The organism is Bacillus cereus group sp. N24 (assembly GCF_016483345.1).
Taxonomy (GTDB): domain Bacteria; phylum Bacillota; class Bacilli; order Bacillales; family Bacillaceae_G; genus Bacillus_A; species Bacillus_A toyonensis.
The window spans coordinates 288,358-340,462 of sequence record NZ_JAEHCA010000004.1 but is presented as its reverse complement, the minus strand read 5'-3'; the positions used below and the strand labels follow the sequence as shown (position 1 = coordinate 340,462).

The window sequence follows — 52,105 nt, the reverse complement described above, 5'->3', positions numbered from 1 at the left end:
ACACGTAAACTATAAATATAGTCATCATGTGTTCTAGGAATTAATTTAGAAAGTCCTGTTGTCCCTCCTGATAATTGAAGAAACGCAACATCACTTGGCTGAACTTCTGGTAATGGAACGGGATCCATGTAAAGTTCATTTATACCCACAAATTCTTCTTCTTCCCCTACTACGATTACATGTTGTAAAGTAGGCACTTTTTCTTTGACTTCTCTTGCTAGTTTCCGGTAATCAAAGCCAAGAGCCTTATCTGAAATAACGTAAGCACTCGCCTCACCAAACTCGCAAAAATAACTAATTTCACTGCTTCGATGTGAAGGTAGCGCAAAAACAGGAAGCGCTCCAATTCGAAATAGTGCAAAACATATTTCGAAAAACTCTATAATATTAGGTAACTGGATTACAACTCGGTCTTCTTTCTTTATTCCTAAATTCAGTAAACCTGAAGCTAAGCAATCTACCTTTTTATCAAACTCACTATACGTTATATGCGTATTACCGCTTACAACTGCAATCTGATTTCCATGTTTTTCAGCACGCTCTCTTAACACTCCGCCAAATGTTTCACCAAGCCAACATCCTTCTTCTCGGTAACGATCGGCAAATTCTTTTGGCCATTCCGTATATCCTTTTAACATTCTTTCTTCCCCCTATTTTTCATTCAACGAATTATCTCTTAACCCTAAAGCCTTCAACATTGTTTGGAACTTAGCTGATGTTTCTGCTAGCTCATCTTCTGGTTTTGACTCAGCAACAACTCCAGCTCCTGCATATAAACGAAGTGTATTCTCTTGCACTTCAGCACAACGAATTGTAACAATCCATTCGCCATCTCCATTTAGATCGCTCCACCCTAACATTCCTGTAAAGAATTCACGGTCAAATGGCTCAATTTTTTGAATAGCCTCTCTTGCTACTTCCATTGGAGTTCCACAAACTGCTGGCGTAGGATGGAGAGCAATTGCTAATTGTAAAGAAGAAGTATTTGGATCCTTAAGTTCACCTTTCACTTCTGTAGACAAATGCCACATCGCTTCACTATGAATAACTGATGGTTTTTCTGGCACATGCAATGTATGACAGTACGGACGAAGCGCAGCAGCAACCGCTTCAACTACTACTGCATGTTCATGTAAATCTTTTGGTGAAGAGAGTAATTCCTCTGCTCTTCTTTTATCTTCAGCTGGATCGTCACTTCTTGGCCTTGAACCAGCTAATGGATTAGAAACGACTTGCATACCACTACGTGAAACAAGCAATTCAGGGCTTGCTCCAATTAATGTCTTATTGTTCTCGTTTTCATCTTTAGGTAAATTCACAGCAAATGTATAACCGTGCTTATTATGCTCTGCTAATTCGCGAAGTAGTTTTTGTTTATCAATCTTCTCTGAAGATTTAACATCTAACGATCTAGATAGAACGATTTTCTTTAAATCTCCATCCTGAATTTTTTCAATCCCTTGCTTCACACCATTCATATAAGCTTCAGAAGCTGGAACCGGTGTCATTTCAAATGTCAGTTTCTCATTTCGTTTTATCTCATTTGTTGTCTCCAACTGTAAACGCTCAGTAATTCTGCAATATTCCGGTACAATAAGTTGAACTTCTTTTCTACGATCAAAAGGCAAAGCACCAACAACGATAGGATTCGGATTTCCGGATTGTTTTGCATTACTTAATACCGCTTGTACAAGTTCTGGAAAACTTTCAATTTCATGATGTTTTACTGTAGTAAACTCTCCTTCTGTCAATATCGTTCGAGTTGGTGAAGCAAAAAAGAACGAAGATTCAGTCTTATAATCTTCTAATAATTTTTCTGACAGTTCCTTTACGGCTGTAAGTTCATTCATAGTATGAAAACCTCCTGAATTTTTTATTAAACTCCTAATGTAGCTCCGCCATCGACGCATAAATTGTGCATTGTAATATGACTCGCTTTATCAGAAGCTAAAAACAATACTGCTTCAGCAATTTCTGAAGGTTGTGCAATTTTTTGTAATGGTATACCGAGTCTATATGTATTTTGAGAACCAGCAATTATATTTTTAGCTCCATTCTCATCAGCCCATAGTAACCTTTGCATTTCTGTTTCAGTAGAACCGGGAGAAACTAAGTTGCAGCGAATATTGTATGATGCAAGCTCTAATCCTAAACATTTCATGAACATGGTCGTTGCAGCTTTTGATGCAGCATACGCAGCCATTTCCATTCTCGGAGTATTTGCTGCATTTGAGCCAACTGTAACAATTGCCCCTGATTTTCTTACCATCATACGTTTACTTACCGCTCGAGATATATAGAAAACTCCTGTAGTATTTACAGAGAATGTTTTATGCCAATCTTCATCACTTAAAGAGTGAATCGCTCCCATTCGTAAAACTCCTGCGACATTTACTAATATATCTATAGGTGCTATGTCATTTTCAATTCGGTTTACTACCTCTTCAACAGCAGCGCTATCACTCACATCTAAATGAAATGTTTTCATACGTGTTTCATATGATGCATCATGATTTAATAACACATTTAGCCCTTCTTCATTTTGATCAACCGCAATAACTGTAGCTCCTCTTTCTAAAAACATTTTTGCTACAACACTACCTATACCTTGCGCTGCACCTGTTACGAAAACGGTTTTTCCATCAAATTCCCCTGCGTTCATTTCCTCTATCCTTTCATATAAAAATTAATCTAATGAAACAAATGAAATGATAACGATTTTCATTATCACTAACGATGTAAAAAATAATACACTTACTAAATTAATTGGTCAAGTGTACTTTTCATCGAAATGAAATTAATTGATAATGTTTTTCATTTACTGTTCTTACATCGAAATGATAATGTTTCTCAATAATCTTGTCAATCTTTTTTTATTTTTCAGACAAAATATTATTTATGTTTCTATGTAAGTCTACATCTATAAGCATTAAAAAGTACTTTAAATAAAGTGCAACTTTATTCATTGGGGGTTTTACGGGCTGTAATAAAGGATACAAAATAAATCCATAATTCCTTATCATCTTTTTGAAATTCAAAAAGATAACTTGTAGATTTCTTCGCCTACAATGCTTTACCAAAAATTCATTTTTTCTTTTCTCAACATTTTTCTGAAAATATTTTATTTTACATCTTTCATTTCTCAATAAATATCCTATGTATAATCTAAGATTTATTTAGATTTTCCTATATTATGCATCCCTTAATAAAATCCCAATATAATCCAAATCGATGTTTTACTCGCACTTTTATTCGTATCATTACGTCGATTACAAGGACTTGGTAGAGAAAAATAATTAAAAAAAGTTCATATAGAAAAAAGCACCCTATTTCATAGAGTGCTTTTTCTTATCATAGTGCCATAGAAGGTTTAAATCCTTACGCTACACTGCGATATTCTTCTTCTTTTTCTTTTTTCTTATTAGGTGCTTGAATTAAAATTGCGATAATAAATGACACGACACATAATACGCCGATCACCATGAAAGTTGGTTTAAATCCACCTAGAATTGCACCGATAAAGGAACCTGCAAGCGCTCCAAACCCGAATCCTTGATACACAATTCCGTAGTTTTTACTATGATTTTTCATGCCGAAGAAATCACCAACAATAGCTGGGAAAATAGTGATATTTCCGCCAAAGCAAAACGCTACACTTGCTACACAGACGAAGTAGATACCATAATTTAAATCTACGAAACTTAGCACCAAGACTGAAGTCGCCATAGCAACAAAAGTACCAGTAACGATTTTTAAACGGCCGATTTTATCTGATAACGGTCCTAGAATAATACGACCTAATGTATTGAAGATTGCAACCATAGCCACTGCATTAGCTGCTGTTGTTGCGCTAAGCCCTACAAGTTGAACACCGATGTCTTTTACCATGCCAATTAAGTATAAGCCACTCATACATGATGTAAATAACATAATAAATAATAAGTATACTTGTTTTGTACCTAGCATTTCTTTCGTTGTATATTCCTGCGTTTTTGTTTCATGAACTGCCCCTTGATCAGCAGCTTGATGGATTAAACAAGCGCCAATCACAATCATAGCTGTAACAATTAAACCCCAGTATATAAACGCTTGTGATACACCAACTGATTCAATCAACTGTGCGTTTATGTATTTAAAGATTAGGCTACCTGAACCATATGCAGAGACAGATATACCAGCAATTAAACCTTTACGCTCTGGAAACCACTTGATTAAATTCGATAGTGAAGTGATATATGCTGTACCATCTGCATACCCTACGACAACTCCTGCTAATACATAAAGCAATATTAATGAGGAAGCTTGTGAACTAAGTATTAATCCTAGTCCTAATGCTAGTCCAGCTATCATAATGAGTTTACGAAGTCCCCATTTTTCTTGCAATTTACTCGCAAACAATGTTGAAAACGCTAAAGAAAGGCTTGTAATCGAGAAAGTTATAGCAACAGCATTCAGACTCCAACCAAATTTACTAACTAAAGGCTGATTGAACAAGCTCCAAGTATATATCGTTCCAAGCCCCATTTGTACTATGACTGTACCAAGGACAACAAGCCATGGATTAACAGTTGATTTTTTCATATTATCCCGCCTCCTCCTTCTATTTCAATGCTATTCGCTACATTTGATTTTTTTATGTTCATTTTGTCCACCTCTTTGATTTGACAACTTCATTGTATAAGATGTTTCCGCTTATGTAAGCACTTACAATACAAAGCGTCAAAAATATGAAATCAGTTACAGAAAACGAAGGGTGAAATACAAAGAACTGCTTATTAAATACGTAGCGGCTGTTCGTATTGTGTTATATAAGTACGGCTTACAAGTGTTTTTGAAATCTTTTTCATTTAGTGAAACTTTAATCTGTAGGATTTTATTCACCTCTCATTGATTATTAGGCCACACCAATTAGATGTTTACGGGCAGCCCGACTCCCACCTAATTTCTTTGCTCCAGTCAAATTTTGATTACCTTATGCAAACAAAAGGTTCCCTACTTAATTGGATACGAATATATATAACTTCTTTTCGAAGTTTCTGGTTGTTTGCATGAAAAAAACCATTACATTAAAAGTGTAATGGTTACAATCCTATAGTGTCCTCTTTAATCTCAGAATGACTTCTCATCTATACCTATCTTATTAAAAACTTTACTTTCAAAAATTCGGCCTATATGAATATCTGTTTGACAACCATCTTTGAATTGAACTTTAAATAGTAGAACACAAATGAAATCATTGTCAGCCTTTGTTAATACACGTACTATTTGAATTGAGTTGTTGTATTTTCGTAAATTAAACTGGGCTGTAATAAAACCTTCTCTTTACTATTTAGTAAAGAGAAGGTTTTATTAGGTCAATTCATAAGGCTGATTTTCTTTATACGTTTATAATTATTTTTTCAAATGTAACGATTGGCTCTACAAATTCCATCATAACGAAAGCGTTTTTAATACGTCTTGTTAAAACTTCTTTTAATTCTGCACACTTTTCTTCTGTAAGTGATTTTACAAATACAAAATTGTGATAATAGACCACACTCTTCTCTTTACTTAAAGGATTTAAAAACATCCCCTCTTTTGTAACGAAAGCGTTAGAATGCCCCGATAGAGTTGAAAGAAACGTCTCTAAAATTTTTATTTCTCTATTTGAAAACTGTTCCTCACAAACTACTTTAATATTCATTTCTGTTATCATTTATATATTCCCCCAACCAATTTTTTCACAAGGGGATAACTATAATACTATTAAAATTTCACGAGACTCCCCTTGCCGTTCAAAAAATTCACCAGAAAACTAGTTTGCTTAACTTTCTTTTTCCCTTTACTCATATGAATCTCTCCTTTCATATATATTACTTCTCCATTTTTAATTGAATACCTTTTTATATTTGAGTTTTTCTATATTTTTAGTCAGATTTATACAGATCATAACTCCATTTCTTTTCATTTCTTTTCATTTCTTTTCATTTCTTTTCATTTCTTTTCATTTCTTTTCATTTCTTTTCATTTCTTTTCATTCCTTATACTATATTCACCTGAATACTATTACTTTTGAGAAACGCTTATTTATACTTATTGAAGAAATCACTTACTGTACTCCTAAAAACAATGCTGCCTTCCCTATAAAACTTTGCTTATCTACTTTACGTTTAGAGCTACATATTATCTCTCTTTTGATTAATTTGTTTAGCTACATAATTTACATAGAAATATTGGTTCGCCAATTCTGAAAAATTTTACTTTGCATATAATAACCTTAAACAAAATATAACTTTTACCATAGGAGCACTCTATACTTTTCTATTAAATAAAAAATTTTTCATTGATAAACAAAACTAAATATTCACTAATATAACTATCCGTGGTTTAATATATGTAATAAACAAATATTTCTGTCTTTTATAAGGAGGTACTATGAAAGCAAACGTAGGGGATACTATACTTTTTCAACGAAATAATTTAAAGATTACAGGGTCTGTACTAAAACTATATACTGAATCGGTCTTAGTTGAAATTACAGATGTAAGCGGTGGTACTTTTGAATTTGATCGAACGATAGTAAATCATAAAAACTATAAAATTTTAAATGCAAATACATAAAGTAAAACTTTAATCAACCCTCACCAATCGGGCATTAACGGGCAGTTTATCTCCCATCCTAATTTCTTTGCTCAAGCTAAATTTTGAGGTGGAAGTTTCATTGCCCGTTAATGCGGGATAAAACAACACAAAATAGCCTCTGCTCACCAGCAGAGGCTATTTTATATCATAATACTTCATTAGTTTATATATCCTAAAACATTAACAATCTTACTCGCTTTTAAATTATTAATGTGATAATAAATTTCTAAACCCTTTCGCTCAGCTCGTAACACTTTACCTTTCATTTTTGATAAATGTTGCGAAACAGTCGATTGTGGAATATTCAGCAATTCTGTTAATTGTGTTACATTACAAGTTTTTCTTGTACTTAATTCATTTACAATTTGTAATCGGATTGGATGCGCCATAATTTTTAAAATATCTACATCCTCTTCTGAAACTACACTTTTTTTCATTTCACTCGTATATGTTGTCATAAGACATTCCCCTTTTATATGAATTCCTTTTTATTAAGATCCATTTCTACAAAATTCAATACTCCCGCTCAAGACCTTCATATAGAAATAATAGGATCTCAAATTTTCAAAAATAGAACTTACAATTATTCACTTTTTTTATTTATTCATTTATTTATTTGGTACATACACATAATACAATGTTAATATGTGCTCTATGTGAAGTTAGCATAAATTTATGATGAAGATTTATTTAATGACTTGCATCCTACTACGTGCTGGATAGTTTTATGCATTTTATATCTTCCGCATAAAACTATCCAGTAATCTTAACACATTTTAGGCGTTTGTATATACTATTTACAAAACAATTTGGCAAAGGAGGATTTCATATGCCTACAATGTTACAAGAAGAAATTGAAGAAGCACGTGAGACATATGTCAGTCGTATCATTTTAGTTGGTGGATCAACTCTATTTTTAGTAGGTGGTGTTATATCGGCAATCGTAGCTTTTAAAGCTTATAATCGTTTGGAAAATACACCGCCTTCTTCTGATAATTCATAGGTGAGTTATCAAATTTTGAATAACAAACATACAAAGGCCGCCTCTAAAAAAGAGACGGCCTTTGATTTTTCATAAGTTCTACATTTAATAACGATTAGAACCAGCTTACATACTTTTATTTAAATTCAAATGTAAATAAAACATTTTAAAATATAAACCATTACTTACATAATAAAATTATGTAATAATTCGAGAAAAGCGTGATTAAATCTTTTAGTATGAACTAAAATTGAACTTACTTCACCACAAACCGAGTCTGACTACAACCATCCTTCTGCTTCGTTACTTCTAATACAGCCGGCATTGCGTTTTTCAGCTCTTGAACGTGTGAAATGACACCGATAAATCGGCCTGATTTTTGTAAGTCAATTAAAGCGTCTACTGCTTTCGTTAATGATTCCTCATCTAATGAACCGAAACCTTCATCGATAAACATCGTTTCAATGGAAATACCACCTTCATACGCTTGAATGACGTCTGCCATTCCAAGCGCCAAGCAAAGCGATGCGTTAAACTTCTCACCGCCAGATAATGTTTTCACATCACGTGTTTGGCCGGTGTATGCATCGTACACATCTAAACCTAATCCACTTTGACGGTTTCTTTTTTCAACTCGCTCACTTCTTTTTAAATAAAATTGCCCATTTGATAATTTTCGTAATCGTTCGTTTGCAATTTGAACAATTTGTTCTAAATACTCAATTAAGATGTAACGTTCAAATGATATGCGACTTTCGTTATCACCTTTCATTACTTCATATAAATCAACTAGTTCTTGGAACGCTTTTTCTTCCTCATGAATTTGTTCATCAATACGTCTAATATTTTCATGTAAATCAGAAATATATGTTACGGCGTTTTGTGCACGTTGACGTTTTTCTTTACTTATATCGAGATTGATTTCTAATTCTTTTATGTGTTCACCTAACGATGTAATATCCATAAACTCTTTATCTTTTAATTCCAAGTTTAACTCTTCAATTTGTTTTGCAAGTACTTCAAGAGATGAATAGTAACTTTGAATTTCTTTTTGTAACATCTCCATCTCAGCATCATTTAACTTAGCTTCTTTATACGTTAGCTGATCTATAAATCCCCTCTGCTCTAGTTCTTTCATAAAGCGCGCGAGAGTCTCTTCTTTCTTCAATTTTGCACTTTCAAATTGATTAGATGCACCTTCATGTTCTGCTTGAATACGTATATTTTCATTTTGCCAATTTTGATATGCTTCTTGCACTTTCTTCCATTCATCTTCCATTAACCTAAGTTGTTGCATTGCTTGGTCAAACTGTGATTTCCAAGCTTGTACTGTTTGTAAGTTATCTGGAATATTTTGCTTATCATGTTCATATGACGTACGAAGTTGCATGCACTCCATTTCTGTACGGTGCTGCAATGTTTCTGCTTCACGCTTTTGTTTCTGAAGTTCATCTACTTTTTCTTCTACACTTTTTATTTTCACAGCAATTTGCTTACGCGTTTCTTCGCTTTCTTTTAACGTTTTAACTTCTGACGCTAATTGTTTTCCTTTTTGAACGAGCGCACTGTACGTTTCAACTAATTCATCTGAGTGGTACCCTCGTTTCATGACTTCTTCGATCACCTGTTCATATTGTAGTCGATAGAAATTCCATTTCTCCTCTACTTGAACATGTAATTTTTCAGCGACATTTTTCTTGTCTCTTAAATCATTTAACTCTTTTTCATCAATCGCATCACTTTGCTCTGTCGCTTTTTTCGGGTGATTCGCACTACCACAAACTGGACAAGATTCACCATCATGTAAATGAAGAGCTAATATGCCTGCTTGTTCGCTTAGCCAGCGGCGTTCCATATTTTCATATGAATGAACTGCCTCTTGCATCTTAGTATATGCTGCTTCTTTTTCTTGCTCGAATTTTTGTTTCTCTTGCCAAACGTCATATGCTTGCTTTAAAACTTTTGCATCTTCTCGCATGTTCGTTAGTTCTTCTACTTTCGCTACATATTGCTCAAGTGCTTGTTCTAATTGCTGTAATTCACCAGACATTCTCTGTTTTTGATTTGTATGCTCTTCTAGTAGTTGATCTAGCCTCTGCATACTTTCTTTTAATTTTCCTAGTTGAATTTCAGCATTTTGTAAATCCAACTTTTTTTCAGCTAATGATGCAATAATTGATTGTAATTCTTCTAATCTTTGAACAAGTTTTTTAGCATCTTCTCGTTCAAGTTCTTTATTTTTTTCTACTTCATATTTCTGCTGTGCAATTGTAAAACTGGTTATTATATTCTCTTTTTTTGCGATAATCTGCTTTAATAAACTTTCAGCCTTCTGTTCATTTTGCATTGCTTCCTCGTGCCATTGCTCAAATGGTAATAAATGCTTTGCTTGTTCCGCACGTTTAAAAGATGTTTCTTTCCTTTCAATGACTGCACGGTTTTCTTGTAAAGTGTTGTATCTCTCATTCTTTTGTTGTAAATCTGTAAATTTCTCATTTACAGATTTTGCTGCATGAAAACGTGTTTCAGCTTCTTTTAATTGCTTTGTTCGAACATCTTGTTCTAGCTGTAATTGCGCAACCTCTGTCTTATATGCCGTTGTTTCTTGCTCTAACGCCTCTACTACTTGATGCGTATTTACATGTTCTTGTTCCACTAATATCTCTAATAATGCTCCATCTCGAATTGGTAGTTTAAATACATTGCGGAAATGTAACTCTCGCTCTTTTTGTTTTTCTTGCAGAACGTCTTTCCATTGTTTTCGTTTTTGATCAAGTAATTCACGCATTAATTTATAACGATCTGTTTTAAAAATACGACGTAAAATCTCTTCTTTGTTTTCTGTCTCAGATGTTAATAGTTTTCGGAATTCTCCTTGTGGTAACATAACAATTTGACTAAATTGATGTTTACTTAACCCAATTAAATCTTCCACTTTTTTGTTTACATCTGTTACATGAAAACGATCAACAGCTGGAATTTTTTCTCCATCCATAACTTCATATAATTCTACTGCATGTCCTGTAATCGTCTTATTCCCTTGTTTTTTATGGCCAAGTTGCCGTTTTATTTCATAGCGCTTCCCTTTTAACTGAAAAGTTAGTTCTACACTTGTATAAACATCATCATCAGCAAACTGACTTCGAAGCATGCTCGTATCACTACGTTCTTCCCCACTAGCTTCACCATATAATACGTAACAAATCGCATCAAAAATCGTTGTTTTTCCAGCTCCCGTATTTCCAGAAATGGCGAAGATGCGATGCTCTCCAAGATCATCAAAATCGATTACTTCTTTCTGTTTATATGGCCCAAATGCTGTCATAATTAGCTGAATCGGTCTCATCCTCGTTCACCTTCCCGTTCTTGCACTGTTTGTAATACTTCTACAAATAGACGTTCTTTCTCTTCTGATAAATCTAAGCCTTTCATTTCTTTATAAAAAGCTTTTAAAAGAGATACATCATCCGTTTTATGTCTTGAAACAGTTACTTCATTTGACTCTGTGAACTCTCGCCTTTGAATAGACCTTTCAACATGCATTGCATTTGGATATACAGAGCGTATTTTTTCCATTGGCTGCAAAACAGGATTTTCATCTAATAGTTTTACAAACACGTAATCTTCACTTACCGGATGTTGTAATAATTCATCTATTTTCGCTTCTACTGTTCGCATTTTACGACGTGGTGTAAGTAATCTTTTTTCAATTGTTGTTTCACCCTTGTCATCCAGTTCCACGATATAATATCCTTTTTTATGTTTTTCTTCAGAAATAGAATATGCAAGTGGCGAACCTGAATATCGAATTGTCTCATTACGTACGAAATGCGCTTGATGTAAATGTCCAAGCGCTGTGTAATGAAATTTATCAAAATAATGACTATTTACGTATTCAGCACCACCAATTGAAAGCGGACGTTCTGCATCACTTGTATTCTCCTCCGCTTCTCCCGCAGAAGTTACAAATGCATGACCTACAAATACATGTCTTGCTTCTTTATCCATCGTTTCAGAAAGTTCATTCATAAAAATACGCATCGCATCATCATGAGATCGGACGTCTTCGTTTTTCAATACATGTCTAACTATGCTTGGATCTGCATAGGGAACTAGATGGAAGTGAACCTCGCCATATTCATCATTTAATACGATGGGTTCATATGGAAATTGAAATTGTCCCACAATAAATAATCCTTGTTTCTTCATTAAACTACTACCGAAATGTATACGATCTGGACTATCATGGTTTCCTGCAACTGCGATAACTGGTGTTTGTAAATCAATCACTATTTTTTGTAATACATCATTTAATAAGTCTACTGCTTCCGTAGGTGGAATTGCTCGGTCATATAAGTCCCCTGCAATAATTACGGCATCTGGTTTTTCTTCTTCAATAGCTTGTACAAACTGATCTAATACAATCTTTTGATCTTCAGTCATATACACGCCATGAACAAGCTTGCCTAAATGCCAATCCGCTGTATGAAATAACTTCATAATTTCCTTCTCCTTTTAATTTACTGAGTTTAGTGATACGAGTTGATAGTTTACTGTAGTTTTTCCGTTCTCCCACTCTAACTTTTGTATAATCGCACTACCAATTCTTTCTTCATTTGATTTATATAAAGGTAATATTTCTTGCACTGCAAATAAATGATAACCATTCAAGTTTAATTGAAATATGTTTTCTTCCATATGTAATCTTACTTCTTTTTCATTTGAAACTATTTTTGTGTGCATCTCAAATTTCATAATAGATACAACCCCTTCTTATAATCTCTACATTTTAATAGTATAGTGGCTATGCAAGATTGACAAGTACATACACGGTAAAGTACACACTTTTCTGTTGCTATATGTTTTATGTTTTCATTAAAATTACGGTATGTGAAATTTAATGTTATGCAAAAATAAAAATGTCTAAATAGACATTTTTATTTTTGCATATAATCTTTCATTACATAATATAAAATCGTTATTAAAACGCTCGCTACGAAAAATGAAAAAACCACCACAATATACCCATCTTTATTTAATAGAAAACATAAGGAAATAGATACGATAAAAATCGGAAATACGAGACGAACTTTATCCTTTACTTCTTCTGTCGTATCTGTATGATGAAAAAACTGAGTAATCCCTATCATTAATGATGACAAGATAATAACCGACAATAATAAAGGTCCTGGCATTCCGATTTCTCCTTTCTCTATTTCTAATTCCATGTAAACACTCATTATCATTTAAACCATTCTGTTTTCAAGAAATTTTTTACATTTTACACATTTATAATAGCGCTTTTGCTATAATAATTTCAAATAATATCACTTACATTAATAATGTATTATTCATCTTCAACATTCAAAATCCTGCAAAGATAACTCGGCAAAATATGCGTTGAATAAAGTGAAGCATGAATTAATAGGTATGAACAAAACTCCCACTGCCTCTCGCTCGTACCTATCAAACTTTTAACAGCCATTCTCTTCTACCTAACTTTCTCGTATGCGTCGAATTTCAAGGTGTGGGCCTTCTTATCCACAAATAGCGGAATAAAATAACACTTACCGTCAACTTTAGACAGAATTTATACAGGACATTTCAATACGTATCAAGAATTAAGAATAAGAAGATATATAAGGGAGGATGAATCATGACTGAAAACGTTTTATTTTCTGTTAGTGAAAACGGCGTTGCATCAATTACTTTAAACCGCCCAAAAGCACTTAACTCTTTATCTTATGATATGTTACAACCAATTGGGCAAAAACTTAAAGAATGGGAGAACGATGAGCGCATTGCAATTATCGTATTAAAGGGAGCCGGAACGAAAGGTTTTTGCGCAGGCGGTGACATTAAAACTCTTTACGAAGCACGTTCAAACGAAGTTGCTTTACAGAATGCAGAACGTTTTTTTGAAGAAGAGTATGAAATTGATACATATATTTATCAATATAAAAAACCGATTATCGCTTGTTTAGATGGAATTGTAATGGGTGGTGGTGTCGGACTTACAAATGGTGCGAAGTATCGTATTGTGACGGAGCGCACAAAATGGGCGATGCCTGAGATGAACATCGGCTTCTTTCCAGACGTCGGCGCCGCATATTTCTTAAATAAAGCACCTGGATATACAGGATATTACGTTGCTTTAACAGCATCTATTTTAAAAGCTTCTGACGTATTATTTATTCATGCTGCTGATTACTTTATGACGTCTGATTCATTACCAGCTTTTCTAGCCGAACTTGACAACGTAAATTGGCATACTGAAGATGTACATACTCATTTAAAAGCGGTTCTTCAAACCTTTACATCTACTCCTGACTTAGAAAGCAAACTTGCTGCTTCATTAGAGGAAATTAATACACACTTTGCCTTAGAAACGATTGAAGAAATTATCGACTCATTAGAAAAAGGAGATAGCGAATTCGCTTTACAAACGAAACAAATATTATTATCAAAATCTCCAATTTCATTAAAAGTAACTTTAAAACAACTATTAGATGGCAAAGGAAAATCTGTTGAAGAATGTTTCGCTACAGATCTTATACTTGCTAAAAATTTCATGAGACATGAAGATTTCTTCGAGGGCGTACGCTCCGTTGTCGTTGATAAAGACCAAAATCCGAATTATAAATATACACAGGTAAACGATGTTTCAGAAGACGACGTAAATCGTTTCTTTAACTTACTTAATGCCTAACAGTGAGGCTATATTTGTAGTGTATTCACCACTACGAATATAGCCTCTTCTTATTTAATATTTTTTAACAAAATTTAATTTTATTAAATTAAATTTTGTGCTACACTAATTTTAATCAAATATTCTAAAAATAAAGAAGGAGGACGAATATGATAGAAAATTATCTTCTTTTCATCATTATGTCTATTTGTCTAATCATTTTACCTGGACCTGATACAGCGATGGCTACGAAGAACACATTAGTTGCTGGTAAAATGGGCGGTGTTAAAACAGTATTCGGTACATGTGTTGCACTTTTGATTCATACTTTAGCTGCTGTAATTGGTCTTTCCGCACTTATTGTAAAGTCAGCTCTTTTATTTTCTATTTTCAAATATGTTGGGGCCCTTTATTTAATCTATATTGGTATTAAAGCCCTATTAGCAGTGAAAAACAAAGAAGGTGTAAATACAAATGATGTATCTATAAATAATGATAAAGAACATACTTCTTGTTTTCGCCAAGGGTTTCTTACGAATTTATTAAACCCTAAAATTGCAGTCTTCTTTTTAACTTTTTTACCACAATTTTTAAATCCAAGTCATAATACATTTATTCAGCTTCTCGTAATGGGTCTTACTTATCTCGTTTTAACAATCATTTGGTTTGCCTTTTATATATTTTTAATTGATAAAATTAGTGCTTTTATGAAGAAACCGAAGACGCAACGTTATATTCAAGGGCTAACAGGAATCGTTTTAATTGGATTTGGTATTAAACTAGCATTAGAAAAAAATAATTAATAGAGTGAAACTTTAATCAGTGAGGGGGTTGTTCATCTCCCCCTGGTTATTAGCCTTCACCAATCGGGCGTTTACGGACAGCAGGGCTTCCACTTAACTTCTTTGCTCCAGCCAAATTTGGAGGTGGGAGTTTTACTGCTCGCAAATAGCGAGATAAAAGCGAAAAACACCACTATTAATAGTGGTGTTTTTCATTTAACAACTAATCTGGCAGTCTACTCTTTATTAAAACCAGCGCTCCGTTACAACCTTTTTACGTGTATAGAATTGAACACCATCTGTACCATTTGTACCTAAATCACCAAAGAAGGAAGCTTTATTTCCTGCAAATGCGAAGAATGCCATTGGTGCTGGAACGTTTACGTTTACACCGATCATACCAGCATCGATATTATCACGGAACGTTTGTGCATGTTTACCATTTGAAGTGTAAATAACCGCGCCATTTGCAAATTTAGATTGATTTGTTAATTTAATACCTTCTTCTAAATCTTTCACTCTCACAATACTTAATACTGGAGCGAAAATTTCATCTTGCCAAATTTTCATTTCTTGGTTTACGCCATCAAAGATTGTTGCTCCAACGAAGTAACCCTCTCCAACTTCTTCATTAATTTTACGACCATCTACTAATAAAGTTGCTCCATCTGCTACACCGCTATTAATATAGCCTAAAACACGCTCTTTATGCGATTCACGGATTAATGGTCCAACGTAATTATCTTCGTTGAAACCGTCACCTACTTTTAGTTTTTTCGTCTCTGCTACTAGTACGTCGATAAAGTCATCAGCAATTTCATCTACTACTGCTACTACTGAACATGCCATGCAGCGCTCTCCACTACTTGCAAACGCAGATCCAATTACACCTTGTACCGTTTTTTCAAGATTGCAATCTGACATTACAATCGCATGATTTTTCGCACCTGCTAACGCTTGTACACGTTTTCCATGTTTCGTACCTGTTTCATATACGTAACGAGCTACCGGCTCAGAACCAACGAACGAAACAGCTTGAATATCTTTATTTTCTAAAATGCTATTTACAACATCTTTTCCGCCTTGTACTAAATTTAATACCCCTTTTGGAAAACCAGCTTCATAGAATAACTCTACAAGTCGCTCTGCTAAAAGTGGCGTTCTCTCAGATGTTTTTAATACGAACGTATTACCGCAAGCAATTGCAAGTGGGAACATCCATAATGGAATCATCATTGGGAAGTTAAACGGTGTAATACCCGCAACAACTCCAATTGGATAGCGCCAGATCGATCCATCAATTCCGCTTGCGATATTAGGAAGAGCTTGTCCCATCATTAAATTTGGAGCTGATGTTGCAAGTTCTACCGCTTCAATACCACGTTGTACTTCACCTGTTGCATCTGTTAGCGTTTTACCATTTTCTAGCGTAATGATTTTTGCAAGCTCATCTTTATTTTCTTGTAATAGCTGTAAATATTTGTATAGATTTCTTGAACGATTCGGAACTGGTACTTTAGACCATGTTTCAAATGCCGCTTTTGCCGCTTCAACAGCCTTTTCAACGTCTTCTTTTGGAGAAAGTGGAACATAAGCAATGATTTTTCCAGTCGCTGGATTCGGAACCGCTTCTACTTCTGTACCAGTAGATTCTACCCACTCGCCATTAATGTGATTTTTTACTCGTTTAATTTCAGTTGTAATCATTGTATTCTCTCCTTTTTATGATTTATTTTTGATTAGAAATTAATTGTTCGCTAACTTTCTTATATAAAGCAGCCATATCGTTTTCACCATATCCTGCCTCACTCGCTTCTTCATATACATTTAATAACATTTCACTTACCGGTAAGTGAAGTTCACTTTCCTTAGCTAAATCAACTGCAAAGCCTAAATCTTTTTTTAATAGATTTACAGTAAATCCTGGCTCATAGTTTTCTGCTGCAATGAAACTTTTATAATTGCGCTCATAAATTCTACTTTGACCGTAACTTACATTTAAAATATCAAACATTTTATCTAAATCCATATTACTCTTTTTCGCTAATGTTAAAGCTTCACTCACACCAGCTGTATAGAAACCAATTAATAGATTGTTAATTAATTTAACAGTCGTACCACTATCAATTTGCTCGCTTACGTGGAAAATATTTGCTCCTAACACTTCCATGATAGATTCAGTTTTATCATATACGTCTTTTGATCCACCTACCATAAACGTTAATGTACGATTTTCTGCACCAATTACCCCACCGCTAACTGGTGCGGCTAAAAAGTCTACTTTCTTTTCTTTCGCCGACTCCTCTAACTGTTTGTTTAATTGTGGAGATACAGTACTTGTATCAATTAATACGACATTCGAGTGGCTATTTTCAAATAATCCTTCTTCCCCAAAATATACTGCTTCAACAGCACGAGGTGAAGGTAAACTTGTAAAAATCACATCGCATGTCTCTGCTAATTTTGAGATTGATAAGCCGATAATTCCTCCTTCTTTTTCAAAGGAAGCTTCAGCCTCTTTATTTAAGTCCACACCATATACTGTGTAACTTGATTTAACTAAATTTTTAGACATCGGAAGGCCCATGTTACCTAAACCGATAAAACCAATCTTTTTCATATCGCTTTCCTCCTATTTACACAATATATTTCCCACGATTTATAATAGCTTTCGCAATTTCTCTCTTTTTCGTAAATACGTTCGTGTATAAAGGCACTAATAATTGACGGATTTCAGCTAACATTACGTGTCTATCTTGTTCTTCTGTGACAGCCGCTGAAAGTATAGAAATCGCCGCTTCTTCTACTTTACGATAGCCTTCCTCACAAATAACATCCGTTATCATTTGTTTTGTACGCTCTTTTTCTTCACCATTTTTATTAATTGCTTTACTCGTACGTAAAAATGCTGATTCCATGACGTACACGTCCGTCAACATATTTGATAATACACGTGAATATTCTTGCTCTTGATCAATTTTTAATCCTGGAGTTTTAGAGAGCGTTTTCAAAGATTGTTTCAACAATTTTTTCGCTAATAAAATGTAACGATGGTTTCTTTCTACAGTTGCTATATCAATTTCTACTTCAGTATCTTCTATTTGTTCGATTTGCTTCATTAACATTTTAGCAACTGTTAATCTATTAATTTCATTTGTTCCTTCAAAAATACGACTAATTCTAGCATCACGATATAATCGTTCTACTTCGTATTCTTGCATATAACCGTAACCGCCATGAATTTGTACAGCTTCATCTACGATATAAGCAAGTGTTTCAGAAGCGTTCACTTTATTCAGTGCACATTCAATTGCAAATTGGGACATTTTTTTCATAAGGTCCTCATCACTCTCATGAATTGCGTCATCAATTACACCTGCTGTACGATAAGCTGCACTTTCTGCTCCATATGTTGTAATGATCATATTTGCAATTTTCTCTTGTATCATCGTAAAGTCTACTAATTCCGTTTGGAACTGTTTTCGCTCTTTTCCATATTGAACTGACAAACCAATTGCTTGTTTTGCTGTTCCAATATTTCCAAAAGCAAGTTTTAGTCTAGCGAAGTTAAGAATATTAAGGGCTACGTGATGCCCTTTCCCAACTTCCCCTAACACATTTTCAGCAGGGATAACTACATCTTCTAAAATAAGCGTCGCTGTTGAAGAACCTTTAATCCCCATTTTCTTTTCTTCTAATCCAATAGATACACCTTCACATGTTCTTTCGACAATAAACGCTGTCATTCCTTTATTTGTCTTCGCAAAAACAACGTATACATCTGCCATATGAGCATTTGTAATCCACTGCTTCTCACCATTCAACTTCCAAGCTGTACCCTCTTCATTCAAAACTGCGCTTGTTTTTGCACTTAATGCATCAGAACCAGCATTTGGCTCAGTTAGAGCATAAGCCCCAATCCATTCTCCCGATGCGATTTTTGGTAAATATTTTTCTTTCTGTTCTTTCGTTCCGTAATATATGTAAGGCAATGTACCGACACCAGCGTGTATATTAAAAGAAACGCTAAATGCACCAGCGTAACCCATCTTCTCTGCTACAAGACCTGAGACAGCCTTTCCTAACTCGAACCCGCCATAATCTTCTGGTACCTCAATGCCTAATAATCCAAGTTCCCCAGCTTTCTCAAATAATTGACGAGAAACTTTATAGTTATGTTTTTCAATGTTTTCAATTTGTGGGACAATTTCCTGTTTAACGAATTGTTCTGTCGTTTTTGCGATTAAGTCTTCATCCCCTGAAAAATCTTCTGGTGTAAAAAAAGTATTGTTCACATCTTTATTGATTGAAAAAAATTCATCCCAAGGTAACTTCGTTTTCTCCATCTGAATCCCCCTATCATTTCGACCTTCATTGCTTTTTGCGTATGCTCGTCTACGATGAGTGGAATATCTTATTATTGAAAACAGAAGGCGATGAATTTTCACATCAAGCAGTTCATTTTGCCAAAGATGTATTCTCATCGCCCTAGTTGTTTTATCTATTGATCTTCTGATAATACTGTTTTTGCAATTCCAGTATCTAATTCTTCAAAGTCATGATATGAAATTGTCTCATATAGCTCGCTTCTCGTTTGCATATTTGAAAGTGCATCTTTTTGAGAACCAGTCTCTTTAATTAGCGTGAATACATTCTCATATGCTTTTGCAGCAACTCGAAGCGACGTTACTGGATAAATCACCATTTGGAAGCCCATATTCGCAAATTCCTCAGCACTATAATATGGTGTTTTCCCAAACTCAGTCATATTTGCTAGTAAAGGTGCATTCACTTTGCTAGTAAATAAACGGAATTCTTCTTCCGATTGAAGCGCTTCTGGGAAAATTGCGTCTGCACCTGCTTTAACATATGCATTCGCTCTTTCAATCGCAGCATCTAGTCCTTCTACACCGCGAGCATCTGTGCGTGCAACAATATATAAGCTTGGCGCAACTTCTTTAATCGCTTTAATTTTTTGAACTAATTCTTCTGTCGTAACAAGTTTCTTACCATTTAAATGTCCACATTTCTTTGGTAATTGTTGATCTTCAATTTGAACAGCCGCTACTTTTGCCTCTACCATTTCTACAGCTGTTCTCGCTACGTTTAGTACTCCACCAAATCCTGTATCAATATCAACAAGAACTGGTAAATCTGTAGCTCTAACTAGATCTCTTGCTCTTTCAGCTACTTCAGTAGATGTCACGATACCTAAATCTGGCAGACCTTTACTTGCAGTGTAAGCAGCTCCCGATAAATAAAGAGCTGAAAAACCTGTATTTTTTGCAACAAGAGCGGCCATTGCATCATGAGCACCTGGAATTTGCAAAATTTCATTTGCTTCTACTAAAGCTCGGAAGCCATTCGCAAGCTCCTCTTGTGTTGACTGTTTATTCACAACCCAAGCCATTCTAAATTCCCCCTATTATTTAATTAAGAATAGATCTACAAATTCGTTTACATTCATATTTTCTAGTTTTTCTTCATTTAAACAAACTTCATGAATTTGTTCTTGTTGCTTACTAGAATAATGACCTGCCATATTTGCAGTGAATTTTTGAACAACTTTTGGAATCGCTTCGTCTCTACGGAAACGGTGACCAAGTGGGTATTCACATTCCACGTTTTCTGTTACAGTACCATCTTTAAAATGAACTTGAACAGCGTTGGCGATTGAGCGCTTGTTCGGGTCAAGATAATCTAAACTGTACTGTTTGTTTTCAACAACAACCATCTTATTACGTAATTCATCTACACGTGGATCATTTGCTACTACATCCTCATAATCGTCCGCTACGATATCTCCTTTTAATAAACCAATTGCCGTAATGTATTGTAAACAATGATCACGATCAGCTGGGTTATTTAATGGACCTTCTTTATCGATAATACGAATTGCTGATTCATGAGTTGTAATTGTAATACGATCAATTTCATCTAATCTTTCTTTAATTTCCGGATGTAATTTCACTGCACATTCTGCAGCTGTTTGTGCATGGAATTCTGCTGGATATGATACTTTAAATAATACATTTTCCATTACATAAGACTCTAGTGGTCTAGCTAATTTTAATTCTTGTTTGTTAAATAATACATCTTGGAATCCCCATCCTGGCGCAGATAATGCTGTTGGATAACCCATTTCACCTTTTAGAGCAGTCATTGCAAGATGAACACCGCGACTCGTCGCATCACCTGCTGCCCATGATTTACGTGATCCAGTATTTGGAGCATGTCGATATGTACGAAGACTAGAGTTATCAATCCACGCATGTGATAATGCATTAAAGATTTCTTCACGTGTTCCACCAAGCATTTTCGCAACTACTGCAGTTGTTGCTACTTTTACATATAATACGTGGTCAAGACCAACGCGGTTTAAGCTGTTTTCTAAAGCAAGTACACCTTGAATTTCATGTGCTTTAATCATCATTTCTAGTACTTCATGTACTTTTAATGGTTCTTTTCCTTCTGAAATACGAACACGGCTAATATAATCTGCAACTGCTAAAATTCCGCCTAAGTTATCAGATGGATGTCCCCATTCTGCTGCAAGCCAAGTATCGTTATAGTCTAACCAACGGATCATACATCCAATATTGAATGCACCTTTTACTGGATCTAGTACATAAGACGTTCCTGGTACACGTGTACCGTTTGGCACAACCGTTCCTGGTACAACTGGACCTAATAATTTCGTACACTCTGGATATTGCAGTGCTAAAATTCCGCATCCAAGTGTATCTAATAATACGTAGCGAGCAGTACTAAATGCTTCTGCACTAGTAACCTCTTTATTTAATACATAATCCGTAATTTCTTCTAATAATGCATCTTTTTGTTTAATTTCATTTGTTTTAATCATGCTATTCTTCCCTTTCTGTCGAAAATTCGTTATTATTAATGATGGGTGTCTGTCAAACACCCATCTGGCGGGCGGCGCTAACAACTCCCCAGTTGTTCTTATTTACTAAGTACATGTCGCTCGCCAACATAATTTACACGTGGACGGAACAAGCGATTATTTGCATGTTGCTCAATAACGTGCGCACATAGTCCTACTGTTCTAGAGCTAAAGAAGATTGGTGTGTACAGTTGAATTGGGATACCAAGCATCCAATATACAGGTGCTGCATAATAATCAAGATTCGGATAAATGCCTTTTTCCTTCTCCATGATTTTCTCTCCAGCTTCACACATTTCATATAGTGTATAATCACCTTTTACATCACATAGCTGTTTTAAAGCTTCCTTCATCATAAGTGCTCTTGGATCCATTTTCTTCATATAAACACGGTGTCCAAAGCCCATAATTTTTTCTTTGTTATATAGTTTTTTCTGTAATAACTCTTCAAACTTCTCAACATTGCCAGCCTCTAAAAGCATGTACATAACAGCTTCATTCGCACCGCCGTGTAAGCTTCCCTTTAAAGATGCAACCGCACCAGTTAGAGCACCGTATAAATCTGATTGTGTTGACGCAATTACACGCGCTGTAAATGTAGAGTTTGGCATTTCATGTTCACTATATAAAACAAGGGAACGATCAAAGATCTTCTCCTCAAGTTCAGTCGGTTTCTTACCAGTTAACATATAGAAGAAATTCGCACTATATGACAATTCCTGAAGAGGCTCAATTGGCTCCTCATTATTTAAAATATGATAGCTATTTGCTACAATATTTGGTACTTTACTTAAAAGCTTATAACCTCGATCTTTGTTTACTTCTAACGAGCGATTTTCAATATCATTATCATAACCAGCTAATGCAGACACACCTGTACGCAAGCCATCCATAGGATGCGTTTCTTTAGGCAACGCCTTTAGAACGTTGAATACCCCTTCTGGCACTGCATATTCTTCTTTTAATTTCTTTTCAAGTGTTTCTTTTTCATCCTCATTCGGTAGATGTTCTTCTAATAAAAGGTGCACAATGTCTAAATACTCTTTTGTTTTTGAGAGTTCGATTAAATCATACCCTTGAATTACAATTTCACCTTTTACTGTGTCAAGAAACGAGATTTTCGTCTCCGCTGCTACTACACCATCTAATCCCGGGGAAAATTTTTCTTCAGCTTTCATTATTATTTCCTCCAATCCTAATAGATCTTCGTGCACATAACTGTAAGCCTTTACAATACTTTAGAACTACATTTCTATTTCAATGTATCAGAGTTTTTAGAAGATTTCAATTTATTTTATAATGATAAGTTTCCTATACTTTTATTGATGTAACAATACAATTTTTTGAAAATAATTTTCATATTTTTCAAAGAAAGGACAGACTTCTTTACACTTCTTTTTAAAACAAAATATAAAGATAACTCATATAATCCCATCAAACATATCTTTTTTCCGAATTTTATTACAAAATAGAAAAAACGAGTTGCACACATGTACAGCTCGTTTCTATATGATATTTATTTCACTATCCTCTAAATATAATTCTTATATAAAACTTATTCATTTTTAATAAAGTTATTATTTTACATAATTAAATTAAATTTCTTCTGTTTCTTTATGATAACTTACAACTAAATCATAGTTTTGAAAGTACCAAAGATCATCAAAATCTACAAAAATAGAATACCATCTTTCTTCACTGACACTATTTCCCCATCTGGTTTCTCAGAAACAATCCCTAAAGAATATCCGGGCTGAATTGAACTGTTTCCACCATATCTTATGACAAATCGAATACATTCATTGCGATTGATTCGTAATTCTTCTTTAAACCATTTTACAGCTTCGTTTTCAACGATAATATTCAATTTTATCCCTCTCGGCTTAATTCTTTTTCACTTAACTTTTGTCTTACAAACATACCAAAAACAAGTAAAGCTATTACAGCTGAAACAGAGCTTGCTGTAAATAAAATACGATAGCCAAAAATTTGTGACACAAATCCAAGTAAAATTGCACCTAATCCGATACCTAAATCAAATGCTGTAAAAAACGAAGCGTTAGCAACTCCTCTTTTACTAGGATCAACAATTGTAAGCATCGCCGCTTGTAAAGCTGGCTGTGCTGAGCCAAATCCCACACCGTATAATGTCGCTGCAATAATGATGCCTGTCAAACCATTTGCCATCGTTAATACAACTATAGCTAAAATAGTAATACATAGTGCTGGAAGTATGATGAATACTTCTCCATATTTATCTAATAATTTACCTGAAATCGGTCTTACAATTGTTAATGCAATTGCATATACAAGAAAGAACATCCCAGGATTCACATTAATTGAAGAAGCGAATAACGGTAAAAACGTTGTAATGCCACCATATGCAAATGATAAAAAGAAAACAACAACCGTAATTGATAAAACGGATTTTTCAAATAGTTGAATTTTCCCTTTTTCCTTTTGTGGCGTGAATGGCATTTTCGTTATTAACGATAATATAACTGCCATGAAAGATAAAAGAGTTGCTAAAAGGAATAGACCATGAAATGAATAATATTGTACCACCCATAATCCAATCATCGGTCCAATTGCCATTGCAATTGTCATAGCCATCCCGTACCAGCCCATACCTTCTCCACGGCGTGAATCTGGAATAATATCAGTTATCGCAGTTCCAACAGCTGTTGTAGAAACGGCCCATGTCACTCCGTGAATAACGCGTAAAACTGCTAAAAGGACTATAGTCGATGCTAAATTATAGGAATACATCGTTAGCCCAAAAAGGATGAGTCCGAAAATAATAAAAGACCTTCTACCATATTGATCTAACATACCTCCAATAATCGGTCGTATTACAACAGCAGCTATTGTAAACATTCCCATCATCAATCCAACTTGTGATTCATTTCCACCAATCTCTTTAATGAATAGAGGAAGCGTTGGAACAAGTAAATAAAACCCTGTAAATAAAAATAACATCGCGAAAGACATTTGAATAAATGACTTCGTCCATAATCGTTCCATAAAAACACCTCCATAAACACGTGAAATTTACGATTAACACCCCCATTGTACATTTTCTCTGTCTCTTTTCCCTCAGCAAAAAGACGTATCTTTTCATATTAAATAGTCCACTCTCAGCATTGATTGGTCGTACGACTTTGTACGTATGCTTTAACCGAAAGTCCTATGTATTTGTACCTTTATACGTGTTAAGAGAATATACTATTTTATTATCTCAACTTAGGAGTGATTATTTTTATGTGGGTATTATCAAGAGTAACTGCCGTGGTTCCTTCAACTCCCGGAATACATGTGCCCGCCGTCCATACAGCTAGCTCTGATGTTGGCATTGAACTTCCCGCAACTTGGCAACAATATCAAGTTCCCGGTCAAGTTACTCCCTCATTTTGGCATCACGGTACACACCCAAGTAGCACTACCTTTTATAACCCCAGTTATGTTCCATTACCCCCGACTCAAGTCTTTTATCATTTTCCATCCATTTATTTTCAAAATTTCTATGGTACGTTTAACATTTAAATAGCATCATTGCATAGCTCCTATATTTACTTCCAATCCCTTTTCAACATAAAAAAGTCGAATTCCTTATGTAAGAAATTCGACTTTTTTAACTACTTTTTATTAACTTTTCTTATTGGCCAGTATTAGCAGGGACTTCTCCTGCATTCCCCCCATTATTCGGTGGAGTTGTCACTGGTGGGGTTGGATTCCCTTGACCTCCCCCGTTATTCGGCGGTGTTGTGTTCCCGCCTCCTCCGTTATTCGGCGGCGTTGTGTTCCCACCTCCTCCGTTATTCGGCGGCGTTGTGTTCCCGCCTCCTCCGTTGTTCGGCGGCGTTGTGTTCCCGCCTCCTCCGTTGTTTGGAGGCGTTGTATTTCCTTGACCATTTCCATTATTTTGTTCATTTTCTTTCTTTTGTTCTTCTTGCTTCTTAAGGTCATCTTGTTTCTTTTGTTCTTCTTGTTGCTTCTTAAGGTCATCTTGTTTCTTTTGTTCTTCTTGTTTCTTTAATTCTTCCTGTTTCTTAAGTTCTTCTTGTTTTTTCTCTTCTTCAGTTTTTTGCTGCTGATCTTGTTTCGGCTGTTCAGTTGTATTCGGTACGCTCGTATTTGGTGAAGAATCACGTTTCTCACCCTTTATACGTAACTCATTACCTTCTTTCACAACACTACTTGGCATCTTAAATTGTGATTTATCAGTAGCCATCTCGCTCATCATTTCTTTAAAGATCAACTGTGCAATTTTCGTATTTTTACTACTAATATAATCGTCTTTACTATCTTTCATATAACCAGTCCATACTGCCATCGTATACTGCGGTGTATATCCTGCAAACCAGCTATCACGAGTCGCACTGTCTGGTAATTTATACTGCGCGGCTTTTTCCGAAGAATAGTTCGTTGTTCCTGTTTTACCAGCTACATCTAAAGAACTTATATTAGCGGCTGTACCAGTACCAGATGTTACGACGGAACGAAGCATATCTGTAATCATATAAGCGGTATAATCTTCCATCACTCGTTTTGACTTTTGCTCAAAACTTTTCGATTTACCATCTGGATAAACCACTTTTTTAATAAAATGCGGCTTCGTATATTTACCGTCATTACCAAATGCAGCATACGCACCTGCCATTTCAGTTGGCGATACTTCATTTGTACCAATCGCTGTTGATTCTGTCGGTGATGCATTAAATGTAATACCTAACTTTTCAGAGAAAGCTTTTGATTTATTTATTCCTACTTCTTTTGCAGTTTTAATAGCTGGAACATTACGTGATAATTTTAATGCTTCACGCATTGTAATTTGTCCTAAATACCCTCTATCTGAGTTTCTGACATCTTGACCACCAGTATACTTAAATGGCGAGTCATCGACTTGATGATAAGTAGCCCATTTTAAATATTCAATTGCAGGAGCATAATCAAAGATCGGTTTCATTGTTGAACCTGCTGAGCGATCTAATTCAGTTGCCATATTATGACCTTTAAATACAGCCTTATTTTCACCACGCCCACTACCTATAGCACGTACTTCACCTGTTTTCGTATCCATAAATGTGAAAGCCCCTTGGAATTTCTCATTTGGATAATCAATAATATTTGTATTTAAAATATTATCAGCCAATGTTTGTGCTTTTGGGTCTAATGTTGTATAAATTTCTAAACCGTCAGAACCAATATTAGCATCAGGTAATTCTTTTTCAACTTCTTTCACAACTGCATCCATAAATGCAGGGTGTGGCATCGCTTGTAATTCAGCTGCCTTTTCAACACCTTTGTCCACTGGTACTTTCGATGCTTCTTCCATTTCTGCTTTTGTAATATAACCATGTCGATTCATTAACTTTAGTACAACATTTCTTCTTTCTGTTGCCTTTTGAATATTTTGTGGTTTCGACGGGTCGTAATTATTTGGTGCTTTCGGTAAACCTGCAAGCATCGCAACTTCTGGTAATGTTAAGTCTTTTAATTCTTTTTTATAGTAGTTTTGTGCTGCTGTTGCGATTCCGTATGAGCGGTTTCCTAAATTAATTTTGTTTAAGTACATCTCTAATATTTCATGTTTTGAATACTGTTGTTCTAGCTTATAAGCTAAATACACTTCTTGCGCCTTACGCTTTGGTGTTTTATCCATTGATAAGAAGTAGTTTTTAATAACTTGCTGCGTTATTGTACTTCCGCCTTGCGAACCGTAATCTCCTTTTAAACTAACTAAAACTGCACGAGCAGTACCTTTGAAATCCACACCACTATGCTCATAAAAACGTGCATCTTCCGCAGCTAAAAAAGCATTTTCTACTAATTTAGGAATTTGATCATACGTAACGTTTGTTCGCTTTTCTTTTCCGTATTCATATACCAACTTCCCGTCTTTATCATAAATTTTTGAGGATAACGGATTAACAAGTTTTGCTTTTTCAAGTTTTGGTGCATCCTTAATCATTACAAAAAAGGTAGCAACCCCCGCCACTAAACCTACAATACCAAGTAATAAACAACTAATTAAAAACTTACGGAAAAATGATGTTTTACCCTTTGGTTTTTGTTTTTTAGAAGCTGGCTGATTTTTCTTTTTAACTTGTCGTCGCTCCTCTCGAGAACGATAATTTTCTGACATGTTACTTTCTCCTGCCTTTCAATTCTCCCGTTGATTTACTAAAAATATTGAGGCCACCTTCCCAAATATCTTTACATTTAGAAAGTGTGTTCATCGGAAGCATTCAATATTTTCCTAATTCACAGATTATAAATTTTAGATACTCTTAAACAAATTATTTTTTTACCTCTATTCCTTCAAATAAAGCTGCCCCATTACGCATAAAATGGAAGAGATAAAATTTTAATACCTCGTATAAATAATATACCTTTTTTTCAAATGGTCAATATTTTCTTATTAATTTCATCAAAGGTGAGATAAAAATAGCATATCGATATGAACTTCGTGTGAACTTCTTTATAAATAGGTATAACAAAGATTTAATATATTGGCTATCCGTATTACTGCTGCTTTACATATTCATATTTCAACAACCTAATCCTCATTTCTAAAGGAATTTATAAATAAAATTAAGGAGTTGTATGCTTATGAAATTATCTCCTGTTATATCAAAAAATTTGATTGCTGTTGGTTATAATCCCTTTTCTATGATTTTACGAATCCAATTAAAAAATGGCATGTATGATTTCTTTAATGTACCTGAAAGCATTTACAATGGCTTATTAAATGCACAATCTAAAAGTTATTACCATAAAACTTACATTAAAAATTCTTTCCGCTACACTAAAATTTAAACTTAAACACCAAATAAAAAGAAAGGAGGTTAATCCCCCTTTCTTTTTATACTATTTTCACAGACGAATTATCTTCTATTCCTCTTATTAATTTCATCATATGCTTGAATTTGTTTTCTCACTCGCCAATCCGCCTTTTTATCATGTACGACTAAAATCGCGTGTATGGCGCCTGGAACCCAAAATATTAAAGTTAATATGAAATTAATTATTGCTTGAAATGGCTTTCCGCAAAATAATACAGCTACAGGTGGAAGTAGAATTGCCAATAAGTACATCATCTCTTGAAAACTCCTTATTTTGGATTTTTTATAACACTTCTTTTCATATGCAAGCACACTCTTTGATTTTGGAGTTACACAAATTTCAATTAAGCATTTATAACATTTCTTCTATAATATATATTCTATCCATATGCAAAAAAACCTACTAGACCAAACTCTTCCTACCTATTTAATTACATTTTACATCCGCTCTTTCAATGCGCATTTTAAAATCCTTATTATTTTCAAAACTTTTCTCCTTCTCTACTGCAGTTAATCCAATCGCAGAAATTACCGTTCCTATTGCCTGTATCCAAATACCAATCAGTGCTATTATCCTCTCATTCTTCTTATCAAGAATACGATCTTCGTTTTCTACTTCATCCTTCGATAAATTAATTATGCCTTGATACGCTTGTAGTCCGGCCCCTAAGCTTTGCATAGAATTGCCTAGTACAATGATTCGCTGTATTACTTTCATCTCAATCAAAGCTGCTTCTACTCCTAAAAAAGCACCAATCGATTGTAAACTGTTCCCGACAATGATAAGATAATCATTCTCTGTTAATTGTTCATTTTTATTAAAATATGTTCCTATTACATTTGATATATTCCCTAATGCCAATAACTCAATTCCCATTTTATCCAGTGTTTCACTTTCATTCTGCAAACATATATTTCGATTTTCTATTTCTTCTTCATCTTTATCTTCATCTTCGGTATAATTAGTCGCTATAATTTGTAAAATATACCCGAGGGCTTGTAATGAGCTTCCTATAATAACAAGGTCCGATTCAATTTTCTCTTCCCCAATAAATCCTCTTGTCGTTCCAATAGCAGCTGTAAGATTTCCTCCTACTTGATACCATGCTCCTGTCACTTTTAAACTGCTTGGATTCATTTTCATCACCTATTTTGATATTTTCTCGTGCTTTCGAAATAACCAAAAGTCACTCTTAATCAAATATTTTATTTTCCATATGTAATTTTGTGCATTCTATAATGTGTTACTAATACAAAAAGTACCTTAAAGGTACTTTTTCAGCCAAAGCGTATATCACTGAAATTACATTGAGTAATAGATACTTATTTTTAAACACATGCTGGGCATGTCAATGAATCTCCATTTTTATCTATTGTTATATTCAATATATATCGAATCGCATTATGTGACCACATTTCAGGTGTGGGTGATTCATTAACATACTGTGGTGCACATGAATACAGCATTGGAGTGCTAATACCACCGCCAGGATCTAAAGCAACTACAGCCACGCCATCAGGCAATTCCAGTGCCATAGATTTCGTGATACCTTCAATTGCAAACTTCGAGGCACAGTATGGTGCAAGATTTGCTTCCCCTTCTCTTCCCCAACTAGAACTCATATTAATAATAATTCCTTCTTTTCTATCTACCATTGCTGGGACAAATGCTCTTATTACATTTACTACACCATTCACGTTTACATTCATTACATTTTCAAATTCCCCAGCGGTAACTTTCCAAATTGGTGCATTTTGATTCACAATTGATGCATTATTTATTAACAAGTCGGGAGTCCGATATTTAGTAAGGATATCATTTGCCCAACTACTAACTTGCTGCGAATCTGAAACATCAATTATTTGAAAATCATGTGTATTACCGTATTGTTTTTTTAGTTCTTCAATTTTATCTTTTGAACGTCCACAGCCACATATGTTCCATCCCAATTCATGAAATCGATCAACCATCGCGCGTCCTAATCCTTGCGTCACTCCTGTAATAATTACGAGTTTTCTAATGTCATTTCGCTTCAATTCCTCGCCTCCCTTTACCATATTTTACTCCTTTAACCTTCATTTAGCTATTTACTAAAGTATTAAAAACACTTCATACTTTAGAAGTATTTTTAATACTGCACACATAAACAAAAGAGTAACCATAATGGTTACTCCCGTTTACATATTTAAAAATTCGTTGCTTATTTCATTATTACTTTTAAATTTCAACTTCTCTTTCCCACATTTTTCAAAACGATACATATAAACTGTACCTAATTTACCTACTTTAAAAGCCTCATTATCCTGCATTTTCATAAAACTATATTTATGTTTATAGTGCGATTCATCCAAATAATTTCCAATCCACTTTTCAACATAACACAGTCCACTTTTGTGAAAGAATCTTCAACTAGCCTGATTACATACTTTTATTTAAAAGCTCAATTTCATATTGTAATTTTTTGAATTGCTCAAAATGCATTGTTATAGATTGACTGCTACCAACTTCAGCACTTTGTTTCACCAGTAATACTCCTGTATCATGAAAAAGCGCTTCAAGTTCTTTTCTGATGGACACTTTTGCAATATGAGCTGTTTTAATTGCAGATAAAATTGCAATCTCATTAAACTTTAATTTTATTTCATTTGGACAAAATGCGTTTTCAATCAATATAACTTCATTGCTATAAATAAGCGCAACAAGATTACTTGATTTTGCATCTGATAAATCTACTTTTTTTATAACGTTATTCATAACATTTTGCCTCCTTTGTTTTCGTATATATTAATTATACAAATTATTTCTTTTTTATTATCCAACTCATATTAAGTTTAACACACTTTTATTGAAAGCCACGCTTGAAACGTTTTACTATTCCACAATTTTTGTTACATGAACCATTTGGACTTTACTCCCATATAGTAATGTTAACAATTCATTATAAAGCAGGTGAAAATTATGCCCTCAGTTGTAGGGAATTTAGTTGTACAAAATAGTAACGGATCATTTAACTTAGGTGATTTCTACAACGTTTCTCCGAAAGAAAATACGAAAGCTTACAATGGATCTGGCGCATCAAACGTTGGTTTTGTTGTTAATACTTTTAACGGTGTTAGTGCGACTAATACGTTTGATTCGGACCTTGCAGATCAAAATCAAGTGGGTACAGCCTAACCCTATTTTTCAGCTTTCTGTATAGGAATTTTAGATTTGTCTATACTATAATCAGGCTGTTTCACAGCTATTATTGAATGTTGGAGTACCCTATCTTTTTCTCCCTTTCCCTGGGGCTTAGCAGTTAGCATGAAGCTAGCTGCTATTTCGCATTATTTCTTCCATCTATCAGAAATAATAGAAGCTAGATATTAAAGTTCAGCTTCTATTATTTCAATTACATCTATAAAACTAAATACACGTGTTTTATAAAATGCGTCTGTGCACATTATAATCTGCCTTACCGGGTCTATATGAACGACTGTCATATAACTTGTAAGTATGTAGCCATCTTCAAAATATGTCACCAATATTTCTTGCTCAGACAATAATGCCGTTAGCAATTTATCAGAAATTCTTTCTTTTTCTTCATTTGTTACTATCGGCCTTTGCACTTTTAATTTCTCACCAATAACCTTTCTCATACTTAACAATTGTTCCGACATTACTGTAAATGGAACCCACTCTCTTTCTTCTTTCTGCCTCTTTACATGATTCATTTCTTTATCTCCTTGATCATTTATCCACTCTATTTCACACATACTGTTACTCCATCATTTTTAGTAATTACTAAGTTCGTATTTATTTCTAAATTGTATAATCTCTGTACCAAAAAGAACATTTGTTCTAATTATACACGAACCTACGTTCTTTTGAGAAGAGGCATATTTATATTTTTTTTCCCTTAAAACAAACTTTTCACTCTCTACACATTGAAATACATTTAGCGAATAAAAAACGATTTCACATAAAGTGAAATCGTTTTTTCTAATACGTTATATTTTCAAGTTTATTTTTTTAACTTGACTAGCTTTCTTTTTTTGCATGAACCATTCTTAAACGCAAACATACATTATAATGAAAGAATTCACAAAATTTAATAAATTTATAATGTAACTCAATTTATTCCTTATAGGTTTTCTGTGAAAAGAGGGCGATTTCCACACTCTCTTTTCGCACATATCATATTACAATATCAAATACTCCTTTGCTTTCATAATAGTTTGATATTGCTATCATTCATTACATATATTTAGGATGTATGGTTATATGTAACTCTCTCTCCGTTTCTCCTCTTTTCGGATGACGAAAATACTCTATTTCATATTTTAACACTTCATACTCAACCATCCCGATTTTAATCCCTTTCGTTTCTTTTAATATAGCTAATAAATCACTTATATTTTCATCATTCGATTCAAAAACTTTCCCTCCGTCTTCTCTTTGAAAAATCACTTTCATATATTCTCCCCCACTTTCATTTATTCATCTAGTAAATAATACATTTAGAAATATTCATAACAAAAAGAACATCCTTTTTAATAGAATGCTCAACTTTTCACTTCCTATAATATTGCAAATGTTTATTCAAAAATATTATATGTACTATTCTTTAAATTATGTTGATCCACTATAAAAATTTATATACTTAATTTATATGTAATAAAATAATCAAAACATTACTATATCAACATTTTTTAAAACGATTATTATTTCCCATTTTATTTTCCCACAATTTCCCATTGTAATTCTTAATATTTAAATGTAATATTATATTGTCTTACTATCTTTTTTATAACACACACACTAATTAGAAAAGGGAACTCTATATGAGTTCCCTTTTCTAATTAAAGTTACATAATACTTCTAGAGTTTTACCTTTAAAAATTTCATATGAAGATGCGAAATTTTATTTTATTTAGTTTTTTGTTTTTTCTTTTTTACTTATCCGAATCATTCTAGTATGATTGTGTTTACCGAAGAAGTCTGCATTCTTTTTTCAAAAAAACAAAAAACAGAAGTCTAGCAAAATGCTACATTTCTGTTTTTTCTATCCGTATTATTTCTTTTCTAGAAATTTAAATGTCTCTTTAAATTCTTTATCATTCACCTTAATATCAGCATCTTTTAATAAATCATTGACTACTTGCTGTTTCCATTTACCTGTCGTATCTTGTAATCTTTGTTGTTCTAAATCTTTACGGATCTTATCCTTCACTTCTTCAAATGGTTTCAACTCTTTTTTATCGGTCACTTTAATAATATGGTAACCGTAAGATGTTTTAACTGGTTCACTTACTTGTCCTGCATTTAATTTATACGCAGCTTCCTCAAATTCTTTAACAGTTTGCCCAGGGCCAAAACCAGCTATTTCCCCGCCCTGTTCCTTTGAACCAGTATCTTCTGAGTACTGCTTCGCTAAAGCGGCAAAATCTTCACCATTATTAACTTTCTCTTTTACTTCTTTAGCGGTTTTTTCATCTTTTACTAAAATATGACTTACCTTCATTTCAGGTTTATAGTTATCTTTTACATCTTTTTCTGTGACAGTCGCTTTAATCGCTTTTTCAAATGCAATTTCTGGTTTCATTTTTTCTTTTAATTCATCTTCGTTTTTTAACCCAATTTTTTCTAAAGTCTCTTTAAAGTTGTCACCCATTTTATCTTTTGCTTCTTTTACTTGTTTTGTTACTTCCTCATCTGAAACTTTATATTTATCTAGCAGCGCCTTACTTAATACCATTTGGTATAATGTACTTTCTCCATATTTTTGTTTTAATTCTTTACTTAACTCTTTCTCTGTAACATTTCCTACTTTTGATGTTACTACGTTGTCTGAGGAACCACATGCAGATAATGCGAGTACCACGCATGAAATAATTGTTCCCAAAAATAGCTTTTTCTTTTTCAATTCAAATACCTCACTTTTATTATTATGCAACGTAACTATACACCGCTATTGTGAAAACAGTGTGTTTTCCATATGTAATTCATTTCATTTGAATCAAATATGTATCATATTTTTTATACACAAATATGAAAAATCTTCTCACTATTTATTAATGAGAAGACTCTTTATGAATGCCTCAAAAACATTTAACGACTAAGGTTACTTAATGATTAAATGTTTTTCCGGTATCCAACTACTTTGTCCGATATCTACCGCATTTTTTACTCTTCCCCACACACGGTAAGATGTTGATCCATCTATATTTCCTTTATAATTAATACATTCAGGCTCTCCATAATAATTCACTCCGTACCCGGCAGGATATTTTGAAGAAGCATAATACCATCTCACATCAAAATGTTTTAAATATACCCACTGCTTATCATTCCCTAAGCAAATCATATCTTTATCGCCGCCTCCCCAATAACTGTTTAAAATTAAATACGGGATTTTCTTAGTGATTGCACCTGTATACTGGGGGTTCACAGGATTTTCATATAAATTTATGCCGCATCCATCAGGATATTTTGAAACTGCAATACCAATACCACTTGATTGCTGCAAATCCACTACATTAGATTGATTTTCTTGATTCGAATCTATAAACCAGGAAAGTGACTTATTTCCTATTAATTGATTCAAATCACATTTCCCGATCCCAGGAACATTCCCCGAATCCGTATATTGCCAAATATCACACTGATATGCCGGCTTATTCCCTCCATAACGAGGAATCCATACAAAATCAGCATCAATATTACGCGCTCCAAACGATACATACGTGTGATGCCCAACATATAAACCTACTTTTTTCGCACCTAAACGACGTAATTCATCTATAAATACTTGTGTCCCGCCTTGCATATCTATCATCGTTTGTACTTCAACATCCGCCACCCAAAACGCAGCAGACTTATCGCCACGATTCCAAAAATCTTGTGCCTCTTTCTTTGCATCTGCAATAGAAATAAAACGACAAAATGCATAATTACCAAACGGAACACTATGCTTCTTCATTTCATTCACATAATTTTGATACATAAAATCCACCGTATTTGAACCATCTTGCACTCTAGCAATAACTAAATCTAGTTGAGGCGCTGCAATTTCCCAATTAATAGTTCCATTCCACTTTGAAATATCAACAATATAACCCATTACAATTCAACTCCTTTTTATTATCATATTCAAAGCTTGTTTTAGCGTAATCCACATGTATCTATTACTATCTATCTATAATATAAATAAGAAGAAATCTTTATTTTTTGAAATATATAATCTTTAAAACTACTTCTTTCAATCTCTCCTCTAACTCATATAAAAATTTAGGTGTGAAAATATCTATTTATTTAAAAATAATTTTTCTGGTGATAATAAAAAAATTTTCTATATGTCCTATGTTTATTTGCCTGTACGTAGAAAACCCATATATGTAAACTATCTTTTTATAATAGCCTAGTCTAACACTCATTTTTTATTTCATTACTATCTGTAATCAACAATTCCATACGCTATCCAGCCTATTTAAAATTGAGTAAAACTATAATTATTTTACATTTTACCACTGATTGCAAGCCAATAAATTTTGGTACAAAATAATATTAATACATAAAAAAGACATTTCCGATTTTTGAAAATGTCTTTTTGCATCTTAATAAAATAACTTTGGTTCTAAATCTGTATTTTGTAATTGTGGATTTTCACTGTTCATAACGCAACTTGTGGAAAATAAAATTGGGATATCACAAACATCATCCTGCATTACATCACGAAACACATTTGCAGCAACACCTGTAAACGTTTGACATAGATTTGAAATATCATCATTAAAAAATTGGATCACTTCCGCTTTAAAAACTGGAAATACAACATTCACTCCACCAGGGAACTGAGGCTGTACCACAACTTGTTCAAAATAAGGATTATTCTCTAACGCTACTTGAAATAAATGCGCAATTTCAAATGCATCTAGTGGACAAGGAAATGGATTTACAATTTCATTTTCATTATTCGTTACAATAACCGTTACACTTACATTTCCAAATTGTACAGAAGATTTTAGAAGCGTTGCTAATGCTCTCGCTTTTTCATTACTTAACGCATGCACTAAAATAATATAATTCCCGCCAACCGGAATAAGTGGCCCCACTGTAACTGTTGGATCAGCACCAATTGAATTTCTTAGTTCATTAAAATATGTGATCCACGGTGGTGAAAGCTGTGGCTGAGCTTGTACATTTTCTTCCATTCTTTTATTACCTCCTCATACTATTCTTACTACCATAATATGTATCAGGACATAAAATGCATTAGATAATTAAATCATTTTTCATATTATATTAATTAAGCATTTCATAGAGTATTCTCCGCTTTTTCCCACATGTTTATGTACTTATACTACAATGAGGTTCTATATTATAATCAACTTAACAAAGATTTCATATTATATAAATACACCTTAATAATCATTTAAATCAAAAGGTGAAGCATATATATTGTGGAATATTAGGAGCTGATTTCATGAAAAAAAAACCTATCGTGTTCAAAGTTCCACCGAATTCAAAACTAAAAGTTACATTTTTCGGTCCTTGTAACGAAGTAATTACAAATGTTTCTATAATTAATCAACTACTCACCCCTAAATGCCAAACTATCACGCAATATCCAAACTTTAAGAAATATGTAACTGAAGTACGATCATTATCCCATTGTTAGTCCCCATCATGCACGATTTTCACAACTTTGTTACCTAGATTATTTCGAAAAAAAACAACTACATCCCTAAATTAAAATTACTCATTTCATGATATTCCATTGATAATTTATTGATTCTTTACACGTTTTCATTAAGCACGCATATATTATCGTATGGAGATTATCCACTCATAAAACCTATCTTTCTTTTGAGCATACTTTTTATGTATGCTCTTTTTTTATGTCCATCGTGTGGACTCGACAATAACCTTCTATATATTATACTCTCACTATTACCATTCATTTCTCTTCTATTAAAACATTATATCTAATTCATAAAACACTCATATAATAAACGACATTGAATCTGATTGCTTATATATTTTAGAAAAACAATAAAAAGCCCACACTATTTAGTGAGGGTCTTAACAAACTTGCTATAAAACATCTACTTATCAGCTTCATTCAATTGGAGAAGGAAACCTTGCCGCTTCAAAATGAACAGTATTCAAACCGTTAACGTTTTGTACAATAACGCCATCAATACTACTCTCTGCGAAAATTTCAACTACATCCCCTGCTTCTAATTGAAGAATAGAAGTGACTGAAACATCATTATTAAAAAATACCCCTGTCCCAAAGAAATCATTATCTATAGCTATTGCTGCATTTCCATTTACACGAATTTCTACTCTAGCTCTGTAATTCACATTAAAATCATTTGGAGAAAATGTTATATTTCCTAATACACTATATACTCCTCTAGTCTTCGGCTTAAAAGTGGATGTTACTGGATTATATTCATTCGCTAAATCAAATTGTTCATTTTGAAATAACACTTTAGCAGACGTATTTGCCAGAATAGGTTGATTAACCGTATTCACAGCTCTAAATGCCGACGCTCTTACAAGCTCCTCTTTCTTATTACCACAACAATTTACTTTTACATACTTCCCATCACATTGACTACTTTCCCTATAACAATCATGACTTTTCTTTTTGTACTCTTTACAATACTTACAGTAATAATAAGACGTAGTAAGTCCCCCTTTAAATTTATTATTACATACTATGCAAAATTGATTAGAAAAGCTTGGATGAGCTGTTACTATTATTTTTTAAAAAATGAATCCCCACCTGTTTGGTGAGGATCTATTTTTAAACTTCTATTCATTTTTAAATTACCTAATTTATTTAGTAGGAGACGGAAATCTTGCCGCTTCAAAGTGCGAACCATCTTCTAAAGGGCTTAAAACACCATCTATACTACTTTGTACATAAATTTCAACTGTATCTCCTGCATTCAATTGAATGATTGTTGAAACACTTACAACATTTCCAAAACCTATTGGACCAAAAAAGTCATTATCTATAGCTATTGCTGCATTTCCATTCACACGAATTTCTACACGAGCTCTATAATTTAAATTTGTATCGTTTGGAAAGAAACCAATCGTTCCAATAATAGAATATACGCCTTTCGTCTTCGGCATAAAAATAGACGTTGCTGGATTATACTCATTTGCTAAATCAAATTGTTCATTTTGGAATAACACTTTCACAAAAGTATTAGCAGGAACATTTTGATTTACAGTATTTCTAGCTCTAAATGCTGATGCCCTAACAAGGTTATCCTTGTTGGCATGACACTTACTAGTGTTATTACGACAATCATGTTGCTTCTTTTTATAATCCTTACAATACTTACAGTAGTAATAGCAAGACATACTCGTTCCCCTTTCAAGCTTATTACTACATATTATGCAAGATTGATTAGAGAGGTTTGGACGAGCTATTATTATTTTTAAAAGGGTGCTTTTTACTTGCACCCTTTTGTATTCATTTTATTCCTCTAGATTTATAAATTGAATACTGTTCCATATGGAATTGAAGTAAAAGCAATTCCGTATGGTGTAAAATGTTGCGTTGGGTAAAAATACTCCATAGAGGAATAATACGGTTGTATACCTTGCTGCATTTGTATTTGTTGTTGCATTTGCAATGCTTGTTGAACAGCTTGAACTGTACTTTGTGCCCCGCTATACGTTATAGCCGTACCATACGCTGGTCGCATGCCAACTTGAGAATCCACATATGAATAAAACATTAATTTCAACTCACTTCCGAATAAGTTATTACAAAGTATGTTATGTATAATTATTTCAGTGAGTGCTAAGAGCTAGTCTACTAGCCTTTAGCACGTTTTTCATTTTAAACGTTCTACTGCCCTCCCAATTTCCTATTTCACTTCCAAGTTTCATCTACTATTAATGGTGATTTTATGATCCAAAAATGAATGTACCTCAAATAAAAAACTATATGTGGCTGGCTCTATCAGCCCTCCTTATAAAGGTGAACTTACAACCTTTTTCATACATTCTTAATTTATTAGTATTTGTGAATGAAAAGTCACTTCATATATTTTGGAGGGACTTTTCATTCACGATTTTCCGATAATTCCTTAACAAAATAAAAAAGCAGCTTTTAGGCTACTTTAAATTGCTTTTATCCCCAAGAGAAATGATATATATATTCTCCCGTTACACTTTCATTAATCCCAGTAATCCTTACAAATCGCATTAAGTCTGCTCCTTGAAGAAAATACATCGTAAGTGTAACTGGTACCTGTGACCACATAAATTGATAAAGCTCGTTCACTCTCTGTTTTGTTGAAACAGTTACATCATATACAGGACCATTATTCCACGCAGAAGTTTGAACTGCAGTGAACGGAAGGTCTTTCCCATTAACCACTATTCTTGCCACACTTTGAGTTATGTCCACAACAATCTCCTCCGCTATTCCATAATTAGACCTGTTTCCATACTCATATTCTTATAGATATTCTTAGCTTTAATAAATGTTTGAGGAAAACCTCTATTCAAATTAATTTATTTTATAAAATAAAAAAGAGGCCTACTCATCATACGAGTAGGCCTCTTTTTTCGCTTTACATAGGCTTCAGTTGCATTTACATAGTATGTTTACTTAACAGTATATGCCCAGCCTTTACGGTCAAGATAATCAGTGAATGCTTTTAATTGAGTATCGCTAGTTGGATCAGTTACAGGATAAACATAGCCATCACTTCTAAGAATTAAGTTACCTGTCATCTTAACTGAGTTTAAAGCACTTACTAATTCAGCCAAGTTTTCTTTACCTATTCCACCAACTTCGACAATATTACGTTTTTGAGGTGGTTGGCTACCTCCACCAGATTGTCCAGTTAAAGCAAAAACGATTGAATTAGCGATTTTATCAACATCCCATTTTGCCATGTCGGAATCATTATCAATGAATCCTAATTCGATAAGAATAGCTGGTGCTTTAGTCCCATTCAATACTGCTAAATCTTTACGTTGTTTCGCACCACGATCACGCCATCCAATATCTTTTGCTAGTTGAGCTGAAATTTTAGATGCTAGTTCATTCTGATCATAATACAGCACTTCAACACCCTGCCCAGTCCCATCACTTGCATTAAGGTGAAAAGCAATAGCTAAATCTACAACATGTGAATTACTATTACGAATAATATTATTTAAATTTTGAGCTTGAGTGCTTCCTACTTCGTCCGTATCATCATAGACTGTGTGTCCTAAAGCTTTTAACTTGGCCGCAACCGCATCTTTAACTTGACGATCCAAAACATGCTCTTTCCGATTTCCCCAGTTAGCCCCTTGTACAATACTATTGTGTCCTCCATGTAAACTATAACGCGCCATTACTCAACATCTCCTTTTTTATTAGTATATTCAGAGGTTTTCTCATGGTCTGTCCATATACCTAAGTCCATACCAAGTGCAGGCAAATAAGGCGCCAATTCATCTAAAAGCTTTTCGCATACCGAATTTAATATAATAAAATTCAAGTAAAGAAAAAAACCGCAACCCATTTTTTCAGTTACGGAATCTTTTTTGTATTCTCTTTTGAAACGTTCATTATGAATCACTCTCTTTTTCTAACTATCTAGTCCATTTAGTTTTAAAGTCACTCTATTAACGATACTTCCCCATAAATATCTAAAGAAATTTCTAATCATGCCATCCCAGCTACTTGCAAAAAATGAAGAAAAAGCTTATAAAGAAAAGTGAGGTTCCTGATATTCGGTTTCATGATCTAAAGCAATCCTTAACATTAATGTTGCAATAATGTATTTAACTAAAGATCGTAAGCGAATGATTAGGACATGAAAGAGTAGGCATCACATTAGACACCTACTCACAAGTTGTACCAGACCTACAAGAAAAAGCAGTCGAAGATTTTGCAAACAATCTATTTCAAAAATACTAATGTTTGCAATTACGGATTTCGCATAAAAATACTAGCTTATCCGTGTAACATTGAGAGGAGTCAAAAACATGAGAGAAATCAAGTCTGAAAAAGAATTCAAAGACATCATCGCAAGTGAGGAGCCAGTAGTTGTTAAGTTCTTTACTACATGGTGCCCGGATTGCGTACGTATGGACAACTTTATCGGAGAGGTAATGGAAGAGTTCAATAAGTTTGAATGGTATTCTATTAATAAAGATGAGTTTCCAAGTATCGCTGAAGAGTATCAAGTAATGGGTATTCCAAGTTTACTTGTATACCAAAATGGTGAGAAGCTAGGCCACTTACATAGTGCTAACGCAAAAACTGAAGAGCAAGTTACTGAGTTTTTAGAAGCATACTAAGATGAAAATCCTCTGAAAAATATTTTTCAGAGGATTCTCATCTTTTTTCACAATTATTGTCGTAGCTCTTTCTTCATGACCAATGTACATAATTACACTCCTTTCCCCCTTCATCCCCTAAGTATAGATGTATACGTTCGTATCACCACTATCATATGTAATTAATATATCGTATTGTGGTATTTCGCCACTTTCCTTTTGTTTTTTCATTTCAATCCACAAATTATGAACCCCATTGATTATTTGTTTGTTTTCTATGTTCATTACATATTTTTCATTTAATCCATCGTATCCTTTACATGTAGATATTGATCATTTAGAAATATAATACTTCTTCACAATTTCATCATTTGATGAATTACATCCAGTCATTATTAGAAAAATACATAGTAAGAAAAGTATTCGTTTCTACATCCACCTACCATCTTATCCCTTTCATTGTGAATAATTCCCAATTATATTCATACCCTCACTTTGTACTTTTCAACATATTTTTCCTTAACGAAACTTTGTTACCCCCTACTTAAAAAGCTATAAAGTGTCAACAATGTTTGTATAGACCCACACGAGTTTCATTTGATACTCTATGTATAGAAAGAAATTCCTTTAAAGAAAGGTGCGTGATTAAAATGGATACTCTTTCTCATAAAGAAGCTGATAAAGGTGCTATTGTCAGCATTATGGCCTACATATTTTTATCCTCTATGAAAATTATCATCAGTTATATTACCCTCTCTAGTGCATTACGTGCTGACGGTTTGAATAACTTAACGGATATTGGTGCCTCTTTAGCAATATTAATCGGTTTAAAAATTTCTCGTAAACCTCGAGATCCAGATCATCCATATGGGCATTCGCGTGCAGAACAAATAGCTTCGCTTGTTGCTTCTTTCATTATGGCAACGGTCGGATTAGAAGTTGTTATTAGTGCCATTCAATCATTTTTAAATCCGAAACAAGCTGCTCCCAATGTACTTGCTGCATGGGTAGCTTTATTTTCTGCTGTCGTTATGTACTGTGTATTTAGGTATACGAAAAAGATTGCAATTCGAACAAAGAGTAAATCATTAGAAGCTGCCGCGAAGGATAATTTATCAGATGCACTCGTAAGTATTGGTACAGTTGTAGGCATTGTCGGCTCACAGTTCCAAATGCCTATTTTAGATCCTATTGCCGCTTTAATTGTCGGCCTTATTATTTGTAAAACTGCATGGGAAATTTTCGTAGAAGCTTCTCATATGCTAACAGATGGCATTGATCCTGATAAAATGGAAGAATATGCTGATGCTATTGAGCATATTTCTGGTGTGGAAAACATTGTAGATATTCGAGCGCGTATGTACGGAAATCAAACGTACGTTGATATTACAATCGAGGTAGACGCTCGTATGGATGTTGGAGAAAGTCACTGTATTACTGACAACATCGAAGCCATGCTTCGAAAAAAATTCGGAATTTACCATGCCCACATTCATGTTGAACCAATGGAAAAAGAACCTATTATGACATAGGTTCTTTTTTTATAAACGCTTTATGAAATATAACACATAAAACGAGCCAGCTACCGCCAGCTGCCCATCCTGCTAATATGTCAGATGGAAAATGCACGCCAAGATATATTCGGCTAACTGAAATAGATAATACAACAAAGCTTGCTATAAGAATAATCAACAGTTTTTTATGCAATGAAATACGCTCTTCAGTAATTGTGACGTATGCAATAAATCCTAAAAAAGCAGTAGCATTCATCGTATGACCGCTCGGAAAACTATATCCAGTTGCAGTAACAAGCTGCGTTACATCAGGTCTTGCCCGTTCATACCATAGTTTAAGCATACTGTTTAAATAACGAGATCCGTAGTAATTAATTGTTAGAAGTAATGCACTAAGCAACTTTTTTCTAACGAGAAAATACATTACAAGAATAATGAGTAACGGAAAATATATTCTTTTGGAACCGATAAAGGACACCCAAGTAAAATAGGTTGTCAAATAATCGTTTCGAAAACTTTGAATAAAGTGTGCGACTATATTGTCAAATTTCTCAATACAAGCGGTATGATACGAAAGTGATAGTGCGACAAAACAAATGAGTAGAGTAAAGCTTAACAAGTATAAATGTCGATATCGTTTCACATACATAACCTCACTATGCAAAAAAATGGAGCGGTTGTTTTAGTTTTCCTCTCCATTTCTTTTTTATGCATAGTTTATTAAAAAATATAATTGTTAATTTTTTGCTGCATCGTTGGGATATCTTCATTCGTTACTGTAAAGCGAATAACCTTCTCATCCAGATCAAGTGCTTCTGCAAATAAACCTGCCAATCCACGTGATTTTCTATCTACTTCCATAATGATTTCTAACCGATCGTGGGAACTTGGTAAGATTAATAATTCTAATTCATCTAATTTCCCATAATACTGTCCTGAAACAGGAATAAACTCAAACTCTTGTGCGAATGGTACTTGCTTACGTAATCGATATGGTAATTCTTCGCATTCTATATGACGCGCTTTAAAACCTAATTGATTTACACTCTCTAATACACTGTTCAATAGTGCATTTGGCAACACTTGAATGTAATCACGGTCACTTGGATCAATACTATTTTTAATATCAAGGCCTGTATGAACCCAAACCGTTTTCATTCCAAGTGTTAGTGGTGCTTCAATTGGCATCTTAAATGAAAATGGAATTTCTTTCTTTTCATTTGGCTCTACAGAAAATGGATCTGTTAAACGAACTCGCTCTAAGTCAAACGTTGCTGTTACTTTTTTATCATCCACTTCTCTTACATATGATGTTGATAACGTTAAGTAAATGCTTTCAATTTGTTGGCTAACTGATCCTCCAGTTATACGAACCTTCCCTACTATCGTTTCTCCAACTACATACTCCTCTTTTTCAAGAACAGTATCTACTTTTGCACTACCAATGCCAACACTCGCTAAAAACTTTTGAAACATGGAGTCTCCATCCTTTCTAAAGCAAAAGCTATATCTTTTTTTAAATCTTGTACATTCTCATAGTACGGTGTTTTTATTTGTAACATTCGCATCAATATTTCACGATTATCATTTTTCAAAGTTAACTCTTCATACCATGGCTTTTCATGTTTTTCAATAGATTCATATCCTGCATATAATAAAAATAACGAGAAATGGCCAAGCGCATAAAAATCGCTACGAAAGTGAACTTCTCGCATCAAAGCTTGTTCACCTTCATACGTTGTAGCTCGTTCATCACCCTCACCTTTATATTTAGCTAATCCAAAATCAATAATACTAATTTGATTTTCTTTCATTAATATGTTCGGAATACGTAAATCTCGGTGAATAATACCTTTACTATGAAAAACTGAAACAATTCCTAATATTTCATATAAAATTTCAAAAACTTCACGTTCTTTATATACACGCCCATCTGAGAAAATATAATCTTCAAAATTTTCACCAGGCATATATTCCATCACAAAAAAGCTTTTTTTATCCCATAAGAACTGATCATAGAGACTAGGAATTGCTTGATGATTCAATGTTTGTAAAATCATTTTCTCTTGCTCAAATGATTTTCTACCAGACTCATATCTTTGTTTACTTTTTCTTAACTGTTTTAAGACTTTATATCTATTTATTTGTAAATCATTAACGACATATGTAACCCCATAACTGCCCATTCCAATTACTGATTCAATTTTATAACGTTCTGCTACAATTGTATTTTTTCGCAGTGGTCTATCAAATAAAGCTAGTACACGATGCCATTTCATCAGCTACTTGAAAAGAAGCTACGGCTTTTACGTTTTCTTTTATAATGTTGGTGTCCATAACCAGAAGAACGTCGCTTATAGTCACTACTTGAATAAGAGCGCCCTCTATGACGATAATCACTACTCGAATACGAACGATTTTTTTTCTTTCCTAATAAAGAATCAATAATTTTTTTGAACATCCCTTCACCTCTTTAGTAAAATTTTCTCTTAATTATACCAATAATTTATAAGCACATTTGTGACAAGTTTGTAAAGAGTAAAAAACGACGAGTTTAGCCCGCCGTTACTTTCAATCTTCCTCTTCATCAAAAACTTCGTCAATCATGCATTTCTCTAATAAATACTCGAATGTAATATCTGCGAGATCTTCAATTTCCTCTCGCTTTGGGACGTATCCCCTTTCAATTAGTTGCTCATAAAAAAACTCCGCAATCTCTTCCGTATCAATTACGACTTCAATTTCCTTCATGAGCATCACTCCTTTATTTCTGTTTTATGAAAAAATCTCAAAATTATGTATATGAGATTAGAAAAATAGTTTTTCTTTTTTTATAGGTCATATCATTTGGACGAGGTGCATACGATGGTAGTACAAGCTATCCAAAAGGGGGAAATAATAATGGAATACCAATACGAAGTAGAACAAACAAAAGAAGAGTTCATGCATGAAGATCAATGGGCAGACTCTCTTATTAAATGGCTTTTTATTTTTTTAATAATTGTAGGCATACCTTATACTGCATATGTTGTTGTTCAATTTATTCTCTCTGTCTAGTTAACTATTTTTTCTCTGTCAATTTAACTAAATAATTATGAACAACATCCATAACAATTTTATATTCTTCATCTTTAAATGTATCAAATAACAATTGATAATCGTTATAAATATCAAGTAACCCGTCTATGATTTCTTGACGATTTGTCTTAACACTCACTTTTTTCGAGTTGTTAATTGACTTTAATTTTCCTAAATCCAATTTATTCATGCCGGCTTTATCTTGTTTCATTTTCTTCAAAATTGCATTTGCCGTTTGAGCATTGGCAAGTAAAGTTAAATCTGATTCATCCGCTTCTAACCATTCACCATCCGTAATTCGTGATAACTCATATATCGTATCTTCCCATGCGTCATTTTTGTATCTCCATACTTCTGTACGAAAACCAACAATACGAAAAACATCTTTATCATATCCAGTCACTTGCACGAGATCACCAAAGGTGAAATTATAATTTAATTCAATCCACTCCGTATCGCCCTTTTTCATTTCTTGCTCTGTAACGTGCTGCAATGTTTGTTCTACATAAAATCCATCGTGATTATTGACTTCGTATACATAAACTCCATCTAAAACTTTCATATTTGTGATTTTACCAACGGTTCCATATAGCGTAATCACGACTATGTCCCCTACGTTGTATTTAGGTTGTTTTTTTCTTGCCATCTCTATCTCTCCTTTTTTTGACGTCGTGATTTTGATAACAGTATATGCAACCTACTTAAAAACGCTTATCACAGAAGCTTATATTCATAAATTTTTTCGATAAAAAAATATCACTACATAAAATTTATGTGAAACGCAAAAAAAGCTAGTAAATAGACTAGCTTTAAATCAAGACATTTCATATAAAAAAACATACAGAATACTTCACTTTCAAGAAGTAATGTATTCTGTATGTTTTCAAATCGTTTTTATCCTTCTTGTATGTATAAATCCCACGCTTCATCAAATATAGACATACTTTCTAGCATTCCACTTAACTCTAAGTATGAACTAATTTCATCATAGTCTTCAGATTGCTTCGGAAAACTTAAATCATCATACATTGCCTCTGCTAAATCTGAAATTTCATTTCTAAATAAAGCTGCGCGATGCTTCATCATATAATGGTAAAATGTCTTTTTCAAAAATATTCCCTGCCTTTCTAACTTGGGTACATTATACAAGGCAAAAAAGAAAAAAACCAGCATAAAAGCTGGTTAAAAGTCGAAATAATTTCTTTTTAATAGTCTTGGTCTTCCCATTAACTCTTCATATGTTAGTTGTTTTGGCAAATCTTTCGTATAAATTAAAAACAACTGATCTTCAATTTCTTTTACAGTATGGTCTGCTTGATAGTCCATTCCACATGAGGAACAAGAAATACATGGTGTCTTTTGGATTTCAATGGCTTTCGTACCATCTGGTAGTTCCCAATACACAGTATTCAAGCTTTCTTTCGCTTCTGTACTGTCACACCACATACAATTCATACTGCATCACCCTCAGTTTTTTTGTCGTTTTCTTCTAATTTAGCCATTTGCGATTGATATTTTTTATCTTTTAATTGGTCTCGCTTATCACGTTTATCTTTTAAAGATGCATGCGTATCATTATCTTCATAGTCTTTACGACGGTTCATACGCTGTAAATCATCTGGAACAAGGTTAAATTTCTTATCGCTCATAAGACCTGCAATACCAACATCTGAACGTTTTTCTTCATAGTTCGGATAAATTTCTTTAAAGTAACCTTCAGCTCTTCCTGGAATGTAGCTCTCTGGTTCTGGATACGTCGTAATAACCCCTTCAAAGTTACGAAGTACAACTTTATCCGCACTTTGTGAAATTAAATAGTTTGGCTGAAGCGCAATTTTTCCGCCTCCGCCCGGTGCATCCACAACGAATGTCGGTACTGCATAGCCAGAAGTATGTCCACGTAATCCTTCAATAATTTCAAGACCTTTAGAAACTGGTGCACGGAAATGTCCAATACCTTCAGATAAGTCACATTGGTAAATATAATATGGACGTACACGGATTTTTACTAAGTCATGCATTAGCTTTTTCATAATTGGAACGCTATCGTTAATACCTGCTAAAATTACCGCTTGGTTTCCAATTGGAACACCCGCGTTCGCTAGCATTTCACATGCTTTTTTCGATTCCTCTGTAATTTCAATAGAAGTGTTGAAATGTGTATTTAACCATACTGGATGGTACTTTTTAATAATGTTACATAAGTTTTCTGTAATACGTTGCGGGAATACTACTGGTGCTCTCGTTCCGATACGAATAATTTCAACATGCGGAATCTCTCGTAAATTTTTTAATACGTATTCTAAAATTTTATCATTAATTAGAAGACCGTCACCACCAGAGATTAAAACGTCACGTACTTGTGGTGTTTCACTAATATAAGCAATCGCATCGTCTAATTGTTTCTTCGGTACACCCATTCCAATTTGTCCACTAAAACGACGGCGTGTACAGTAACGACAATACATAGAACATTGATTCGTTACTAAGAATAATACGCGGTCAGGATAACGATGTGTTAGCCCTGGAACTGGTGAATCTTCATCTTCATGAAGTGGATCTTCTAAATCATATTTCGTTTTATATAACTCTTCCGAGATCGGTACAGATTGCATCCGAATCGGACAGCGTGGGTCATCAGGATTCATTAGCCAAGCATAATACGGTGTAATATTTAACGGGATCGTTTTCGTTGAAATTTTAACGCCCTCTTCTTCTTCAGGTGTTAAGTTAATCACTTTCCTTAAGTCATCTAACGTTTTGATCGTATTCGTTAATTGCCAAACCCAATCATTCCATTGCTCTTCAGTAACATCTTTCCATAATTCGATATCCTTCCAGTAACGATTTGGTTTGTATACATCATGTAACATTGCTATTCCCCCTTTTTATACGCTCATCCTTTATATAAGCAATTGTTATGCCAACTTCATATTCTTGATAAGTAAATGTGCGAAATACCCTATTATATAGGAGAAAAAATATTTTCAAGTGCAGTAATAACAGAATATTAACTATCATATTCATTACCTTTTATATATGTAAACGTTCTTTTATTGGTGCAAACACACAAAAACCGCCGATTATTCGGCGGTTTTGTCGTACTTGCTCAGTTTATATTGAAGCGTTTGACGCGGAATACCTAACATTTTTGCTGCTTGCAAAATATTTCCTTCCGTTTCAATCAACGCTTGGTCTATTAATTCCTTTTCTGTTTGATGAAGAGCTTCCCGAAGCGGTAATATACTTTTCTTCTTTGGAAGTTTCTCTTTCTTAAATATACGAGGTAAACAATTTGCGGTTAATGCATTTCCTTCCGCAATAATGACAGCATGTTCAATTGTATGTTTTAACTCACGAACATTTCCAGGCCATTGATAAGCTTGTAGTCTTTCTTTCGCTTCCTTATCAATTTGAAGTACACCTTTTTTATAGCTTTTATTATATTCTTTCAAGAAATAAGAAGCTAATAGTAATACATCCTCAGTTCTTTCACGTAGTGGCGGGATATATAATGAAAACACATTTAATCTATAATATAAATCAGTGCGAATTTTATTTTCTCGTAAACATACTTCTGGCGGCTGATTCATCGCGGTAATCACGCGAACATCTACTTTCCTCGTCTTATTATCACCAATTCGTCTAATGACTCCATCCTCTAATACACGTAGCATTTTCGCTTGTAAATCGAGCGGCATTGAATTCAGTTCATCTAAAAATAATGTTCCTCCATCTACAAGTTCAAATAAGCCTGCCCGTTCAATCGCCCCTGTATAGCTACCTTTTGTCGTTCCAAACAGTAAGCTTTCTAATAGTGATTCTGGTAAAGCTGCACAGTTTTGTGCAATAAATGGCTTGTTTTTTCTTTTAGAAGCTTCATGAATTGCTTGCACGAACAGTTCTTTTCCTGTTCCCGTTTCACCATATATTAAAACGTTTGCATCTGTTGGCGCTACTTTTTGCGCTAACTCTTTCGTCTGTTTAAAGCGAGAATCATTTGTCACTATCGTCTCAAATGCAGCATGCTTTTTAATCACTTTTTTTCTAGACGATCGCTTTATTTTCGACTGTAAATCGACAATGGTATCAGTTAGCTTTTGAATTGTAGAGTAGTCTTTCGCAATTTCAACAGCACCAGCAATATTCCCATCTATAAAAATAGGTAACGTCGTATTTACGGTACAAACATCTTCTCCATTTAAATTTTGATAATGTTGCACTTGATGTACAATTGGTTTTTTTGTATCTAAAACTTTCATCAATGTACTCGTTTCCCTAGTTAAAGATGGGAACGCCTCTAACAAATGCTTTCCTAACACTTTTTCAATTTTGGATCCATCGTGTTTCGCAGCAACTGTATTATAAAAAATTGTAATACCATTTTCATCTACTGCGTGTATAGCCTCATCAATACTGCCCAAAATCGCTTCAATGACTTCTTGTGTCGAAACTGCTAGCAATGTCATCCCCCCTTTTGCCGAAAATTCAGCAAATACTATGCCGAATTTCCGGCATACCTATGTGCGATTATAAGCATGACGATTCCGTTCTAATATTTTGATGAAATTTATTTTTGATTAGATAAAGTAAAACTTTAATTAGTCGGGCTTTTACGAGCAGCCCGATTCCCACCTAACTTTTTTACTTTACAGCCGAATTTTGAGGCGGGAGCCTTCATGCTTTCGAATAGCTAGATAAATCTTTTACCCATATATTCATATCTTCCAACTTATCGAAAATGTAGCAATTGTTCGCCAGTCTTCCTGTATATGTATAGCCTAACTGATGAAAGGCAGCATTCATACCGAAAGATAGCGATCGAGCAATTGTATAGGAACAGAAAATAGATTTTTCTTGAAGCTCTTCTTCTAACTTAATGAGCAAACTTTTCATAAACCCATGTTTACGATATTCAGGTAAAGTAGCACAATTCGTTAATTCTGCATTGCCTTCCTTTACGTTCATTTCTGCAGATGCTGTACTAATGATTTTCCCCTCAAATTCATATACGTAGTAAATTGTATCGTCTTCTTTCATCGTCTGTAATACATAACTCGCTTCATTTAAAGGTGTCGGATACACTTCAAATACTTTTCCAAAGACAGTTGCTAATTCTTCTGCATCTTCTTCAGTCGCTTTTCTTAACAGAAATTTCTCCGGGACTACTTTTTCTTTTACTTCTTTTGCTTTTACACCACTTAAAATAGTATCTTCCTCAGACCAATGAATACTATTTCGTCTTTCATCATTATTATATTTCACAAAGAAGTATGCATCGTGTCCTTGAAAATAATGAGGTATCGTCGCTTCCAATAAGAAACCGAAAGAGAGCCATGTTGAAACATGCTCTCCCTTTCCTTTAATAATACATTTAGTGAAAGAATGTTTCTCTGC

General features: G+C 33.9%; 56 protein-coding genes and 2 pseudogenes (1 of these 58 cut by a window edge). 12 read left to right on the top strand and 46 right to left on the bottom strand.

Annotated features, from left to right (window positions below; all coding sequences use genetic code 11):
- The 5 genes from JDS95_RS09585 to JDS95_RS09565 all read right to left on the bottom strand — a co-directional run.
- Positions 1–638 (bottom strand): AMP-binding protein (locus JDS95_RS09585; protein ID WP_199690432.1); only part of this gene is annotated, 638 nt, incomplete at its 3' end.
- A 12-nt stretch (positions 639–650) separates the two neighbouring features.
- Positions 651–1,850, bottom strand: a complete 1,200-nt coding sequence (dhbC, locus tag JDS95_RS09580; RefSeq protein WP_001004382.1) for an isochorismate synthase DhbC — start codon at positions 1,848–1,850, stop codon at positions 651–653.
- Between the two features lie 26 nt (positions 1,851–1,876).
- On the bottom strand, positions 1,877–2,662 hold the full coding sequence (dhbA, locus tag JDS95_RS09575) for a 2,3-dihydro-2,3-dihydroxybenzoate dehydrogenase (RefSeq protein WP_000991099.1): 786 nt from the start codon (positions 2,660–2,662) through the stop codon (positions 1,877–1,879).
- Positions 2,663–3,378: 716 nt separating this feature from the next.
- The gene (locus JDS95_RS09570) at positions 3,379–4,581 is read right to left on the bottom strand and encodes an L-lactate MFS transporter (RefSeq protein WP_000750116.1); all 1,203 of its coding nucleotides are present in this window, start codon (positions 4,579–4,581) and stop codon (positions 3,379–3,381) included.
- Between the two features lie 796 nt (positions 4,582–5,377).
- The gene (locus JDS95_RS09565; protein ID WP_000627297.1) at positions 5,378–5,695 is read right to left on the bottom strand and encodes a hypothetical protein; all 318 of its coding nucleotides are present in this window, start codon (positions 5,693–5,695) and stop codon (positions 5,378–5,380) included.
- A 719-nt stretch (positions 5,696–6,414) separates the two neighbouring features.
- On the opposite strand from JDS95_RS09565, the gene JDS95_RS09560 reads away from it, so the two are divergent.
- A complete protein-coding gene (locus tag JDS95_RS09560; RefSeq protein WP_000646787.1) occupies positions 6,415–6,600 on the top strand; it encodes a YkvS family protein in 186 nt (61 codons plus the stop codon).
- Positions 6,601–6,779: 179 nt separating this feature from the next.
- Here the strand turns inward: JDS95_RS09560 and JDS95_RS09555 are convergent, their stop codons facing one another.
- A complete protein-coding gene (locus tag JDS95_RS09555; protein ID WP_000214792.1) occupies positions 6,780–7,079 on the bottom strand; it encodes an ArsR/SmtB family transcription factor in 300 nt (99 codons plus the stop codon).
- Between the two features lie 371 nt (positions 7,080–7,450).
- Between JDS95_RS09555 and JDS95_RS09550 the strand changes: the two genes are divergently transcribed.
- Positions 7,451–7,624: a hypothetical protein gene (locus JDS95_RS09550; protein WP_001142745.1), complete on the top strand. Its 174-nt coding sequence runs from the start codon at positions 7,451–7,453 to the stop codon at positions 7,622–7,624.
- Between the two features lie 235 nt (positions 7,625–7,859).
- Here JDS95_RS09550 and JDS95_RS09545 read toward each other — a convergent pair whose 3' ends face one another.
- The 4 genes from JDS95_RS09545 to JDS95_RS09530 form a co-directional block, all read right to left on the bottom strand.
- Complete coding sequence (locus JDS95_RS09545; protein ID WP_001247424.1) at positions 7,860–10,949, bottom strand: SbcC/MukB-like Walker B domain-containing protein; 3,090 nt, start codon at positions 10,947–10,949, stop codon at positions 7,860–7,862.
- Positions 10,946–12,103 carry an exonuclease SbcCD subunit D gene (locus tag JDS95_RS09540; RefSeq protein ID WP_000765124.1) on the bottom strand — a complete coding sequence of 386 codons (1,158 nt, stop codon included), beginning with the start codon at positions 12,101–12,103 and terminating at the stop codon, positions 10,946–10,948. The genes JDS95_RS09545 and JDS95_RS09540 overlap by 4 nt, the downstream gene beginning before the upstream one ends.
- Positions 12,104–12,118: 15 nt before the next feature.
- A complete protein-coding gene (locus JDS95_RS09535) occupies positions 12,119–12,358 on the bottom strand; it encodes a DUF2584 domain-containing protein (RefSeq protein WP_000667358.1) in 240 nt (79 codons plus the stop codon).
- A 182-nt stretch (positions 12,359–12,540) separates the two neighbouring features.
- Positions 12,541–12,798, bottom strand: coding sequence for a hypothetical protein (locus JDS95_RS09530; protein WP_002093761.1), 258 nt, complete (start codon positions 12,796–12,798; stop codon positions 12,541–12,543).
- Positions 12,799–13,259: 461 nt separating this feature from the next.
- Between JDS95_RS09530 and JDS95_RS09525 the strand changes: the two genes are divergently transcribed.
- Entirely contained in the window at positions 13,260–14,312 is a 1,053-nt protein-coding gene (locus tag JDS95_RS09525) for an enoyl-CoA hydratase/isomerase family protein (RefSeq protein ID WP_000138563.1), read from the top strand.
- 149 nt (positions 14,313–14,461) lie between these two features.
- On the top strand, positions 14,462–15,094 hold the full coding sequence (locus JDS95_RS09520) for a LysE family translocator (protein WP_000572351.1): 633 nt from the start codon (positions 14,462–14,464) through the stop codon (positions 15,092–15,094).
- 225 nt (positions 15,095–15,319) lie between these two features.
- On the opposite strand, the gene JDS95_RS09515 is transcribed toward JDS95_RS09520, so the two are convergent.
- From JDS95_RS09515 to JDS95_RS09480, 8 genes and pseudogenes are all read right to left on the bottom strand, one after another.
- The gene (locus JDS95_RS09515) at positions 15,320–16,780 is read right to left on the bottom strand and encodes a CoA-acylating methylmalonate-semialdehyde dehydrogenase (RefSeq protein ID WP_085451186.1); all 1,461 of its coding nucleotides are present in this window, start codon (positions 16,778–16,780) and stop codon (positions 15,320–15,322) included.
- A gap of 22 nt (positions 16,781–16,802) precedes the next feature.
- Positions 16,803–17,693, bottom strand: coding sequence for an NAD(P)-dependent oxidoreductase (locus tag JDS95_RS09510; protein ID WP_000719423.1), 891 nt, complete (start codon positions 17,691–17,693; stop codon positions 16,803–16,805).
- Between the two features lie 16 nt (positions 17,694–17,709).
- Positions 17,710–19,419: an acyl-CoA dehydrogenase family protein gene (locus tag JDS95_RS09505; protein ID WP_000415983.1), complete on the bottom strand. Its 1,710-nt coding sequence runs from the start codon at positions 19,417–19,419 to the stop codon at positions 17,710–17,712.
- A gap of 155 nt (positions 19,420–19,574) precedes the next feature.
- Positions 19,575–20,483, bottom strand: a complete 909-nt coding sequence (gene prpB / locus JDS95_RS09500) for a methylisocitrate lyase (RefSeq protein ID WP_000312644.1) — start codon at positions 20,481–20,483, stop codon at positions 19,575–19,577.
- A 15-nt stretch (positions 20,484–20,498) separates the two neighbouring features.
- The gene (prpD, locus tag JDS95_RS09495; RefSeq protein ID WP_000598141.1) at positions 20,499–21,938 is read right to left on the bottom strand and encodes a 2-methylcitrate dehydratase; all 1,440 of its coding nucleotides are present in this window, start codon (positions 21,936–21,938) and stop codon (positions 20,499–20,501) included.
- Between the two features lie 98 nt (positions 21,939–22,036).
- Positions 22,037–23,155, bottom strand: coding sequence for a citrate synthase (mmgD, locus tag JDS95_RS09490; RefSeq protein WP_000642649.1), 1,119 nt, complete (start codon positions 23,153–23,155; stop codon positions 22,037–22,039).
- A 417-nt stretch (positions 23,156–23,572) separates the two neighbouring features.
- Positions 23,573–23,844 (bottom strand): annotated as a pseudogene (locus JDS95_RS09485) (HesB/YadR/YfhF family protein).
- A gap of 2 nt (positions 23,845–23,846) precedes the next feature.
- Positions 23,847–25,001, bottom strand: a complete 1,155-nt coding sequence (locus JDS95_RS09480) for an MFS transporter (protein WP_000440642.1) — start codon at positions 24,999–25,001, stop codon at positions 23,847–23,849.
- A gap of 237 nt (positions 25,002–25,238) precedes the next feature.
- Here JDS95_RS09480 and JDS95_RS09475 point away from each other — a divergent pair, with 237 nt between their 5' ends.
- On the top strand, positions 25,239–25,520 hold the full coding sequence (locus JDS95_RS09475) for a hypothetical protein (protein WP_000270098.1): 282 nt from the start codon (positions 25,239–25,241) through the stop codon (positions 25,518–25,520).
- 112 nt (positions 25,521–25,632) lie between these two features.
- Here the strand turns inward: JDS95_RS09475 and JDS95_RS09470 are convergent, their stop codons facing one another.
- Entirely contained in the window at positions 25,633–28,122 is a 2,490-nt protein-coding gene (locus tag JDS95_RS09470; RefSeq protein ID WP_144467175.1) for a transglycosylase domain-containing protein, read from the bottom strand.
- A gap of 467 nt (positions 28,123–28,589) precedes the next feature.
- On the opposite strand from JDS95_RS09470, the gene JDS95_RS09465 reads away from it, so the two are divergent.
- On the top strand, positions 28,590–28,796 hold the full coding sequence (locus tag JDS95_RS09465) for a KTSC domain-containing protein (protein ID WP_000777817.1): 207 nt from the start codon (positions 28,590–28,592) through the stop codon (positions 28,794–28,796).
- Between the two features lie 68 nt (positions 28,797–28,864).
- On the opposite strand, the gene JDS95_RS09460 is transcribed toward JDS95_RS09465, so the two are convergent.
- The 5 genes from JDS95_RS09460 to JDS95_RS09445 form a co-directional block, all read right to left on the bottom strand.
- The gene (locus JDS95_RS09460) at positions 28,865–29,077 is read right to left on the bottom strand and encodes a YqaE/Pmp3 family membrane protein (protein ID WP_199690430.1); all 213 of its coding nucleotides are present in this window, start codon (positions 29,075–29,077) and stop codon (positions 28,865–28,867) included.
- A 172-nt stretch (positions 29,078–29,249) separates the two neighbouring features.
- Positions 29,250–29,960 carry a DUF6944 family repetitive protein gene (locus JDS95_RS09455; protein ID WP_199690428.1) on the bottom strand — a complete coding sequence of 237 codons (711 nt, stop codon included), beginning with the start codon at positions 29,958–29,960 and terminating at the stop codon, positions 29,250–29,252.
- Between the two features lie 191 nt (positions 29,961–30,151).
- Positions 30,152–30,880, bottom strand: a complete 729-nt coding sequence (locus JDS95_RS09450) for an SDR family oxidoreductase (protein ID WP_000238410.1) — start codon at positions 30,878–30,880, stop codon at positions 30,152–30,154.
- Positions 30,881–31,000: 120 nt separating this feature from the next.
- Positions 31,001–31,207, bottom strand: a complete 207-nt coding sequence (locus tag JDS95_RS31075; protein WP_033660525.1) for a zinc finger protein 100 — start codon at positions 31,205–31,207, stop codon at positions 31,001–31,003.
- Positions 31,208–31,241: 34 nt separating this feature from the next.
- Complete coding sequence (locus JDS95_RS09445; RefSeq protein WP_001066863.1) at positions 31,242–31,577, bottom strand: hypothetical protein; 336 nt, start codon at positions 31,575–31,577, stop codon at positions 31,242–31,244.
- 204 nt (positions 31,578–31,781) lie between these two features.
- On the opposite strand from JDS95_RS09445, the gene gerPF reads away from it, so the two are divergent.
- A complete protein-coding gene (gene gerPF, locus JDS95_RS09440) occupies positions 31,782–31,997 on the top strand; it encodes a spore germination protein GerPF (protein ID WP_001141565.1) in 216 nt (71 codons plus the stop codon).
- A gap of 191 nt (positions 31,998–32,188) precedes the next feature.
- Here the strand turns inward: gerPF and JDS95_RS09435 are convergent, their stop codons facing one another.
- From JDS95_RS09435 to JDS95_RS09415, 5 genes are all read right to left on the bottom strand, one after another.
- Entirely contained in the window at positions 32,189–32,536 is a 348-nt protein-coding gene (locus JDS95_RS09435; protein ID WP_033661286.1) for a YolD-like family protein, read from the bottom strand.
- Positions 32,537–33,059: 523 nt separating this feature from the next.
- Complete coding sequence (locus tag JDS95_RS09430) at positions 33,060–33,278, bottom strand: hypothetical protein (protein ID WP_000864289.1); 219 nt, start codon at positions 33,276–33,278, stop codon at positions 33,060–33,062.
- A gap of 598 nt (positions 33,279–33,876) precedes the next feature.
- Positions 33,877–34,728, bottom strand: coding sequence for a peptidylprolyl isomerase PrsA (locus tag JDS95_RS09425; protein WP_033661288.1), 852 nt, complete (start codon positions 34,726–34,728; stop codon positions 33,877–33,879).
- A 198-nt stretch (positions 34,729–34,926) separates the two neighbouring features.
- Entirely contained in the window at positions 34,927–35,925 is a 999-nt protein-coding gene (locus JDS95_RS09420) for a glycoside hydrolase family 25 protein (RefSeq protein ID WP_000540677.1), read from the bottom strand.
- A gap of 493 nt (positions 35,926–36,418) precedes the next feature.
- Positions 36,419–37,015 (bottom strand): hypothetical protein, encoded by a 597-nt coding sequence (locus JDS95_RS09415; protein ID WP_085451184.1) that lies wholly within the window; start codon positions 37,013–37,015, stop codon positions 36,419–36,421.
- A 272-nt stretch (positions 37,016–37,287) separates the two neighbouring features.
- Between JDS95_RS09415 and JDS95_RS09410 the strand changes: the two genes are divergently transcribed.
- A complete protein-coding gene (locus JDS95_RS09410; RefSeq protein ID WP_000729005.1) occupies positions 37,288–37,482 on the top strand; it encodes a hypothetical protein in 195 nt (64 codons plus the stop codon).
- Positions 37,483–37,922: 440 nt separating this feature from the next.
- On the opposite strand, the gene JDS95_RS09405 is transcribed toward JDS95_RS09410, so the two are convergent.
- The 6 genes from JDS95_RS09405 to JDS95_RS09380 form a co-directional block, all read right to left on the bottom strand.
- Entirely contained in the window at positions 37,923–38,534 is a 612-nt protein-coding gene (locus JDS95_RS09405; RefSeq protein WP_080119695.1) for a hypothetical protein, read from the bottom strand.
- Positions 38,535–38,651: 117 nt separating this feature from the next.
- Complete coding sequence (locus tag JDS95_RS09400) at positions 38,652–39,188, bottom strand: C1q-like domain-containing protein (protein ID WP_016108327.1); 537 nt, start codon at positions 39,186–39,188, stop codon at positions 38,652–38,654.
- Positions 39,189–39,319: 131 nt separating this feature from the next.
- Positions 39,320–39,568 carry a DUF3947 family protein gene (locus JDS95_RS09395; protein WP_085451183.1) on the bottom strand — a complete coding sequence of 83 codons (249 nt, stop codon included), beginning with the start codon at positions 39,566–39,568 and terminating at the stop codon, positions 39,320–39,322.
- A 398-nt stretch (positions 39,569–39,966) separates the two neighbouring features.
- Positions 39,967–40,245, bottom strand: a complete 279-nt coding sequence (locus JDS95_RS09390; RefSeq protein ID WP_002093762.1) for a hypothetical protein — start codon at positions 40,243–40,245, stop codon at positions 39,967–39,969.
- 200 nt (positions 40,246–40,445) lie between these two features.
- Positions 40,446–41,186 (bottom strand): N-acetylmuramoyl-L-alanine amidase, encoded by a 741-nt coding sequence (locus JDS95_RS09385; RefSeq protein WP_000135303.1) that lies wholly within the window; start codon positions 41,184–41,186, stop codon positions 40,446–40,448.
- Positions 41,186–41,413, bottom strand: coding sequence for a hypothetical protein (locus tag JDS95_RS09380; protein WP_206773836.1), 228 nt, complete (start codon positions 41,411–41,413; stop codon positions 41,186–41,188). The genes JDS95_RS09385 and JDS95_RS09380 overlap by 1 nt, the downstream gene beginning before the upstream one ends.
- 89 nt (positions 41,414–41,502) lie before the next feature.
- Between JDS95_RS09380 and JDS95_RS31820 the strand changes: the two are divergent.
- The 3 genes and pseudogenes from JDS95_RS31820 to JDS95_RS09370 all read left to right on the top strand — a co-directional run.
- A pseudogene (locus JDS95_RS31820) lies at positions 41,503–41,754 on the top strand (site-specific integrase); the annotation flags it as partial.
- A 68-nt stretch (positions 41,755–41,822) separates the two neighbouring features.
- Positions 41,823–42,137: a thioredoxin family protein gene (locus tag JDS95_RS09375; RefSeq protein ID WP_001206937.1), complete on the top strand. Its 315-nt coding sequence runs from the start codon at positions 41,823–41,825 to the stop codon at positions 42,135–42,137.
- Positions 42,138–42,766: 629 nt separating this feature from the next.
- The gene (locus tag JDS95_RS09370) at positions 42,767–43,648 is read left to right on the top strand and encodes a cation diffusion facilitator family transporter (protein ID WP_000380381.1); all 882 of its coding nucleotides are present in this window, start codon (positions 42,767–42,769) and stop codon (positions 43,646–43,648) included.
- Here the strand turns inward: JDS95_RS09370 and JDS95_RS09365 are convergent.
- From JDS95_RS09365 to JDS95_RS09345, 5 genes are all read right to left on the bottom strand, one after another.
- The gene (locus JDS95_RS09365) at positions 43,638–44,273 is read right to left on the bottom strand and encodes a phosphatase PAP2 family protein (RefSeq protein WP_002093763.1); all 636 of its coding nucleotides are present in this window, start codon (positions 44,271–44,273) and stop codon (positions 43,638–43,640) included. The two genes, JDS95_RS09370 and JDS95_RS09365, sit on opposite strands and share 11 nt — an antisense overlap.
- 77 nt (positions 44,274–44,350) lie before the next feature.
- Positions 44,351–45,106 (bottom strand): sporulation protein, encoded by a 756-nt coding sequence (locus JDS95_RS09360; RefSeq protein ID WP_000486638.1) that lies wholly within the window; start codon positions 45,104–45,106, stop codon positions 44,351–44,353.
- A complete protein-coding gene (locus JDS95_RS09355) occupies positions 45,088–45,909 on the bottom strand; it encodes a serine/threonine protein kinase (RefSeq protein WP_000871041.1) in 822 nt (273 codons plus the stop codon). The genes JDS95_RS09360 and JDS95_RS09355 overlap by 19 nt, the downstream gene beginning before the upstream one ends.
- Complete coding sequence (locus tag JDS95_RS09350) at positions 45,909–46,091, bottom strand: hypothetical protein (protein ID WP_000473369.1); 183 nt, start codon at positions 46,089–46,091, stop codon at positions 45,909–45,911. Before JDS95_RS09350 ends, JDS95_RS09355 begins: the two co-directional genes overlap by 1 nt.
- Before the next feature lie 110 nt (positions 46,092–46,201).
- On the bottom strand, positions 46,202–46,381 hold the full coding sequence (locus JDS95_RS09345; RefSeq protein WP_000658452.1) for a YozD family protein: 180 nt from the start codon (positions 46,379–46,381) through the stop codon (positions 46,202–46,204).
- A gap of 150 nt (positions 46,382–46,531) precedes the next feature.
- Between JDS95_RS09345 and JDS95_RS09340 the strand changes: the two genes are divergently transcribed.
- Positions 46,532–46,687: a DUF3930 family protein gene (locus JDS95_RS09340; protein ID WP_000456536.1), complete on the top strand. Its 156-nt coding sequence runs from the start codon at positions 46,532–46,534 to the stop codon at positions 46,685–46,687.
- A 4-nt stretch (positions 46,688–46,691) separates the two neighbouring features.
- Here JDS95_RS09340 and JDS95_RS09335 read toward each other — a convergent pair whose 3' ends face one another.
- The 6 genes from JDS95_RS09335 to ablB all read right to left on the bottom strand — a co-directional run.
- On the bottom strand, positions 46,692–47,354 hold the full coding sequence (locus tag JDS95_RS09335) for a hypothetical protein (RefSeq protein ID WP_000101503.1): 663 nt from the start codon (positions 47,352–47,354) through the stop codon (positions 46,692–46,694).
- 248 nt (positions 47,355–47,602) lie between these two features.
- On the bottom strand, positions 47,603–47,818 hold the full coding sequence (locus tag JDS95_RS09330; RefSeq protein ID WP_000750718.1) for a YozE family protein: 216 nt from the start codon (positions 47,816–47,818) through the stop codon (positions 47,603–47,605).
- Positions 47,819–47,890: 72 nt separating this feature from the next.
- Positions 47,891–48,163 (bottom strand): YokU family protein, encoded by a 273-nt coding sequence (locus JDS95_RS09325; RefSeq protein WP_000995765.1) that lies wholly within the window; start codon positions 48,161–48,163, stop codon positions 47,891–47,893.
- Complete coding sequence (kamA, locus tag JDS95_RS09320) at positions 48,160–49,581, bottom strand: lysine 2,3-aminomutase (RefSeq protein WP_199690426.1); 1,422 nt, start codon at positions 49,579–49,581, stop codon at positions 48,160–48,162. Before kamA ends, JDS95_RS09325 begins: the two co-directional genes overlap by 4 nt.
- Positions 49,582–49,791: 210 nt before the next feature.
- On the bottom strand, positions 49,792–51,177 hold the full coding sequence (gene rocR / locus JDS95_RS09315; RefSeq protein ID WP_002038616.1) for an arginine utilization transcriptional regulator RocR: 1,386 nt from the start codon (positions 51,175–51,177) through the stop codon (positions 49,792–49,794).
- A gap of 208 nt (positions 51,178–51,385) precedes the next feature.
- On the bottom strand, positions 51,386–52,105 hold the 3' portion of the coding sequence (gene ablB / locus JDS95_RS09310) for a putative beta-lysine N-acetyltransferase (protein ID WP_000878583.1). Its footprint extends 138 nt past the window's final position; the window shows 720 of its 858 coding nt (coding positions 139–858); the start codon falls outside the window, past its right edge; the stop codon is at positions 51,386–51,388.

Coding starts and splice junctions, on each gene's coding strand:
- prpB (WP_000312644.1), bottom strand. CDS start 20,483: ATGGCTTGGGTTGTGAATAAACAGTCAACACAAGAGGAGCTTGCGAAT.
- JDS95_RS09350 (WP_000473369.1), bottom strand. CDS start 46,091: ATGTTCAAAAAAATTATTGATTCTTTATTAGGAAAGAAAAAAAATCGT.
- JDS95_RS09400 (WP_016108327.1), bottom strand. CDS start 39,188: ATGTCTTGCTATTACTACTGTAAGTATTGTAAGGATTATAAAAAGAAG.
- JDS95_RS09355 (WP_000871041.1), bottom strand. CDS start 45,909: ATGAAATGGCATCGTGTACTAGCTTTATTTGATAGACCACTGCGAAAA.
- dhbA (WP_000991099.1), bottom strand. CDS start 2,662: ATGAACGCAGGGGAATTTGATGGAAAAACCGTTTTCGTAACAGGTGCA.
- JDS95_RS09560 (WP_000646787.1), top strand. CDS start 6,415: ATGAAAGCAAACGTAGGGGATACTATACTTTTTCAACGAAATAATTTA.
- JDS95_RS09480 (WP_000440642.1), bottom strand. CDS start 25,001: ATGGAACGATTATGGACGAAGTCATTTATTCAAATGTCTTTCGCGATG.
- JDS95_RS09430 (WP_000864289.1), bottom strand. CDS start 33,278: ATGAAAGTGATTTTTCAAAGAGAAGACGGAGGGAAAGTTTTTGAATCG.
- dhbC (WP_001004382.1), bottom strand. CDS start 1,850: ATGAATGAACTTACAGCCGTAAAGGAACTGTCAGAAAAATTATTAGAA.
- JDS95_RS09340 (WP_000456536.1), top strand. CDS start 46,532: ATGGAATACCAATACGAAGTAGAACAAACAAAAGAAGAGTTCATGCAT.
- JDS95_RS09435 (WP_033661286.1), bottom strand. CDS start 32,536: ATGAATCATGTAAAGAGGCAGAAAGAAGAAAGAGAGTGGGTTCCATTT.
- rocR (WP_002038616.1), bottom strand. CDS start 51,177: ATGACATTGCTAGCAGTTTCGACACAAGAAGTCATTGAAGCGATTTTG.
- JDS95_RS09530 (WP_002093761.1), bottom strand. CDS start 12,798: ATGCCAGGACCTTTATTATTGTCGGTTATTATCTTGTCATCATTAATG.
- JDS95_RS09550 (WP_001142745.1), top strand. CDS start 7,451: ATGCCTACAATGTTACAAGAAGAAATTGAAGAAGCACGTGAGACATAT.
- kamA (WP_199690426.1), bottom strand. CDS start 49,581: ATGTTACATGATGTATACAAACCAAATCGTTACTGGAAGGATATCGAA.
- JDS95_RS09565 (WP_000627297.1), bottom strand. CDS start 5,695: ATGATAACAGAAATGAATATTAAAGTAGTTTGTGAGGAACAGTTTTCA.
- JDS95_RS09335 (WP_000101503.1), bottom strand. CDS start 47,354: ATGGCAAGAAAAAAACAACCTAAATACAACGTAGGGGACATAGTCGTG.
- JDS95_RS09465 (WP_000777817.1), top strand. CDS start 28,590: ATGAAATTATCTCCTGTTATATCAAAAAATTTGATTGCTGTTGGTTAT.
- JDS95_RS09455 (WP_199690428.1), bottom strand. CDS start 29,960: ATGAATCCAAGCAGTTTAAAAGTGACAGGAGCATGGTATCAAGTAGGA.
- prpD (WP_000598141.1), bottom strand. CDS start 21,938: ATGATTAAAACAAATGAAATTAAACAAAAAGATGCATTATTAGAAGAA.
- JDS95_RS09395 (WP_085451183.1), bottom strand. CDS start 39,568: ATGTTTTATTCATATGTGGATTCTCAAGTTGGCATGCGACCAGCGTAT.
- JDS95_RS09540 (WP_000765124.1), bottom strand. CDS start 12,103: ATGAAGTTATTTCATACAGCGGATTGGCATTTAGGCAAGCTTGTTCAT.
- JDS95_RS09505 (WP_000415983.1), bottom strand. CDS start 19,419: ATGGAGAAAACGAAGTTACCTTGGGATGAATTTTTTTCAATCAATAAA.
- JDS95_RS09370 (WP_000380381.1), top strand. CDS start 42,767: ATGGATACTCTTTCTCATAAAGAAGCTGATAAAGGTGCTATTGTCAGC.
- JDS95_RS09535 (WP_000667358.1), bottom strand. CDS start 12,358: ATGAAATTTGAGATGCACACAAAAATAGTTTCAAATGAAAAAGAAGTA.
- JDS95_RS09385 (WP_000135303.1), bottom strand. CDS start 41,186: ATGGCGCGTTATAGTTTACATGGAGGACACAATAGTATTGTACAAGGG.
- JDS95_RS09410 (WP_000729005.1), top strand. CDS start 37,288: ATGAAAAAAAAACCTATCGTGTTCAAAGTTCCACCGAATTCAAAACTA.
- JDS95_RS09420 (WP_000540677.1), bottom strand. CDS start 35,925: ATGGGTTATATTGTTGATATTTCAAAGTGGAATGGAACTATTAATTGG.
- JDS95_RS09360 (WP_000486638.1), bottom strand. CDS start 45,106: ATGTTTCAAAAGTTTTTAGCGAGTGTTGGCATTGGTAGTGCAAAAGTA.
- JDS95_RS09555 (WP_000214792.1), bottom strand. CDS start 7,079: ATGACAACATATACGAGTGAAATGAAAAAAAGTGTAGTTTCAGAAGAG.
- JDS95_RS09345 (WP_000658452.1), bottom strand. CDS start 46,381: ATGAAGGAAATTGAAGTCGTAATTGATACGGAAGAGATTGCGGAGTTT.
- JDS95_RS09510 (WP_000719423.1), bottom strand. CDS start 17,693: ATGAAAAAGATTGGTTTTATCGGTTTAGGTAACATGGGCCTTCCGATG.
- JDS95_RS09460 (WP_199690430.1), bottom strand. CDS start 29,077: ATGATGTACTTATTGGCAATTCTACTTCCACCTGTAGCTGTATTATTT.
- JDS95_RS09525 (WP_000138563.1), top strand. CDS start 13,260: ATGACTGAAAACGTTTTATTTTCTGTTAGTGAAAACGGCGTTGCATCA.
- JDS95_RS09515 (WP_085451186.1), bottom strand. CDS start 16,780: ATGATTACAACTGAAATTAAACGAGTAAAAAATCACATTAATGGCGAG.
- JDS95_RS09470 (WP_144467175.1), bottom strand. CDS start 28,122: ATGTCAGAAAATTATCGTTCTCGAGAGGAGCGACGACAAGTTAAAAAG.
- JDS95_RS09520 (WP_000572351.1), top strand. CDS start 14,462: ATGATAGAAAATTATCTTCTTTTCATCATTATGTCTATTTGTCTAATC.
- JDS95_RS09445 (WP_001066863.1), bottom strand. CDS start 31,577: ATGAATAACGTTATAAAAAAAGTAGATTTATCAGATGCAAAATCAAGT.
- JDS95_RS09570 (WP_000750116.1), bottom strand. CDS start 4,581: ATGAAAAAATCAACTGTTAATCCATGGCTTGTTGTCCTTGGTACAGTC.
- JDS95_RS09545 (WP_001247424.1), bottom strand. CDS start 10,949: ATGAGACCGATTCAGCTAATTATGACAGCATTTGGGCCATATAAACAG.
- JDS95_RS09415 (WP_085451184.1), bottom strand. CDS start 37,015: ATGGAAGAAAATGTACAAGCTCAGCCACAGCTTTCACCACCGTGGATC.
- JDS95_RS09325 (WP_000995765.1), bottom strand. CDS start 48,163: ATGAATTGTATGTGGTGTGACAGTACAGAAGCGAAAGAAAGCTTGAAT.
- JDS95_RS09375 (WP_001206937.1), top strand. CDS start 41,823: ATGAGAGAAATCAAGTCTGAAAAAGAATTCAAAGACATCATCGCAAGT.
- mmgD (WP_000642649.1), bottom strand. CDS start 23,155: ATGAAAGCTGAAGAAAAATTTTCCCCGGGATTAGATGGTGTAGTAGCA.
- JDS95_RS09475 (WP_000270098.1), top strand. CDS start 25,239: ATGTGGGTATTATCAAGAGTAACTGCCGTGGTTCCTTCAACTCCCGGA.
- gerPF (WP_001141565.1), top strand. CDS start 31,782: ATGCCCTCAGTTGTAGGGAATTTAGTTGTACAAAATAGTAACGGATCA.
- JDS95_RS09450 (WP_000238410.1), bottom strand. CDS start 30,880: ATGGTAAAGGGAGGCGAGGAATTGAAGCGAAATGACATTAGAAAACTC.